The 57,671-nt window shown below is 72.0% G+C and carries 40 protein-coding genes (2 of these 40 running past the window's edge); 21 read left to right on the plus strand and 19 right to left on the minus strand.

Going from position 1 to position 57,671, the window contains the following annotated elements:
• The 3 genes in view from ACIRSS_RS46180 to ACIRSS_RS46190 are tightly spaced (at most 13 nt apart) and all read left to right on the plus strand, a layout consistent with a single transcriptional unit that may run on beyond the window.
• Positions 1 to 1,214 carry the 3' portion of an MFS transporter gene (locus ACIRSS_RS46180; protein ID WP_400907592.1) on the plus strand. It extends 478 nt beyond the left edge of the window, so 1,214 of the gene's 1,692 nt are visible here — the last part of the coding sequence; its start codon lies beyond the left edge, outside the window; it ends in the stop codon at positions 1,212 to 1,214.
• A complete protein-coding gene (locus ACIRSS_RS46185; RefSeq protein WP_400907594.1) occupies positions 1,211 to 1,951 on the plus strand; it encodes a dienelactone hydrolase family protein in 741 nt (246 codons plus the stop codon). Before ACIRSS_RS46180 ends, ACIRSS_RS46185 begins: the two co-directional genes overlap by 4 nt.
• A 13-nt stretch (positions 1,952 to 1,964) precedes the next feature.
• Positions 1,965 to 2,237: a DUF6295 family protein gene (locus ACIRSS_RS46190; protein WP_400873157.1), complete on the plus strand. Its 273-nt coding sequence runs from the start codon at positions 1,965 to 1,967 to the stop codon at positions 2,235 to 2,237.
• 39 nt (positions 2,238 to 2,276) lie between these two features.
• On the opposite strand, the gene ACIRSS_RS46195 is transcribed toward ACIRSS_RS46190, so the two are convergent.
• From ACIRSS_RS46195 to ACIRSS_RS46215, 5 genes are all read right to left on the minus strand, one after another.
• A complete protein-coding gene (locus ACIRSS_RS46195) occupies positions 2,277 to 2,744 on the minus strand; it encodes a hypothetical protein (RefSeq protein WP_400907597.1) in 468 nt (155 codons plus the stop codon).
• Positions 2,741 to 4,156 (minus strand): pyridoxal phosphate-dependent decarboxylase family protein, encoded by a 1,416-nt coding sequence (locus ACIRSS_RS46200; RefSeq protein ID WP_400907599.1) that lies wholly within the window; start codon positions 4,154 to 4,156, stop codon positions 2,741 to 2,743. The genes ACIRSS_RS46195 and ACIRSS_RS46200 overlap by 4 nt, the downstream gene beginning before the upstream one ends.
• Positions 4,143 to 5,456, minus strand: a complete 1,314-nt coding sequence (locus ACIRSS_RS46205; RefSeq protein WP_400907601.1) for an MFS transporter — start codon at positions 5,454 to 5,456, stop codon at positions 4,143 to 4,145. Before ACIRSS_RS46205 ends, ACIRSS_RS46200 begins: the two co-directional genes overlap by 14 nt.
• A gap of 121 nt (positions 5,457 to 5,577) precedes the next feature.
• The gene (locus ACIRSS_RS46210; RefSeq protein ID WP_400907604.1) at positions 5,578 to 6,603 is read right to left on the minus strand and encodes an LLM class F420-dependent oxidoreductase; all 1,026 of its coding nucleotides are present in this window, start codon (positions 6,601 to 6,603) and stop codon (positions 5,578 to 5,580) included.
• A gap of 9 nt (positions 6,604 to 6,612) precedes the next feature.
• Positions 6,613 to 7,539, minus strand: a complete 927-nt coding sequence (locus tag ACIRSS_RS46215) for an oxygenase MpaB family protein (RefSeq protein ID WP_400907607.1) — start codon at positions 7,537 to 7,539, stop codon at positions 6,613 to 6,615.
• A gap of 86 nt (positions 7,540 to 7,625) precedes the next feature.
• Between ACIRSS_RS46215 and ACIRSS_RS46220 the strand changes: the two genes are divergently transcribed.
• The 5 genes from ACIRSS_RS46220 to ACIRSS_RS46240 all read left to right on the plus strand — a co-directional run bounded on the left by ACIRSS_RS46220 (position 7,626) and on the right by ACIRSS_RS46240 (position 12,415).
• Positions 7,626 to 8,216, plus strand: a complete 591-nt coding sequence (locus ACIRSS_RS46220) for a TetR/AcrR family transcriptional regulator (RefSeq protein WP_400907609.1) — start codon at positions 7,626 to 7,628, stop codon at positions 8,214 to 8,216.
• Between the two features lie 58 nt (positions 8,217 to 8,274).
• The gene (locus tag ACIRSS_RS46225) at positions 8,275 to 9,060 is read left to right on the plus strand and encodes an IclR family transcriptional regulator (protein ID WP_400907610.1); all 786 of its coding nucleotides are present in this window, start codon (positions 8,275 to 8,277) and stop codon (positions 9,058 to 9,060) included.
• A gap of 95 nt (positions 9,061 to 9,155) precedes the next feature.
• Complete coding sequence (locus ACIRSS_RS46230; RefSeq protein WP_400907612.1) at positions 9,156 to 10,964, plus strand: glycosyl transferase; 1,809 nt, start codon at positions 9,156 to 9,158, stop codon at positions 10,962 to 10,964.
• A 22-nt stretch (positions 10,965 to 10,986) separates the two neighbouring features.
• Positions 10,987 to 11,832 carry a DUF4397 domain-containing protein gene (locus ACIRSS_RS46235; protein WP_400907614.1) on the plus strand — a complete coding sequence of 282 codons (846 nt, stop codon included), beginning with the start codon at positions 10,987 to 10,989 and terminating at the stop codon, positions 11,830 to 11,832.
• Complete coding sequence (locus ACIRSS_RS46240; RefSeq protein WP_400907615.1) at positions 11,822 to 12,415, plus strand: class F sortase; 594 nt, start codon at positions 11,822 to 11,824, stop codon at positions 12,413 to 12,415. The genes ACIRSS_RS46235 and ACIRSS_RS46240 overlap by 11 nt, the downstream gene beginning before the upstream one ends.
• Here ACIRSS_RS46240 and ACIRSS_RS46245 read toward each other — a convergent pair.
• The 7 genes from ACIRSS_RS46245 to ACIRSS_RS46275 form a co-directional block, all read right to left on the minus strand.
• Positions 12,412 to 13,515 (minus strand): LLM class flavin-dependent oxidoreductase, encoded by a 1,104-nt coding sequence (locus ACIRSS_RS46245; protein ID WP_400907618.1) that lies wholly within the window; start codon positions 13,513 to 13,515, stop codon positions 12,412 to 12,414. The two genes, ACIRSS_RS46240 and ACIRSS_RS46245, sit on opposite strands and share 4 nt — an antisense overlap.
• Positions 13,512 to 14,522, minus strand: a complete 1,011-nt coding sequence (locus tag ACIRSS_RS46250) for an ABC transporter substrate-binding protein (protein WP_400907621.1) — start codon at positions 14,520 to 14,522, stop codon at positions 13,512 to 13,514. The genes ACIRSS_RS46245 and ACIRSS_RS46250 overlap by 4 nt, the downstream gene beginning before the upstream one ends.
• A complete protein-coding gene (locus ACIRSS_RS46255; RefSeq protein ID WP_400907624.1) occupies positions 14,509 to 15,210 on the minus strand; it encodes an ABC transporter ATP-binding protein in 702 nt (233 codons plus the stop codon). The genes ACIRSS_RS46250 and ACIRSS_RS46255 overlap by 14 nt, the downstream gene beginning before the upstream one ends.
• Positions 15,195 to 16,013 (minus strand): ABC transporter permease, encoded by an 819-nt coding sequence (locus ACIRSS_RS46260; protein ID WP_400907627.1) that lies wholly within the window; start codon positions 16,011 to 16,013, stop codon positions 15,195 to 15,197. Before ACIRSS_RS46260 ends, ACIRSS_RS46255 begins: the two co-directional genes overlap by 16 nt.
• 124 nt (positions 16,014 to 16,137) lie before the next feature.
• Positions 16,138 to 16,848 carry an MBL fold metallo-hydrolase gene (locus ACIRSS_RS46265; RefSeq protein ID WP_400907629.1) on the minus strand — a complete coding sequence of 237 codons (711 nt, stop codon included), beginning with the start codon at positions 16,846 to 16,848 and terminating at the stop codon, positions 16,138 to 16,140.
• 135 nt (positions 16,849 to 16,983) lie between these two features.
• Positions 16,984 to 18,120 carry a hypothetical protein gene (locus ACIRSS_RS46270; RefSeq protein ID WP_400907631.1) on the minus strand — a complete coding sequence of 379 codons (1,137 nt, stop codon included), beginning with the start codon at positions 18,118 to 18,120 and terminating at the stop codon, positions 16,984 to 16,986.
• Positions 18,121 to 18,347: 227 nt separating this feature from the next.
• Positions 18,348 to 18,860 (minus strand): DinB family protein, encoded by a 513-nt coding sequence (locus ACIRSS_RS46275; RefSeq protein WP_400907633.1) that lies wholly within the window; start codon positions 18,858 to 18,860, stop codon positions 18,348 to 18,350.
• A 44-nt stretch (positions 18,861 to 18,904) separates the two neighbouring features.
• Here ACIRSS_RS46275 and ACIRSS_RS46280 point away from each other — a divergent pair, with 44 nt between their 5' ends.
• The 4 genes from ACIRSS_RS46280 to ACIRSS_RS46295 all read left to right on the plus strand — a co-directional run bounded on the left by ACIRSS_RS46280 (position 18,905) and on the right by ACIRSS_RS46295 (position 24,116).
• A complete protein-coding gene (locus tag ACIRSS_RS46280) occupies positions 18,905 to 19,762 on the plus strand; it encodes a hypothetical protein (RefSeq protein ID WP_400907635.1) in 858 nt (285 codons plus the stop codon).
• Positions 19,763 to 19,815: 53 nt separating this feature from the next.
• A complete protein-coding gene (locus tag ACIRSS_RS46285) occupies positions 19,816 to 21,480 on the plus strand; it encodes an ABC transporter ATP-binding protein (protein ID WP_400907637.1) in 1,665 nt (554 codons plus the stop codon).
• Entirely contained in the window at positions 21,477 to 23,228 is a 1,752-nt protein-coding gene (locus ACIRSS_RS46290) for an ABC transporter ATP-binding protein (protein WP_400907638.1), read from the plus strand. The genes ACIRSS_RS46285 and ACIRSS_RS46290 overlap by 4 nt, the downstream gene beginning before the upstream one ends.
• A gap of 279 nt (positions 23,229 to 23,507) precedes the next feature.
• Complete coding sequence (locus ACIRSS_RS46295; RefSeq protein ID WP_400907640.1) at positions 23,508 to 24,116, plus strand: dihydrofolate reductase family protein; 609 nt, start codon at positions 23,508 to 23,510, stop codon at positions 24,114 to 24,116.
• A gap of 49 nt (positions 24,117 to 24,165) precedes the next feature.
• Here ACIRSS_RS46295 and ACIRSS_RS46300 read toward each other — a convergent pair whose 3' ends face one another.
• The 4 genes from ACIRSS_RS46300 to ACIRSS_RS46315 all read right to left on the minus strand — a co-directional run bounded on the left by ACIRSS_RS46300 (position 24,166) and on the right by ACIRSS_RS46315 (position 44,009).
• Positions 24,166 to 24,375, minus strand: coding sequence for an MbtH family protein (locus ACIRSS_RS46300; protein WP_400907643.1), 210 nt, complete (start codon positions 24,373 to 24,375; stop codon positions 24,166 to 24,168).
• 10 nt (positions 24,376 to 24,385) lie between these two features.
• The gene (locus tag ACIRSS_RS46305; RefSeq protein ID WP_400907645.1) at positions 24,386 to 25,408 is read right to left on the minus strand and encodes an ABC transporter substrate-binding protein; all 1,023 of its coding nucleotides are present in this window, start codon (positions 25,406 to 25,408) and stop codon (positions 24,386 to 24,388) included.
• A 68-nt stretch (positions 25,409 to 25,476) separates the two neighbouring features.
• Positions 25,477 to 25,893: an aspartate 1-decarboxylase gene (gene panD / locus ACIRSS_RS46310; protein WP_400907648.1), complete on the minus strand. Its 417-nt coding sequence runs from the start codon at positions 25,891 to 25,893 to the stop codon at positions 25,477 to 25,479.
• Positions 25,894 to 25,895: 2 nt separating this feature from the next.
• Positions 25,896 to 44,009: an amino acid adenylation domain-containing protein gene (locus ACIRSS_RS46315; RefSeq protein WP_400907651.1), complete on the minus strand. Its 18,114-nt coding sequence runs from the start codon at positions 44,007 to 44,009 to the stop codon at positions 25,896 to 25,898.
• 134 nt (positions 44,010 to 44,143) lie between these two features.
• Between ACIRSS_RS46315 and ACIRSS_RS46320 the strand changes: the two genes are divergently transcribed.
• The 4 genes from ACIRSS_RS46320 (at position 44,144) to ACIRSS_RS46335 (ending at position 47,604) form a co-directional block, all read left to right on the plus strand.
• Positions 44,144 to 45,181 carry a FecCD family ABC transporter permease gene (locus ACIRSS_RS46320; RefSeq protein ID WP_400907653.1) on the plus strand — a complete coding sequence of 346 codons (1,038 nt, stop codon included), beginning with the start codon at positions 44,144 to 44,146 and terminating at the stop codon, positions 45,179 to 45,181.
• Position 45,182: 1 nt separating this feature from the next.
• The gene (locus ACIRSS_RS46325; protein ID WP_400907655.1) at positions 45,183 to 46,235 is read left to right on the plus strand and encodes a FecCD family ABC transporter permease; all 1,053 of its coding nucleotides are present in this window, start codon (positions 45,183 to 45,185) and stop codon (positions 46,233 to 46,235) included.
• 4 nt (positions 46,236 to 46,239) lie between these two features.
• Complete coding sequence (locus ACIRSS_RS46330) at positions 46,240 to 47,043, plus strand: ABC transporter ATP-binding protein (protein ID WP_400907656.1); 804 nt, start codon at positions 46,240 to 46,242, stop codon at positions 47,041 to 47,043.
• A gap of 75 nt (positions 47,044 to 47,118) precedes the next feature.
• Positions 47,119 to 47,604, plus strand: a complete 486-nt coding sequence (locus ACIRSS_RS46335) for a DinB family protein (RefSeq protein WP_400907658.1) — start codon at positions 47,119 to 47,121, stop codon at positions 47,602 to 47,604.
• Here the strand turns inward: ACIRSS_RS46335 and ACIRSS_RS46340 are convergent.
• Positions 47,591 to 48,889: a lysine N(6)-hydroxylase/L-ornithine N(5)-oxygenase family protein gene (locus ACIRSS_RS46340; RefSeq protein ID WP_400907661.1), complete on the minus strand. Its 1,299-nt coding sequence runs from the start codon at positions 48,887 to 48,889 to the stop codon at positions 47,591 to 47,593. The two genes, ACIRSS_RS46335 and ACIRSS_RS46340, sit on opposite strands and share 14 nt — an antisense overlap.
• A 115-nt stretch (positions 48,890 to 49,004) precedes the next feature.
• Here ACIRSS_RS46340 and ACIRSS_RS46345 point away from each other — a divergent pair, with 115 nt between their 5' ends.
• On the plus strand, positions 49,005 to 49,949 hold the full coding sequence (locus ACIRSS_RS46345) for a methionyl-tRNA formyltransferase (protein ID WP_400907663.1): 945 nt from the start codon (positions 49,005 to 49,007) through the stop codon (positions 49,947 to 49,949).
• Position 49,950: 1 nt separating this feature from the next.
• On the opposite strand, the gene ACIRSS_RS46350 is transcribed toward ACIRSS_RS46345, so the two are convergent.
• Complete coding sequence (locus ACIRSS_RS46350) at positions 49,951 to 50,952, minus strand: hypothetical protein (RefSeq protein ID WP_400907665.1); 1,002 nt, start codon at positions 50,950 to 50,952, stop codon at positions 49,951 to 49,953.
• A 169-nt stretch (positions 50,953 to 51,121) separates the two neighbouring features.
• On the opposite strand from ACIRSS_RS46350, the gene ACIRSS_RS46355 reads away from it, so the two are divergent.
• The 4 genes from ACIRSS_RS46355 to ACIRSS_RS46370 all read left to right on the plus strand — a co-directional run bounded on the left by ACIRSS_RS46355 (position 51,122) and on the right by ACIRSS_RS46370 (position 56,364).
• Positions 51,122 to 53,212: an alpha-galactosidase gene (locus ACIRSS_RS46355; protein WP_400907668.1), complete on the plus strand. Its 2,091-nt coding sequence runs from the start codon at positions 51,122 to 51,124 to the stop codon at positions 53,210 to 53,212.
• 109 nt (positions 53,213 to 53,321) lie between these two features.
• A complete protein-coding gene (locus ACIRSS_RS46360) occupies positions 53,322 to 54,593 on the plus strand; it encodes an extracellular solute-binding protein (protein ID WP_400907669.1) in 1,272 nt (423 codons plus the stop codon).
• Positions 54,575 to 55,546, plus strand: coding sequence for a carbohydrate ABC transporter permease (locus tag ACIRSS_RS46365; protein ID WP_400907673.1), 972 nt, complete (start codon positions 54,575 to 54,577; stop codon positions 55,544 to 55,546). The genes ACIRSS_RS46360 and ACIRSS_RS46365 overlap by 19 nt, the downstream gene beginning before the upstream one ends.
• Positions 55,543 to 56,364 (plus strand): carbohydrate ABC transporter permease, encoded by an 822-nt coding sequence (locus ACIRSS_RS46370; protein ID WP_400907674.1) that lies wholly within the window; start codon positions 55,543 to 55,545, stop codon positions 56,362 to 56,364. Before ACIRSS_RS46365 ends, ACIRSS_RS46370 begins: the two co-directional genes overlap by 4 nt.
• A gap of 991 nt (positions 56,365 to 57,355) precedes the next feature.
• On the opposite strand, the gene ACIRSS_RS46375 is transcribed toward ACIRSS_RS46370, so the two are convergent.
• Positions 57,356 to 57,671: the 3' end of an ABC-F family ATP-binding cassette domain-containing protein gene (locus tag ACIRSS_RS46375; RefSeq protein ID WP_400907677.1), read on the minus strand. It continues 1,322 nt past the right edge of the window; only the last 316 of its 1,638 coding nucleotides appear in the window; the start codon falls outside the window, past its right edge — the gene reads right to left on this strand; its stop codon occupies positions 57,356 to 57,358.

The raw sequence follows: 57,671 nt of genomic DNA on the forward strand, positions 1-57,671 counted from the left end.
GGCAGTTCCTCGGCCTGGTCGTCGGCGGGCTGCTCGCCGAGATCGACTGGCGCGCGGTGTTCTGGGTGAGCGTGCCGTTCGGGCTGCTCGGCACGATCTGGTCGATCCGCAGCCTGCGCGAAGTCGGGACGCCGAAGCGCGCGAAGGTCGACTGGGGCGGCAACATCACCTTCGCCGCCGGGACCGCGTTGCTGCTGGCCGCGATCACCTACGGCATCCAGCCCTACGGAGACGCCGCGACCGGCTGGGGCAGCCCCTGGGTGCTCGGCGGGATCGGCGCCGGCGTGCTGCTGCTCCTGCTGTTCGGCGTCATCGAGACCCGGGTCGCCGCGCCGATGTTCCAGCTGAGCCTGTTCAAGATCCGCGCGTTCGCCGCCGGCAACATCGCCGCGTTGCTGACTTCGGTCGCCCGTGGTGGCATGCAGTTCATGCTCATCATCTGGCTGCAGGGGATCTGGCTGCCCCTGCACGGCTACGACTACGAGCGCACCCCGCTGTGGGCCGGCATCTACATGCTGCCGCTGACCGTCGGCTTCCTCATCGCCGGGCCGGTTTCGGGCTACCTGTCCGACCGGTTCGGGGCCCGGCTGTTCTCGACCGGCGGGCTGCTGCTGGTCGCGGCGGCGTTCCTCGGCCTGCTGGCCCTGCCGGTGGACTTCCCCTACCCCGCGTTCGCCGCGCTGCTCGTGCTGAGCGGGATCGGCCAGGGCATGTTCTCCGCGCCGAACACCTCGGCGATCATGAGCAGCGTGCCGACCGAGCAGCGCGGGGTCGCGTCCGGCATGCGGGCGACGTTCCAGAACTCCGGGACGTCGCTGTCGATCGGCGTGTTCTTCTCGCTGATGATCGCCGGGCTGGCGTCGTCGCTCCCCCAGACGCTGACCGGCGGGCTGCAGGCCCACGGCGTCCCGGCCGCCGTCGCCGACGGCGTCGCGCAGCTGCCCCCGGTCAGCACGTTGTTCGCGGCGTTCCTCGGCAGCAACCCGGTCGGGCACCTGCTGGGTCCGGACGTCCTGGCCGGGCTGTCCCCGGCGGACCGCTCGGCTCTGACCGGCGGGGAGTTCTTCCCCCAGCTCGTTTCCGGCCCGTTCCACCACGGCCTGGTGGTCGTGTTCACCGCGGCCGCGGTGATGGCCGTCGTCGCCGCGGCGGCGTCCGCCTCGCGCGGCAAGCGCTACTTCCACACCCCCGAGGGATCGAAGGAGAACCGATGACCGACGAGATCGTCGCCGGGACCGTCACCATCACCGGCCACGGCGGGGACGAGCTCGAGGCGTACCTGGCCAAACCGACCGACACGACCCCGCGCGGCGGGGTCGTGGTCATCCACCACCTGCCCGGCTACGACGCGGCGACCAAGGAGATGGTGCGCCGCTTCGCCGTCGAGGGCTACAACGCGCTCTGCCCGAACCTCTACACGCGCGAAGCGCCGGGCGCGGACCCGGACGACGCAGCGGCGACGGTCCGCGCGGCCGGCGGCATCCCCGACGACCGCCTGGTCGGCGACGTCTCGGGCGCGGCGGACTACCTGCGCGCCCTGGAAAACGCCAACGGCCGGGTCGGCGTCATCGGGCACTGCTCGGGCGGGCGGCACGCGTTCCTGTCCGCGTGTTCCCTGGACCTCGACGCGGCGGTCGACTGCTACGGCGCCTTCGTCGTCAACGACCCGCCCGAGGCCATGAAGATGATGAAGCCGCTGCTGGGCCTGGCTTCGCAGCTGTCGTGCCCGCTGCTGGGGGTCTTCGGGGCGGACGACCAGTTCCCGAGCCCGGACGAGGTCGCCGTGCTGGCGGCCGAGCTGGAGAAGCTGGGCAAGGAGCACGAGTTCCACACGTACGCGGGCGCGGGCCACGCGTTCTTCGCGGTCGACCGCCCGAGCTACCGGCCGGAAGCCGCGAAGGACGGCTGGGAACGCATCCTCGACTTCTACTCCCGCACGCTGACCGCCTGAGAGGACCTCACCCATGTGCACTTACCTGACGGAGAAGTTCGAGCTCGAGGGCAGCGGCAAGGGCGCCCGCGGCTGGTTCCGGTTGAACGAAGGGACCGTGTACGTAGACCACCCGGTCCACGCGCCGTACGCGCACACGGTGAACATCGACTTCCGCAACCCCGGCTTGGGCGCTTCGGCCCGCGTCGCCCTCGAGTTGACCGAAGAGGACGCGCTCGCGCTGGCCGACGCCATCCACGCCGCGGTCAAGTCGGCGCCCGCGGGCCTGGCTTCGCGAAACCAGTAGCGGGCGGGCCGGCTGGGGATCCGGTCCCGGCCGGCCGCCTCACCGGAGGTGCCGGCCCGCGGCCTCGATGAACGCGGTCAGGATCTCCTGGCTGCGGTCTTCGTGCTCCCGGAGCTCGGCCCGATCCGCGGCCTTGCGGATGGCGCCGACCGGGTCGAACGCGGCGTCGGCGAGCCGGAGGATCTCGGGGTTCCCGGTGAGCAGCCGGACCGCGAACCGCGCCCGGTCGGCCGCCGCCCCGCTCTGGTCCGCCTCCGTGAACGCGGCGCGCGCCGCTGCCCCGTCCGGGTCCAGTTGCCGCACGAACCATAGGGAAACCACCCTCTGCCGGAGTTCGGTCATCGAGCCCGCGAACTCCGCACACGCGGCGATCAGTTCCTGCCGGTGGCGTTCCTCGCGGGCGGCTTTCTCCGTCCGCCGCGCGGTGAGACGGGCGAAGAGGTAGGTCAGAGCGGACCCGGCCAAGGTTCCGCAGACCGCGATGACGCTGGTCAGCACGCCGTTCATGGGGTGTAAAGCGCGCCCAGGAACTCCAGCAACAGCCGCTCCCGCAACGGCGCCGGTGCCGTTGCGAGGAGCGCGTTGATCTCCGCCATCCGGTCCGGCAGGCCCGCGCCGGAGCCGAGGCCGGCCGCGGCGAGGAGGCCCGCGAACTGTTCCGACGTCAAGGTCGCCGGGTCCAGCGCCGCGACGAACTCCGCGACCGCCGGGTCGATCACGACCGGGCCCGCCTCGCGAGCCGCGTCGACCGAAGCCGCGAGGTCGGTCAGGAACTCCTTCTCGCTGCCGTGGTTCGCCGCCGTCACCGTCAGGTGCAGGTTCACCGGTGACGCTTCGAAAGCGAACTGCGGCTGGACGTACCAGCCGCGGACCTTCATCTCGTCGGCCACCGTGAACAGGTCGAAGCCGTCGTCGCCGGTGAACGCGATCAGCGTGGACACCGGGTCGCCCAGCACGCGCAGGCCGTGGATCTCGGAGATGCCGGAGCGGATCCGGGAAACCGCTTCCCGCGTGGACGCCGCCAACGAAAGGTACCCGTCCTCGCCGAGGTGGCGGACCACCGCCCACGCCGCCGCGAGCGGGCCGCCCGAGCGGGTGCTCTGGATCGTCGTGTTCAGCATCGTGTAGCCGGGCCAGGCCGCGCTCGCGAAGTAGTGCGAGCGCCGCAGCTCCGCCGACGCGTGCAGCAGCACCGACGTCCCTTTCGGACAGTACGCGTACTTGTGCAGGTCCACCGAAATGCTCGTGACACCGGGGACGCGGAAGTCGAACGGCGGCACGTCGGCGCCGAGGCGGGCGAAGTACGGCAACACCCAGCCGCCGATGCACGCGTCGACGTGCATCCGGACCCCGCGCTCGAGAGCGGCCGCCGCAATCGACGCGATCGGGTCCAGCACGCCGTGGGCGTACGACGGCGCGCTCGCCACCACCAGCACCGTCGAGTCGTCGATCGCCGCGGCCATCGCCGCCGGGTCGGCGCGGAACGTCACCGGGTCGACCGGGACGTCGATCCGGCGCAGCCCGAACAGGTGCGCCGCCTTGTGGAACGCCGCGTGCGCGGTGGTCGGCAGCACGATCGACGGCGACGAAACGTCGGGCCGCGCGTCGCGGGCCGCGAGCACCGCCAGCAGACACGACTCCGTACCGCCGGACGTCACCGAGCCGACGACGCCGGGAACGTCACCGAGCAACGAAGAAGCCGCCGCGACGAGGTCGTTCTCCATGCGCAGCAGGCTCGGGAACGCCGTCGGGTCGAGGCCGTTGGCCGACGACGCCAGCGCGTGCGCCGCCGCGCCGAGGGAGTCCACTTCGGACAGCCCGCTGTCGTAGACGTAGGCCAGGGTGCGCCCGCCGTGCGTCGGCAGGTCACCCGCGCGCAGCTCCCGCAGCCGCGCGAGGACGTCCTCAGGCGGGTTCATGCCGCGGTTCCAGGACCTTGCGCCGCAGCATCGGCAGCGCCAGCGCGATGAGCACGCCGGGGATGATCGACGACCCGATCAGGATCGCCACGATCGCGCTGTGCGGCTGGAAGGCCGTCGCGTCCGTGCTGGACACGTACCCGCCGAACGCCAGGATGAGCGCCCAGAGGCCGCCGCCGAAGGCCAGCCCGAGCGTCTCCCCCGCCGTCCACACGCCGGCCGCGATCCCCGCGCGGGTCTCGCCGGTGCGCTCCTCCTCGGCGGTGATCAGGTCCGGCAGGATCGCCAGCGGGAACACCGAGATCCCCGCGTAGCCGACGCCGCAGAGCGCCACGAAGACGAACGACACGACCAGCGGGATCGACTGGGCGAACACCAGGCCCAGCAGGCCGATCGCGAACGCCGCGGTCGCGAGCCGGAAGCCGTTGAGCTTGCCGACGCGGTCGCCGAGGCGCGGCCACAGCGGCATGGTGACCAGCGCCGGGCCGACGAAGATGACGAACAGGATCGTGCCGTAGGCGTCGTCGCCGAGGATGCGCTGGGCGAAGAACGGGATCGCGGCGAGCACCGTGCCGATGCCCAGCGCCTGGATGAAGTACGTGCCGAGCAGCCAGCGGAACGGCCGCCAGCCGGCGAGCGTGCTGACGAGCTCCTTGAGGTTCACGGTGTTCGGCCGCAGCGACCCGACCGGCGCGTCCTTGAGGCCGAAGTACACCAGCAGCGTCGCGGCCAGCACGATCAGCCCGATCACCACGGCCATGATCCGGTAGCCGGCGACGCCTTCGATCGCGGCGGTGATCGCCGGGGCGCCGCCGCCGCAGATCAGGATCGTCACGGCCAGCACGCCGATCCGGACGCTGGTCAGCTTCGTCCGCTCGGTCGCCGACTCGGTCAGCTCGGCGGGCAGCGCGTTGAACGGCACCTGGAACAGCGCGTACGCGGTGGCGCAGGCGGCGAACATGACCGCCACGTACAGCGCGTCCGGCAGCGGGCTCCCGAAGCCGGGGTGGGCGAACATCGCCGCGAACAGGATCGCGACCCCGATGCCGCCGATCAGCAGGAAGCGCCGCCGGCTGCCGGTCTTGATCAGGTCGGCGTCGGACAGCCGGCCCGCGACCGGGTTGAAGAAGAAGTCCCAGGCCTTGGGCACGAAGACGATCGCGGCGGCCCAGCCGGCGGGCACGGCCATGGTGTCGGTCAGGTACTTGACCAGGACCAGGCCGGGGACCGTGCCGAAGGAGCCGGTGACGAACGAGCCGAGCGAATAGCGGAACCTCGTCCGGCCGGACAGCGTCGTCATGGTCCTCCTCGAAACGGCGTACCGGGTGCAGGCCATGAGTATTCGATCTCGGCGCGCACCCGGTAGTGGTCGAGGGGAATCGTGCCATCGTCGTGACCAAGGCCACGACCGGGGCCCCGCGCTAGCCGAGCGCGCGGGCGATCTTCTCCAGCGTCGCCGCGTCACCGCGCAGGAGCAGCTGCGTGACCACCGTTTCCTCCCAGGCCTGCAGCTCGTCGCGGATCTTGGCGGCCGGCCCGATCAGCGACGTGTCCTCCACCAGTGACGTCGGGATCGCGGCGGTCGCCTCGTCCTTGCGGCCGGCCAGGTACAGCTCCTGGACCTTGTCGGCGACGTCCTCGTAGCCGAGGCGGGCGAAGACGTCGTGGTGGAAGTTCACGCTCTTCGCGCCCATGCCGCCGATGTACAACGCGAGGGACGGCTTGATCCACGAAGCCGCCTCTTCGACGTCGTCGTGCACGATCACCGGGATCGAGCACGGCACCTCGAACGTCTCCAGCGTGTGCCGGGCACCCTCGCGGGCGAACCCTTCCTCGAGGGCGGCCTTGTAGAAGGCGTTGCTCTTCGGGGAGAAGAACAGCGGCAGCCAGCCGTCGCCGATCTCGGCCGAGAGGGCGACGTTCTTCGGGCCTTCCGCGGCCAGGTGGATCGGGATCTCCCTGCGCAGCGGGTGCACGGTCGGCTTCAGCGCCTTCCCGAGCCCGGTGCCGCCGTGGAGCGGCAGCTGGTAGTGCTGGCCGTCCAGGGTCACCGGGGCCTCGCGGGCGATCACCTGCCGGACGATGTCCACGTACTCCCGCGTCCGCGCCAGGGGCTTCGGGTACGGCTGCCCGTACCAGCCCTCGACGACCTGCGGGCCGGACGCGCCCAGCCCGAGCACCATCCGGCCGCCGGAGAGGTGGTCCAGTGTCATCGCGCTCATCGCCGTCGCGGTCGGGGTGCGCGCGGACATCTGCACGATGTTCGTGCCGAGCCGGATCCGGCTGGTGGACGCGCCGTACCAGGCCAGCGGCGTGAACGCGTCCGAGCCGTACGCCTCCGCCGTCCACACCGAGTCGAAACCGAGCTCCTCGGCCTTCAGCACGGCTTCCAGCGCGCCCGGCGTCGGCCCGCTGCCCCAGTACCCGACGTGGAATCCCAGCTTCACGAATGCCTCCTAGACGTTCGGCGCGTAGTGCTCCGGCTTGCCCCGCTCGGACAGCGGCGGCAGGTTCCTGCGTGGAGTCTCGACCAAGGCGGCGTCCGGAGCCACCTCGCCGCGCGCGCGGCGCCAGCCGGCGCGTGCCCGCGGGTGGTAGCGGCGGTCGTGCGGGACGAGCTTGAAGACGGCGTTGATCAGCTTCCCCACCCGGCGGTGCCGGCGGGCGTCGCGCTCCGACCAGCGGAAGCCGAGCAGGTCGCGGACCTCGCGGTCGTAGAGCCCGATGGTCAGCCAGCGGAAGTTCTTCGCGACCAGCGCGCTCACCGGCCGCCACAGCACGTCCGGCAGCCACGGCAGGAACGGCGGTTTCGCGATCCCCCGCAGGTCGAGGACGTCCCGGGTGGCCTTGTTGTCCTCCAGGACCTCGGCGCACATGTGCTTCCAGTAGCGCTGGAAGTCCTCCCAGCTCCCGGGCACCGGCCGCATGGTCATGTCGTACATCCGCCACCACGTGACGTGCTCGTCGAACAGCCGCCGCTTCTCCGCCTCGCCGATACCGCCCATGAAGTGGTCGGCGATGAGGATCGTGCTGACGAAGAACGTCGAGTGCGCCCAGTAGTACGTGTCCGGGTCGAGCGCGTGGTAGCGCCGGCCTCGCGCGTCGACGCCCTTGATGCGGTCGTGGTAGCCGCGGACCTCCAGGGCCGTCGCGTGCGCGCGCGGGCCGTCGTAGACGACCCCGCCGATCGGGTACAGCGAGCGGAACAGCCGCTGCCAGCGTTCCTCGAAGAACCGCGAGTGCTGCTCGACGCCGGCGCCGAGGCCCGGGTGCATGTTCTGCATCGACCCGGCCCACAGCGCGATCAGCAGGCCGCGCCAGTCGCCGAAGTACTTCCACGTCAGCGAGTCGGGGCCCAGCGGCTGGGGTCCTTCGCGGGTCATCGGCGGCTCTCCTCGTCGAGTCCGACTGACTACGGCTGTTGTCAGGCTAGGATCTGACAACACACGTAGTCAACCGAGGAGTGATCATGCCGGGCCGCACGTGGGCGGGCACGACCCTGGACGACCGCAAGGCGCAGCGGCGCGCGCAGCTCGTCTCCGCGGGTCTCGAGCTGCTGGGCACCGAAGGCTCGGCCGGGACGAGCGTGCGCGCGGTGTGCCGGCGGGCGAAGCTCACCGAGCGCTACTTCTACGAGAGCTTCACCGACCGCGAAGAGCTGGTCGCCGCCGTCTACGAGCACGTCGGCGAGCAGGCCCGGCAAGCCCTCGTGGACGCGGTCCGGGACGCGCCGACGCCCGTGCTGCGGGCCGAGAACGCCGTCCGCGCGTTCGTCGAGCTGATCGTGGACGACCCCCGCAAGGGCCGGATCCTGCTGCTCGCGCCGCTGACCGACCCCGCGCTGACCCGCCGCGGGCTGCACCTGCTGCCGGTGTTCGCCGCGCTCGTCGGCGAACAGCTGTCCCACGGCGACGAGACCGAGCGCCGGATGGTCGCCGTCGGGCTGGTGGGTGCGCTGAGCAACGTCTTCATCGCCTACCTCGACGGCTCGCTGAAGGTCTCGCGCGAGCGGCTCGTCGCCCACTGCGTCAAACTCGTGCTCGGCGCCGACGACCACTGACGTCCACCTCCTTGCCGACCCGGTGACAGTCGCGCGGCGGATCGGGCACACTCAACCCATGCGTACCGCTGGGCGGAACGACGGCGCGAGCGGCGACGGACTCGTCGCGGCCCGGCTCGCCGCGCTGCTGGAAGCCTTCCGGCCGGGCGACGACGCCCTCGGCGTGTCCGAACTGGCCCGCCGGACCGGGCTGGCGAAGACGACGGTGCACCGGTTGGCCGGTCACCTGGCCGACACCGGCCTCCTCACCCGCGAGGGGGGTGCGGTGCGGCTGGGGCTGCGGCTGTTCGAAATCGGCCAACTGGCCTCGCCCCGCCGTGGACTGGTCGAAGCGGCCCGGCCCTACCTCGCCGACCTGCGCGAGGCGACCCGCAACACCGTCCACCTCGCGATCCTCGAAGGCACCGAAGTCGTCTACCTCGACGTGCTGCGCGGCCCGGACGCGCCGACACTGCCGTCGCGGATCGGCGGGCGGTTCCCCGCGCACGCCACCGGCGTCGGCAAGGCGATCCTCGCGTTCTCTCCGGAATCCGTGGTGAACCAGGTCATCGACGCCGGATTACCCAGGATGAGCCCGAAGACGATCACCGCGCCCGGTCTGTTGCGGCGACAGCTGACACGGGTCCGCGAAGACGGGATCGCGTTGGAGCGCGAAGAGTCCGGCGTCGGCGTCGTGTGCGCGGCGAGCCCGCTGCTCGACGCCCGCGGCGAGGCGGTGGCCGCGGTCTCGATTTCCGGCTGGGCCAACCGGATGCGGACCGAACGGGTTGCGCCCGCCGTCCGGACGGTCGCGCTCGCGTTGACCCGGACACTCTCCGGATCCACTCCGGACAGTCGGAAATAATCTTGCGGGACAAGGCTTTTCCGGCCACTGGGCCGACCGGCTGACGTAACCCTCCCGAGCTGGACGGGTGATCGGGAGCGGCTACGATCCGTCCAATGGCCCAGCACAGCCGGGGGACGACGGTCTCGGGCCGCTCCCCCGCGACGCTCTCCGAACCGGTGGCCGCGCACCGGTTGCTGTCGCTCGACGTCGTGCTGGCGTTGCTGGCGCTGGCCGGCGGCCTGCGGGTGCTCTACCTCGCCGCGCCGGCCCCGGCCCTGCCCGCCGAAGCCGTGAACGTCGCGCACGCCTACGCGCTCGGGCACTTCACGGCGTTCACCGACGCGGGCGGCGGCGGGGTCAGCCCGTTCGGCTGGTGGCAGCTTTCGGCCTACACCATGGTTTCGGACGCCTTCGGGCGCTCGGCCACGGCGCTCGTGGCGGTCCGCGAAACGATGCTCGTCGTCGCCGTGCTCGGCGCGCTGCTGCTGTGGGTGCTGGCCCGGCGGCTCGGCCTGACGCGCTGGGCGGCGGCGGCCGCGGTGCTGCTGCTCGCGGCGTCCCCGCTGGCGCTCGGCCTGCAGCGGCTGGTCGTCGTCGAACACCTGGCGGCGGTGTGGGCGCTGGGCGCGCTGGTGCTGCTCACCCGGCCCGACGCCCGGATCCGGCACGACGTCCTGGCCGCGGTCTGCCTGCTGGCGGCCGTGCTCACGTCGCCACTGGCGCTGGTCTTCCTGCCCGCGGCCGGCTGGCTGCTGGTGCGGCGCGCGCCCGTGCGGGCCGCGCTCGTGGCGGTGCTGCTCAACCTCGGGCTCGGCATCGCGTTCGGCCCGGCGGCGGGGCTCCTGCGGCCGCACCTGGCGGCTTCGGGCCGCCCCTCGGTCGCCGACTGGGTCGCGCTCGACCCGGCCTGGGCGGTGCTGTCGACCGTCGCCCTCGTGGCCGCCCTGGCCGTGACGGCGCTGCGGCCGTTCGCGGTCTCCGGATTGCTTCTCGTCGCGGCCCTGCTCGTCCCCGGCGTGCCGGACACCGCCGTCCTCGCGCTGCTGCTGCCGGTGACGCCGCTGCTGCTGGCCGGCGTCGTCCAGGCCGTGACCCGGCAGCGCGGCGCGGCCCACCGCTGGGAAGCTCGGCGGCAGACCGGCACCGCGCTCGCCGCGGTCGTGCTCGTCGCGATGGTCGCCGTCGGCTGGGCGTACGGCTACCCCGCGCTGCGGCCGGCGGCGGACCGGGGCGGATCCCTGGCCGACGCGGGGAACTGGTTGCGGGTCAACGCTTCCGGCGCCCGCGTGCTGGTCGACGACGGCGCCTGGGCCGAGCTGGCGAAGGCGGGCTGGCCGACCGGCATGCTCGTCGCGCCCGCCGCGTGCGCGGCGACCTGCCCGCCCGCCGAATGGGCCGTCTTCGCCGCCGACGAGACCGATCTCCGGAACCGCTACCCGGCCCTCGACGCGGCTTTCGACGGCTCCGGCGCGACCGCGGTGTTCGGCACCGGCGACGGCCGCGTCACCGTCTCGCGCCTCGGGCTGCCGCCCGCCGACCCGGCCGCGCCGTCGGAAGCGTCGGCCCGCGCCCACGCGGGCGAGGCCCTCCAGGCGTCGGCCCGGATCACCTTCACCCCGGACGCCGCCGTCCCGCTGCGCGCGGGCCGCGTCGACCCCCGGCTGATCGCGACGATCGCCGCGCTCGCGGCGCTGCAGCCGGTCCGGGTCACGGCGTTCCCCGAAGTCCCCGGCGAAGACCCCGCCGGGCAACCCCGCCGACGGGTGCTGCTCACCGGCGGTGAAGACGGCGCGGCCGCGTTCTACACCGGCCAGCGCGACCTGTTCCGCCCCTCGTCGGTCGTCCGGACCGGCGGCGGCGTGCTCGTCACCTACCCGCTGTTCGCACCCCCGGGACTGCTCGTCCCGTTCTCCTCTCCCTGATCCGGTGAAAAGAGGCCCTCCGATGCGCACTCTTCCCCAGCTCCTGCTCAGACCCGGCGGGCTGGCCGCCGCAGCCCTCCTGCTCGTCGCGCTGACGCCGGTCACGGCCGAGGCGGCGACCGCCCCCGGCCCGGGCGTCGGCTGGATCCGGGTCGGTCACCTCTCCCCCAAGGTCCCGCCGGTGGACATCTACTTCGCGCCGTTCGGGCAGGCCGAGAAGGTCGTCATCCGCAAGGCCGGCTACGGCGCCGTCACGCCGTACTCCTCGCTCGACCCCGGGAAGTACACGCTGTCGATGCGGCCCGCCGACGCCGCGTCCAGCACGCCGCCCGCGCTGTCGGCGACCATCGAGATCGCCGAGCGGTCCGCGTATTCGCTGCTGGTGTTCACGAACGGCCCGGGCAGAACGCTCAAGGGCACCCTGGTCACCGACGACCTCACCGCGCCCGCGGCGGGCAAGGGGCGCCTGCGGATCGTCGAAGGGTCGGCGGCTATAGCGCCGGTCTCGGTCGACGGCCCGGGTGTCCTGCTCGCCCAGGACGCGCCCTACGGCTTCACCTCGCCCTACGTCGACGTGCCGCAAGGACGCTGGCCGTTGCAGTTGCGCAGCGGTACCGCGAAGACCAGCCCTGAGGTCGACGTCAAGGCCGGGAGTTCGACGACCGTGTTCGTCCTCGAGAACAACGGCGTGCTGAAGGCGAACCCGATCTCCGACGGCGCTTCGCTGCCCCAGCCGCCGAAGCTGGGCGTCGAAACCGGCGGTGGTGGCACGGCGTCGCCGTCCGGGACGCCGCTGTGGCCGGCCTTCGCGGTGGCCGGGCTGCTGGCCGCGTTCGTCGTGGGACGCCGGGCGGCTCGTGCGCGGTGACGTCGGCGCGCTGCTCGTCGCCGCCCTGGTGGTGGCGGGCTGCGCCCCGGCTCCGCCGCCCGCGGCGCCACCGACGGCGGCGACCACCCCGGCGGAGACGGCGACCGGGCCGAAGCCGCTGCCCACCGCGGCCGAAGTCCGTCCGGTGCGGCTGCGGATTCCCGCGATCGGCGTCGACGCACCCGCGCTCGTACCGCTCGGGCTGGGCGCGGACCACCAGCTCGAAGCCCCGGCGCGCTTCGAAGACGTCGGGTGGTACGCCGCCGGCCCGGTCCCGGGAGACCCCGGGCCGGCGGTGATCGCCGCGCACGTCGACTCCCGGTCCGGCCCGGCGCCGTTCTTCCGGCTGCGCGACCTGCGCGACGGCGACCCGGTGTTCGTCACGCGCTCCGACGGCCAGGAGACCCGGTTCGTCGTGGACACCGTCCAGCGCTACCCGAAGAACGCGTTCCCGACCGACGCGGTGTACGGACCCGCGCCGGGCAGCGCGCTGCGGCTCATCACCTGCGGCGGCAGCTTCGACGCGGCGAAGCGGTCCTACCGCGACAACATCGTCGTCTACGCCTCGACCCGCTGGGGTTAGTACTCCTTCAGCAGGCCACGCCGGGCCAGCTCGGGCCGGACGCCGTCGCCGAACCAGTACGCCTCCTCCAGGTGCGGGTAGCCCGACAGCACGAACTCGCTGACGCCGACGCTGTGGTACTCCTCGATCAAGTCGGCGACTTCGCTGTGACTGCCCACCAGCGCGGTCCCCGCACCGCCGCGGACCAAGCCGACCCCGGCCCACAGGTTCGGGTGGATCTCCAGCCCGCGGACCCCTCCGTCCGTCCGGCCGCCGTGCAGCGCGACCATCCGCTGCTGCCCGACCGACTCGCTCGCGGCCAGCTGCGCCTGCGCCTTCGCGACCTGCTCCGGGCTCAGCGCGTCCAGCAGCTTCTGCGCCTCCGCCCACGCCTCGGCCGACGTGTCGCGCGAGATCGTGTGCAGCCGGACGCCGAACCGGATCGGCCGGTCGCCGGCCAGCGCGCGGACCTTGCCGATCTTCTCCGCCACCTGCGCGGGCGGCTCGCCCCAGGTCAGGTAGACGTCGGCGTGCCGCGCGGCGACGGGCAGCGCGGCCGGCGACGACCCGCCGAAGTAGATCGGCGGCACCGGGTCCGGCGCGGCCAGCGTCGTCGCGCCTTCGACGCGCAGGTGCTCGCCTTCGAAGGTGAAGGGCTGCCCGGACCAGACGCCGCGGACGATCGTCAGGAACTCGTCGGTGCGCGCGTACCGGGCGTCGTGGTCGTGCCAGTCACCGAACCGCCGCTGCTCGACCGCGTCGCCACCGGTGACGATGTTGAGCAGTACCCGCCCCTCCGACAGCCGCTGGAAGGTGCCGGCCATCTGCGCGGCGAGCGTCGGCGAGATGACCCCGGGGCGGAACGCGACCAGGAACTTCAGCCGGGTCGTCTCGCGGATCAGCGCGGCCGTCGTAAGCCAGGCGTCCTCGCACCACGTGCCCGTCGGCGTCAGGACGCCTTCGAAGCCCTGTCGCTCGGCCGCGCGGGCGACCTGGGCCAGGTAGTCCAGGTCGGGTTGGCGTTGCGCCGACGGGCCCAGGGACCGGTTGGCGTGGAAGCGTTCCACGATCGTGCGGCCGTCGCCGCTGGTGGGCAGGAACCAGTGCAGCGTGATGGTCATCCGTTGCTCCTAGCCTGGTCCAGGTCGGGGGCGAACCGCCGGTCGGCGAACGCGGCGAAGTCCACCTTCCCCGGCAGAGTCTTCTCTTCGGTGAAGGCGTCCGCGAGCTGTTGTTCGGACGCGATCACCGAGTCGTCCAGCGCGACCGGCTGGTCGCGGCCCGCGTCGACGGTCTTCTGCGCGACTTCGAGCTTCAGCCCGGTCTCCTTCGCCCACGCCTGCGCCCACTCCGGGCGGTGCGTGTCGGCCCACTTCTGCGCCTTGACGACCCGGACGGCGAAGTCCCGCAGCGCCGAGTTCTTGCCGGGATCGGCGAGCGCGGCGGTGCTCGCGGTCAGGAAGCCGAGCCCGTTCGACGCGCCCCGGCCGTCGGCCAGCACCCGGGCGTGCGCTTCGATCTGGGCTTGCGCGGTGTAGGGGTCCCAGATCGCCCAGGCGTCGATCGTGTGCTGGGTGAACGCGGCGTAGGCCTCCGCCGGCTGCAGGAAGCTCAGCTTGACGTCCTTTGTGGACAAGCCGTTGTTGTGCAGCGTGTTCAGCAGCTGCCCGTGCGCCGAGCTGCCCTTGGCGACGCCGATCGTCTTGCCCTTCAACGCGGCGACGTCCGGCAGCGTCGAATCGGGCGGAACGAGGATGGCCTCCCGCTCGACGTTGCTGCGTGCCACGCTGATCACCTTGATCTTGGCCTTCGCCGCGGCCGCGAAGATCGGCGGGGTGTTGCCGACCCGGCCGACGTCGATCGCGCCGGCCGACGCGGCTTCGAGCAGCGGCGGCCCGGAGGTGAACGTCGACCATTCGATCTTGTACGGCGTGCCGTCGAGCAGGCCGGCCGCGGTGAGCAGCGACTTGACGCCGCCCTTCTGGTCGCCGACCTTGAGCGTCACCTTGGCCAGGTCCGCCGCGCTCACCGGGCCCGGTACCGCCGCCGGATCGGTGCCGGTCGCCGAGCCGCAGCCGGCCAGCGCCAGCGCCGCCGCGAACACCGCGATTCCGTTACGCCACCGCATCTTCGGTCACCCCCAGGTCCGCCAGCACGCGCCGGCGGAGGTCGTCGTGGCCGGCTTCGCGCGGCCGGTGTTCGGCCACGATCCGGCCGCCGTCGAGCACCAGGACCCGGCCGGCGAGCCGCAGGGCCTCGTCCACGTCGTGGGTCACCAGCAGCACGCCCGGCTGGTGCCGCCGCCACAGGTCCACGACCAGCCCGTGCATCGCGATCCGCGTCAACGCGTCGAGGGCGCCGAACGGCTCGTCGAGCAGGAGCAGGCCGGGTTCGCGCACCAGAGCACGGGCCAGCGAGACGCGTTGGGCCTCGCCGCCGGACAGCGTCAGCGGCCAGTCGTCGGCGTGCTCGGTCAGGTGCACCTCGGCGAGCGCCTTCTCGGCCAGCGCGCGGTTGCGGGCCTTCGACACGCCGTCCTGGCGCAGGCCGAGCACGACGTTGCGCCACACCTTCCGCCACGGCAGCAGCCGCGGCTGCTGGAAGGCGACCGAGACCGTCCCGGCCACCACCACCTGGCCCTCGACGTCCTCGTCCAGACCGGCGAGCACCCGCAGCAGTGTCGACTTGCCCGACCCGCTGCGGCCCAGCAACGCCACGAACTCGCCGCGCTCGACCGTCAGATCCAGTCCACTGAGGATCGTCCGGTCCCCGAACTTCTTCGTGAGGTCGCGGACCTCCGCTACCGGGTTCGCCACCGCAGCACCTTCCGTTCGAGCAGCCGGACCAGCGCGTCGGTGACCAGGCCGAGCAGGGCGTACAGGACGAGGCCGACGACCACGACGTCGGTGCGCAGGAACTCCCGCGCGTTGTTGATGAGGTAGCCGACCCCGGCGTCGGCGTTGACCGTCTCCCCGACGATCAGCGCGAGCCAGGCGATGCCCAGCGACTGCCGGAGCCCGACGAGGGCCTGCGGGAGCGCGCCGGGGATCACCACGTGCCAGAGCCGTTCCGCGCGGCTGAACCCCAGCGCCCGCGAGGCTTCGACGAGGTTCGGGTCGGCGCTGCGGATTCCGGAATGGACGTTGAGGTAGAGCGGGAACGCCACCCCGAGAGCGACGAGCACGATCTTGGTTTCCTCGCCGATGCCGAACCACAGGATGAACAGCGGGATCAGTCCGAGGAACGGCAGCGTGCGCAGCATCTGCACGGGCGGGTCGACCAGCACCTCGCCCCAGCGCGACAGCCCGGACACGATCCCCAGCACCACGCCGACGACGGCACCGATCGCGAACCCGGCGCCGACGCGCCCGAGCGACACGGCGAACGCGTTGCCGAGTTCGCCGGTGCGCGCGACTTCGACGCCGGCCTGCACGACCGTCCACGGTGAACTGAGCTTGTCGGGCGGCAGGACGCCGGTGGCGCTGGCGATCTGCCAGGCGGCGATGAGCACCACCGGGCTGATCCAGCGCCGCAGGTCGGGCCGGCGCGCGCTTCGGCGCGGCGGCCGGTCGGCGCGTTTCCGGGCGCGCGGGAGCACGCCCGTGGTGGAAATCGACACGGATTTCTCCCGGGGACGGGGACTTTCGGGCTTGCGTGGTCCCGACAGTCGGGCCCCGGGCAGGCGAAGTCAATCGGTGCCCAGTCCGTGAAACAACGGGGTTTCACCCCGTGGAACGGCTTGCTCAGCCGCCGAACATGACCTTCCACTCGTCGAGCGACCGCGGCCGGTAGACGAAGTTGGTGCGCTTGACGTCCGACAGCGTCGCCGACGGCTCGGCCGAGTACTGGTGGCCCGGGTAGACGACGGGATCGCCGGGCAGCCCGGCGAGGGCTTGCAGGCTGCGGTAGATCTCCTCGGCGTCGCCGCCGGGGAAGTCGGTGCGGCCGCAGCCCTCGAGGAAGAGCGTGTCGCCGGAGACGAGCTTGTCCTCGACGAGGAAGCACTGGCTGCCGGGCGTGTGGCCGGGGGTGTGCAGCATCCGGATGGGAACGGACCCGACCTCGAGGACGTCGTCGTGGTCGTGGGCGCGCAGATCGCTGTCCTCGACCCCGGTCACGCGGCGGACCCACTCGGACTCGGCGCCGTTGACGTGGATCGGCACCGGCTGGATGGCCAGCAGTTCGGCGACGCCGGGCAGGTCGAAGCCGAGCATCTCGCCGCCGACGTGGTCGGGGTGGTGGTGGGTGGCGAGCACCCCGGTGAGCCGCATGCCATCGGCTTCGAGCACCGAGAGCAGATCCTGCACGGCGTAGGCGGGGTCGACGATGACCGCTTCCCGCGTGTCCCGGTCGCCGATGAGGTAGGCGAAGTTCACCATCTGCGTCGCCACGGGATCGCCGACGGCGAAGTCCCGCCCGGCGAGCAGCTGCCGGAAGTAGAGCCGATCTGCCATGGCCCCACCCTACGGGTCGGCTTTGCGCCGGGGTGAGCACGATCCTCCGGTGCGCGGACACCGCCGCGGGTCGTTCGGCCTGGGGCCGTTCGCCTGGTCCTGGTCGTGATGGCCAACGGCGGGATCCGGGCCGCTTCACCGGCCGCCCGCGCGCTCCGGGGGTTGCGAGCCGGACCATTGGTGCGCGGTGCCCTGGTGCAGGGCCGCGTACGCACGATCTCTCAGCGCGTTCGCCTCCGCGTCCGACAGCGTGCGGTCCAGCGGCCTGAGCACCAGCCGGACCAGGAGGTTCTTCTGGTTCCTTTCCGCGCCCAGCCGGGCCAGGGCCTGCGGCGGGAGCCGCGCGCACGGCGTCTCCTGCCGGATCTCGACCGACTCGACGAGGTCCGAGTCGTCGCCGAGGGCGGTGCGGACGCGGTCGCCGAGGTCCTCGGCCCGGTCGTCGGCGGCGACGGCGATCGAGAGGTCGCGACGCACGGGCGGCAGCGCGGACACCGGACGGTAGGGCGCGAGATCGGTGAGCTGAGCCGCGACGGCCGGGTCCGCCGAGCGCAGCAGGCGGATGTCGGGGATGCCCTTGAGCAGCATGAGCATCCGGTCGAGGCCCATGCCGAGGGCGAGGCCGGACCGGCCGTCCCCGAGCCCGGCCCGCGCGAGGACGGCCGGGTGGGCCAGCCCGCACTCGGCGACCTCGACCCACTCGCCTTGGTGCTCGACGTCGAGCTGGGCACCGTCCACTGTGTACGGATGCCGGCGGGGTTCGAGCCGCCACGGGCGTCCCGGCAGGAGGGTCTCGACGAGGGACGTCACGAGGTGCTCGAGGTCGGCTTTGGTGGTCGTCCCGCGGGTGATCCGCCAGAGGTCGAGCTGGTGCGGCGTGCCGCTGTGCAGCCGGTCGATGGAGTCGCGCCGGTAGACGACGCCGGGGCAGACGAGCAGGACGTCATCGGCCGGGCAGGCTTTGAGTGCCCGCAGCGCGGCGGGGATCATCGCGCTGGAGTGGCTGCGCAGCACGTGACTTCCGTCGACATAGCGGGTGTAGCGAGCGTCGCGGGTGACGTCGGCGGGGTCGTAGCCGAGGCGGTCGTAGTTGTCGGCGACGGTGACGATCCGATCGCCGGGCCACCGCCGGATCTCGGTGCCGGGGCGGGCGGCTGCGGAGACGGCCCGCTCGACGACGAGCTGAACGGCATGCGGCCCGGCGGCGGGATCGGTCAGATCCCGGACGGCGAGGTCGCGAGTGAGCTGGGTGGGAGTGAGCAGTGCGGGCACGACGGAACCTCCTGGGTGAGCGGGACGGGTGAGCGAAAGCGCTCCCCCTGGCCCGGACACCCGGCGAGGTTCACCGCGGCGCGTCACACAGCGCAGACGGCGGGCATGGCCCCGGAACCCCGCTGGCGCCCGCGAAGGGCCAGGGGGCCGGTAAATCGGCGGTATCCCGCAACGACGGCCACGAACCCAGGTTAGCCGGTCGAGTCCACCGGCAACACGGATATTCCCTACTCCCCCACTTCCCCATCGGCCAGCTCCCTCAGCAAGTCCAAATGCCCCACATGCCGCGCGGTCTCCTGGACCACGTGCGCCACGACCCACCGAACCGTGAACTCCCCGCGCCGCCGGGTCCGGTCGTCCGGACCCAGCCTCCGCAGCGACTTCTCCGCCCGCGCCCACTCGGCCTTGTACGCCGCCACCACGGAAACCGGCGTGTCCTCCGGCGCCGGATCCCAGCTGGGGTCCGGCGAACCCGCCCACAACGACGGCAGATCCGCTCCCCCGGCCTCGATCGACAACCACCACCGCTCCACCGCCGTCAGGTGCTTCACCACCCCCAGCGCACTCAACCGCGGCGACGTCGGCAACGGCGTCGCCACCGCCAAGGCAAGCGGCAACCCCGCCAGCTTGTTCACCGCCGTCGCGCGGAGGAACTGCAGGAAGTCCAGCTGAAGGCGCAGCTCGTCGGTAGCCAGGCGGGCCGGCCACGATCGCTGCGTCTTCGAACTCGTGTTCGACATGACCGCAACGTACCCCACCGGACCGACAAAATAGAGTGATCGCCATGTGGTGGGGACTGCTCTGCGCGCTCGGCGCGGCGATCGCGTACGGCGTGGCTTCGGTGATGCAGTCGGTCGCCGCCAAAGCCGCGGACACCGGCACCGACAACTCCGGCGTCGACCCGAAGCTCCTGGTCCGCGTCCTGAAGCAGTGGAAATTCGTGCTCGGCCTGTCGCTCGACGTCCTCGGGTTCGTCGCGCAGATCGCCGCCCTGCACGTCCTTCCGCTGTTCGTCGTACAGGCGGCCCTAGCCGCCAGTCTCGCCGTCACCGCCGTCGCCGCGCGGTTCCTCGGCGTCCGGCTCGGGACGAAGGAGTGGGCGGCCGTCGCCGTCGTGTGCGCCGGGCTCGGACTGCTCGGCGCCGCCGCCGAGAGCGAAGGCTCCGATCCCGTCGGGCTCGGCTTCCGGCTCGGGCTGATCGGCGCCGTCGCCGTGCTGGCCGTGGCCGGGATCGCCGCCGGGAAGGCGGGCCGCCGCCTCCGGACGCCCGCGCTCGGGCTCGTCGCCGGGCTCAGCTTCGGCGTCGTCGCCATCGCCGGCCGGATCATCCCCAGCCTCGCCCCGCTGGACCTGCTCACCGACCCGGCCACCTACACCGTCGCGGTCGCGGGCGGCATGGCGATGCTCTTCTACGCGACGGCGTTGCAACGCGGCAGTGTCACCACGAGCACCGCGATGATGGTGCTCGGCGAGACGGTCTTCCCGTCGCTGGTCGGCGTGCTCGTGCTCGGCGACCGCACCCGGCCGGGGTTCGTGGTCGTCGCTCTCGCCGGGTTCGTCCTCGCCGTCGCCGCCGCGCTCGCCCTGGCCCGCTTCGGCGAGCCGGACACAAGTGAGACGAAGCCGACGGTCTCCCCGTAACTCCTTTACTTAGACTAGCCTTACCTATCCCACGACAGGACAGGGAGGCGCGGGTGCGCACGACCGGACGGGAAGTCCTCCGCCGTTCGATCGCCGGGCAACGACGATCGGTGGGCCTCGCGGCGCTGCTGACCGCGTGCCACCAAGGCGGTGAGGCGCTGGTGCCGGTGGTGATCGGCGTGGTGATCGACCAGGCCGTCGCCGGCGGCTCGGTCGGCACGCTGCTCCTCTGGCTCGCGGTGCTCGGCGCGCTCTTCGCGGTGCTGTCGACCAGCTACCGCCTCGGCGCCCGCTTCGGCGAGCGCGCCGCCGAACGCGCCGCCCACGACCTGCGGCTCGACGTCGGACGCCGGGTGCTGCACCCCGGCGGCGGCGCGGAGTCCCTCGCGGGCGAGCTCGTCAGCGTCGGGACGTCGGACGCGAAGCGCGTCGGCCAGGTCAACGGCGTCCTGCCGTTCGGCGTCGCCGGGCTGGCCGGGCTGCTGGTCAGCGCCGTCGTGCTGCTCACCATGAGCGTCCCGCTCGGCCTGCTGGTGCTGCTCGGCACGCCGCCGATGCTGTACCTCGCGCACCTGATCGGGAAGCCCCTGGAACGCCGAAGCGAGGCCGAGCAGGAACGCTCCGCGTTCGCCTCCGGCATCGCCACCGACCTCGTCGCCGGGTTGCGCGTGCTCAAGGGCGTCGGCGCCGAACGCGCCGCCGTCGACCGCTACCGCCGCACCAGCCAGGACTCGCTGAAGGCGACGCTGCGGGCGGCGCGCGCGCAGGCCTGGCACAACGGCGCGCTGCTCGCGCTGACCGGGATCTTCATCGCCCTCGTCGCGCTCGTCGGCGGGAACCTCGCGGCCGCGGGCGACATCAGCGTCGGCGACCTCGTCGCCGCGGTCGGGCTCGCGCAGTACCTGATCACGCCGTTCTCGATCTTCTCGTGGGTCAACGGCGAACTCGCCCAGGGCCGCGCGTCGGCCGCGCGGATCGCCGACGTCCTCAACGCACCACCCGCCGTCGACACCGGCGAAGCCACGCTGCCGACGCCCGCCGCGGGTCACGTCCGGCTGTCCGCGCTCGGCCGCGGCGCGCTGCGGGACGTCGGCTTCGAAGCGCGCCCGGGCGAATTGCTCGGCGTGGTCGCCACCGATCCGGCCGCCGCGACCGACCTCCTCGACTGCCTCGGCCGCGCCGCCGACCCGGCGACCGGCACCGTGACGGTCGACGCCGTCGATCTGTCCACTGTGGACCCCAACCGGGTCCGCGAGGTGGTGCTGGTGGCCGCGCACGACGCGGACCTCTTCGCCGGCACGGTCGCCGAGAACTGCGGGACCGGGCCGCTCGCCGAACCCGCGATGACCGCGGCCGCCGTCGACGAGGTGGCCGAGGCACTGCCGGACGGCGTCGCGACCGCCGTCAGCGAACGCGGGCGGTCGCTCTCGGGCGGGCAGCGGCAGCGGGTCGCCCTGGCCCGCGCCTTGGCGGTGGACGCGCCGGTGCTCGTGCTGCACGACCCGACGACCGCCGTCGACACCGTCACCGAGGCCCGGATCGCCGCGGGCCTGGCCGAGCTGCGGCGCGGCCGCACGACCATCCTCGTGACCACCAGCCCGGCGCTGCTCGCCGCGACCGACCGCGTCGTCCTCCTCGACGACGGGCGGATCGCCGGCGTCGGCAGCCACGCCGAGCTGGCCGGTCGCGCCGACTACCGGGCGGCGGTGCTGTCATGACCCGCGAACTCCTCCCCGTGGCCGACGGCCGCCGGATCCGCGCCGTCGTCGGCGAGCTCGCCGGCCGGTCGAAGGGCCGGGCCGCGGCCGCGTTCACGACTCTCGTCGCCGCGACGGCGATCGGGCTGCTCACCGCGCCCCTGCTCGGCCGGGTCGTCGACTTGGTCGCGACGCGCCACCCGGCGGCCGACCTCGTCACGCCCGTGGTGGGCCTGGTGCTGGTCGCGCTCGCCCAAGCGGTCGCGACGGCGATCGGCGTGTCGCTGGTGGCGCGGCTGGGCGAAGAGATCCTCGCCGAGCTGCGCGAACGCTTCGTCGAGCGAGCCCTCGGCCTGCCGCTCGACCAGCTGGAGCGCGCCGGGTCCGGCGACCTCACGACACGCGTGACGAACGACGTCTCGGTCGTCGCGGAAGCCGTCCGGCAGGCGCTGCCCGAGCTGGGCCGCTCGGTGCTGACGGTGGTGCTCACCCTGGGCGCGCTCGCGGTGCTGGACTGGCGGTTCCTGCTGGCCGCGCTGGTCGCCGTGCCGATCCAGCTGTGGACCGTCCGCTGGTACGTGCCGCGCGCGAAGCCGTTGTACGCGAGCCAGCGCGAGGCCGTCGGGGCGCAACAGCAGCAGCTGCTGGACACCATCGGCGGCGCGAAGACCGTCCGCGCGTTCCGGCTGGCGGACACCCACCTCGACCGGGTGCGTGCGCGGTCGGACGTCGCCGTCGACCTGGCCCTGCGCGGGATCCGGCTGGTGACGCGGTTCTACGCGCGGCTCAACCTGGCGGAGTTCGTCGGGCTGTCGGCCGTGCTCGCCATGGGGTTCCTGCTGGTCGGCGCGGACGCGGTGACGGTCGGCGTCGCGACGGCCGCGGCACTGTACTTCCACAGCCTCTTCGGCCCGATCACGACGGCGCTGGCCCTGGTCGACGACGCGCAGGCGGCCGCGGCCAGCCTCGCGCGGCTGATCGGCGTCGCGGACCTGCCCGCCGAAGCCGCGCCCGCCCAGCCGGCCCGGCCGGTGGACGCGTCGGTGAAGACGGCGGCGGCCGGGTATTCCTATGTGGACGGTCACCCGGTGCTGCGGGACATCGACCTCGGCGTCGCCCCCGGTGAACGGGTGGCGCTGGTCGGGGCGAGCGGCGCGGGCAAGACGACGCTGGCCAAGCTGATCGCGGGGATCCACGCGCCCACCACGGGCTCGGTCACCCTCGGCGGCGTCCCCTTGGAGGAGCTGGGACCGGAGGCGACCCGCCGGACGGTCGCGCTGATCAGCCAGGAGGTCCACGTCTTCGCGGGGCCCCTGTCCGATGACCTCCGCCTGGCGCGCCCGTCGGCGACCGACGCGGAACTCCGGGCGGCGCTGGCGAAGGTGGGCGCATTGTCCTGGGTGGACAGTCTGCCGGATGGCCTCGCCACGGTCGTCGGTGAAGGCGGCCACCAGCTGACGGTGACGCAGGCCCAGCAGCTCGCCCTGGTCCGGCTGGTGCTGGCCGACCCGCCGATCGCGATCCTCGACGAAGCCACGGCGGAGGCGGGCAGCGCGGGCTCCCGGGTCTTGGAGTCGGCGGCCGCCGCGGCGCTGGAAGGACGCACGGCGCTGGTGGTGGCCCACCGGTTGACCCAGGCGGCGGCGTCGGACCGGATCGTGGTCCTCGACGCGGGCGCGGTGGTGGAGTCCGGAACGCACGACGAACTGGTCGAGGCGGGCGGCCAGTACGCGAAGCTGTGGGCGGCCTGGTCAGGCCAGCGCGCCTGACGCGACATCCGTGAGCGCGCAGCCGCCGATCCCGGGTGCGCCTCGGCCGGCACGGCGGCGGCTTTCGGGACGATCGTGGCCGGCGTGGACGCGTTGGCGGCCAGCCGGACCAAGCCCGCCTGCAGGCCGACCTGCGCCGCCGGCTCGGTGGCCGCCGCGTCGACCCGGCCCTCGATCTCCGCCGCGCGGTGGGCCGGCAGCCGGCCTTCCGGGGTCAACCGGATACCGCGGCCGAGTCGGCATTGGACGTCCTGCGTCGAACGCAGCAAGCTGGTGCCCATGACGAAGGTGACCTGCGACCTCACGATCTCGCTCGACGGCTACGCCGCCGGGATCAACCAGACCGAGCAGCGCCCGTTCGGCGACGACGGCGGTGACGGCTGGGGCGACAAGCTGCACGCCTGGTTCGGCGAAGGCGCCGAGGAGCACCCCGACGAGTTCGCCCGCATGATGACGGCGAAGGCGTTCATCATGGGCCGCAACATGTTCGGCCCGGTGCGCGGCGAATGGGACCGGCAGTGGAAGGGCTGGTGGGGCGACAACCCGCCGTACCACGGCCCGGTCTTCGTGCTCACGCACCACTCGCGCGAGCCGCAGCCGATGGACGGCGGCACCACCTTCCACTTCGTCACCGAGGGGATCGAAGCGGCGTTCGAACGCGCCCGCGAAGCGGCCGGCGACGGGGACATCTCCATCCACGGCGGCGCGCGGACCGTCAACCAGTACCTCGCCGCCGGGCTGATCGACGAGATCCGGCTGCACGTCGTCCCGCTCATGCTCGGCGCCGGCTCACGGCTGTTCGACGGCGTCCCGCCCCTGGATCTCGAGCAGTTCGAGGTGCGGGCGGCGAAGTCGGTCACGCACCTGATCTACCGCGTCCGGCACTGAAAACGCCGGGAACCCGCGGGCTCCCGGCGTCGGCAGAACAGAAAGGAACTCAGTCGTCCATGGCGTCGGCCAGGGACTTGGGCCGCATGTCCGTCCAGTTCGCTTCCACGTGGTCCAAGCACTCCTGGCGCGCCGCCGGGCCGAACGCGACCGTCCAGCCCGCCGGCACGTCGACGAACTCCGGCCACAGGCTGTGCTGGTTCTCCGCGTTCACCAGCACCAGGTACGTGCCGGACGGGTCTTCGAACGGGTTGGTCATGCGGGCCTCCTCAGGCGGTGATGTCCGTGCGGGCGCCGGTGACGACCTCGGTCAGCTTCCGGATGACCGGGGCCGCGAGCACCGGGTTGAACCGGGGTTCGGTCGACCAGTCGGCGAGCTGGCCCGCCTTGACCGCGGGCAGCTGCGCCCACGTCGGGATCGCCGCCAGCTGCTGGCGCGACAGCGCGTACGTGCGGCTGTCGGTCAGGATCAGGTCGGCCGGGTACTTGCCCGCCTGCTCCCAGCTGAGCGTCTCGAAGTAGTCGTCCGAGCCGGCGCCGTTGATGATGTCCAGGCCCAGGTCGCGGTAGTACGCCAGGTCCGCGAAGAACTCCGGCTTGCAGACGTAGAGGTTGTCCTTGTCGCTGGACACCACGAGCACCTTGAGGCCCGGCTTGGCCTTGATCGCCGCCTTCAGGTCGTCGGACGCCTTCCGGAAGTCGTCTTTGCCCTTCTTGATGACGTCGGAGTTCGGGTCACCGCCGAGGGCCACCGCGAGCTGCTCGTAGCGCTCGATCACCTTCGGCAGCGTGACCTTGTACTCCGACAGCGCGACGATCGGCGCGACCTGCTGGACCTTGGTGCCCACGTCGTCCTTGAGCACCCACAGGTCGGTCGGCTTGGCGCCGGTGAGGCCGGTGATCACCAGGTCCGGCTTGGTGGCCGCGAACTTCTCCATGCTGAAGTCGTCCCAGGCGTTGCCGATCGAGGTGACGGAGCCCAGGTCGATGTTGCCCGCCTGGATCTCCTTGCCGCCGTCGGCCGTCTTCTGCGGGCCGAACACGCCGACCGGGCGGACGCCGTAGTCCCACAGCGCGGCGGCGGAGCTGACGTAGGCCACGACACGCGTCGGACGCTGGTCCCGCGACACCTTCCGGCCGCGGTCGTCGGTGAACTCCCAGGGGCCGGAAGAAGCGGCGGGCTTGTCGTCGCCACTGCCGCACGCGGTGAGGGCGACGGTCGCCGCGAGGCCACCGGCCCCGATCAGGAATCCACGCCGGCTGAGCCCGGCAGCGCCTTGGAACACGGACATGAGAACCTCTCGACGACCTTTTAGGATAGGCACACCTTATTTAGGGCAGCCTGGCAAAAGCAACTGTGTCAGCGCCCACCCCGACCGGAGAGCTGGGCTTCCGCGCCGGGCACCGGCTCGGCCGGGTCGTGTCCCAGGTGGATCTGGCGGTTGTCCGCGTCCACGTGCACCACGCGCGGCCGGTGACCCGCGCGCTCGGCCTCGTCGACCTGCGCGTAGGTGATGATGATGACGAGGTCGCCGGGGTGCACCAGGTGCGCGGCCGCGCCGTTGACGCCGATCACGCCGGTGCCCGGCTCACCGGTGATGGCGTAGGTCTCCAGGCGGGCGCCGTTGGTGATGTCGACGACCTGGACCCGCTCGCCCTCGACGATGTCCGCGGCGGCCATCAGGTCGGCGTCGATGGTCAGCGAGCCGACGTAGTGCAGGTCGGCCTGCGTGACGGTGGCGCGGTGGATCTTGGCGTTCATCAGGGTGCGGTGCACGTCTACCTCACGTCTCGGGTCACGGTGTCTTTCGGGGGTCCCGGGTGGCGGAGCCCCCGGCCCGGGGCGGAGCCCCGGATTTCACACAGCGCGGCGAGGCCGGCCGCCGTGGGGGTGCGGAAGAACTCGGCGATCGGGAGATCGGTCCCGAGCCGCTCGGTGATCCGGTCGCGCAGGACCACGAGCAGCATCGAATGCCCGCCGAGGGCGAACAGGTCGTCGTCGGCACCGACCGCGCCGACGTCCAGGACCTCGGCGAAGATCTCGCAGAGGGTCTTCTCCAGGGGTGTTTCCGGCGCCCGGCCCCGGGTTTCGAACTCCGGCACCGGCAACGCGGCCTTGTCGAGCTTCCCGTTGGGCGTCACGGGGAACGCGTCGAGCGGGACGATCGCCGCGGGCACCATGTACTCGGGCAGCGAGCGGGCCACGAACTCCCGCAGCCGCACCGGGTCCGCCGTCGCCGGGGTCGTGTAGGCGACCAGGCGCTTGTCCCGGTCCTCGCGGACGACGACGAGCGCCTGCTCGACGTCGTCGTGGCGGGTCAGGGCCGTCTCGATCTCCCCCGGCTCGATCCGGAAGCCGCGGACCTTGACCTGGTCGTCGGTGCGGCCGAGGTACTCGAGCTGCCCGTCCGGCCGCCACCGCACGAGGTCGCCGGTGCGGTACATCCGCTCCCCCGGCGGCCCGAACGGGTCGGCCACGAACCGCTCGGCGGTCAGCGCGGACCGGCCGTGGTAGCCGCGGGCCAGCCCGGCGCCGGCCAGGTACAGCTCGCCCGGCACGCCGGCCGGGACCGGGGTCAGGCCGCCGTCGAGGACGTACGCGCGGGCGTTGTGCACCGGGCGCCCGACCACCGGCCGGTCGGCATCGGCGAAGCGGCCGACCAGAGCGTCCACAGTGGCCTCGGTCGGGCCGTAGAGGTTGTACGCCGCGGTGCCCGGCATCGACCGCAGCTGCTCCCACAACGTCTGGGAAACGGCTTCGCCGCCGACGCCGACGACCCCGAGGGCGCACTTCCCGTCTTCGACGACGCCGGCCGCGGCCAGCTGCGCGAAGTGCGACGGCGTCAGCTCGAGGAAGTCGAGCCCGCGCTCGCGCACCACCGCCGCCAGCCGGTCGGGGTCGCGGCGGGTGTCGTCGTCGACGACGTGCACCTCGTGCCCGTCGAGCAGCCACAGCTGCGGCTGCCAGGACGCGTCGAAGAAGAACGCCCACGCGTGCCCGACCCGCAGCCGGCGCCCGCCCGCCGCGGCGACCGCCGGGCGGTAGAGCGTCTCGCGGTGGCTGTGGAACAGGTTCACCAGCCCGGAATGCGGGATGACGACCCCCTTGGGCTTGCCCGTCGAGCCGGACGTGTAGAGCACGTACGCCGGGTTCGCGGGCGACGGCGGCGTCAAAGCCGCGTCACTGTCCACAATGTCCTCGACGAACAGCGCTCCGGGAACCCGCGAAGCCAGCGAACGGCTGGTGAGCACCAGCGTCGCCCCGGCGTCGGCGAGGATCGCCGAGATCCGGTCGGCCGGCTGGTCCGGGTCCACCGGCAGGTACGCCGCACCCGTCTTGAACACGCCGAAGATCGCCTCGACGACCTGAGCCGAGCGCGGCAGCACCAGCGCCACGACCCGCTCCGGACCCGCTCCCCGCGAGGCCAGCCACCGGGCCAGGCGGTCGGTCCGCGCCGCGAATTCGGCGAACGTCACGCTGCCGGAAGCGTCGCTCAGCGCCGTCGCGCCGGGTGTCGCGGCCACCTGCGCCGCCAGCCGGTCGACGACCGTGGGCGCCGAGGTCGTCAGCGGCTCGCCCGCACCCCAGTCGCGCTGGATCCGGTGCCGCTCGGCGGGTTCGAGGACGTCGATCCGGCTCAGCGGCCGGTCCGGGTCCGCGACGACGGCCGTCATCAGCCGGACCAGGCGCTCGGTGAGCGTCCGGGCGGTCGGCTCGTCGAACAGGTCGAGGCTGAACTCGAGGTCGCCTTCGATGCCGCCGGGCGTCTCCACGAGGTCGAACGACAGGTCGAACTTCGCCTGCCGCAGCCCGGTGTCGCGGTAGGCCGCGTTGACGCCGAGCAGCCGTTCCGGCTCCGAACCCGAGTGGTAGACGGCCAGCATGACCTGGAACAGCGGGTGCCGCGCGAGAGACCGGGCCGGGTTGAGCAGCTCGACGAGGTGCTCGAACGGCAGGTCCTGGTGGGCGTACGCGGCCAGGTCGGCCTCCCGGACGCGGTCCAGGAGGCCGCGGAACGTCGGGTCGCCGCCGGTGTCGGTGCGCAGGACGAGCGTGTTGACGAAGAACCCGGCCAGGTCCTCCAGCGCGTGGTCCGTCCGGCCCGCGACGGGCGTGCCGAGCGGGATGTCGGTGCCCGCGCCGAGCCGGGTCAGCAGCGCCGCGAGGGCGGCCTGCAGCACCATGAACGTGCTGGTGTCGCTGCCGTGGGCCAGCTCGCGAAGTCCGTTGTGGACGTCCGCGGGCACGGTGAACGGCACGGCGGCGCCGCGGTTCGTGGAGCGTGCCGGGCGGGGCCGGTCCGCGGGGAGCGCCAGCTCGTCCGGGATCCCGGCGAGGGTGTCCCGCCAGAACGCGGCTTGCCGGCCGAGGATGCTGTCCGGGTCGTCGGCCCGGCCGAACATCTCGCGCTGCCAGAGCGTGTAGTCCGCGTACTGCACGGGCAGCGGTGTCCACTGTGGACGCTCGCTGCGCAGCCGGGCGGCGTACGCGGTGTCGAGGTCCCGCTTCAGGGGTGGCAACGACCACCCGTCGCCCGCGATGTGGTGCACCAGCAGCACGAACACGTGTCGCTCCGGCCCGGCCGACACGAGCGTCGCGCGGACCGGGATTTCGGCGTCCAGGGTGAAGCAGTACGACGCCGCCGCCGTGACGCTCTCGTCGAGGTCGGCCGACGTCTCCGTGACCAGCACCGGCCGCGCGCGGGCGTCACCCGCGTCCAGGACGACCTGCCGGGGTGTGCCGTGATCCTCGGCGAGAATCGTGCGCAGGACCTCGTGCCGGGCGACGACGTCCCCCAAAGCCGCCTGCAGCGCCTCGGCGTCGACCGGTCCGGTCAGCTCCCACGCCCACGGGATGTTGTAGGTCGCGCTCGGCCCGTCGAGGCGGTCGAGGAACCACAGGCGCTGCTGGGCGAACGACAGCGGCAGCACCTCGGGCCGCTGGACCGGCACGAGCGCCGGACGGCTTTCCCGGCCCGGGTCGAGGAGCTCGGCGAGCCGGGCCGGTGTCGGCGCGTCGAACACCGCCCGGATCGGGACCTCGACGCCGAGCAGCGCGCGGATCCGGCTGACCAGCCGCGTCGCGAGCAGCGAATGGCCGCCGAGGGTGAAGAAGCCGTCGTCCGGGCCGACCTGCGCCACGCCGAGGACGTCGGCGAAGAGGTCGCACAGCGCCTGCTCGGCCGGCGTCCGCGCGACGCGGCCCGAGGTCCGGATCTCCGGGTCGGGCAGGGCGGCGCGGTCGAGTTTGCCGTTGGCGTTCACCGGCAGTTCCGGCAGGACGACGATCGCCGAGGGAACCAGGTGGTCCGGCAGTCGTTCGGCGAGCCGCGCCCGCAGCGCGGCCGGGTCCCCGGACGGCGCGACGTAGGCGATCAAGGCGCCGGAGCGGGCGATGACGACCGCGCGGGAGACGGAGGCGTCGGCCGTCAACGCGGCTTCGACTTCGCCCGGCTCGACGCGGAAGCCGCGGATCTTGATCTGCTGGTCGGCGCGGCCGAGGAACTGGAGGGCGCCGTCGGAGCGGCGGCGGACGAGGTCGCCGGTGCGGTACATCCGCTCCCCCGCGTCGAACGGCGACGCGACGAACCGTTCGGCGGTGAGCGCCGGACGGCCGAGGTAGCCCCGGGCGAGCCCGGCACCGGCCAGGTACAGCTCGCCGCGGACGCCCGGCGGCACCGGCCGCAACGCGGCGTCGAGGACGTATGCGCGGGTGTTCGCGACGGGGCGGCCGATGGCAACCGGCCCGCACTCCTGCGCGAGGCTGTCACCGGCGACCTCCGAGCAGCCGTACAGGTTGACGAGTTTCGCCGATGGCCACCGCCGCCGCACCTTCTCCGCGAGGGCGGGGGAAAGCGGCTCACCACTGGTGATCCACGTCGTGACGGCCTCGAACGCGTCGGCCGGACCGTCCTCGGCGAAGCTCTCCAAGAGGCTCGGCACCACGGTCAGCACCTGGGCGCCGGACGTGCGGACGAGTTCGGCGAGCGCGTGCGGGTCGGTCGCCGTGGCGTCGTCGGCGAGGACGACCGGGTCGCCCGCGACGAGCCCGCCGAGCAGCTCGGTCGAGCCGTCGATGAAGGTCAGCGCGCTCTTCGCGACGCGCACGCCTTCGGCGAGGCCGCGCCCCCAGTGCAGCCGGTTGGCCAGTGCCCGCTGGGTACCGGCGACCGCCTTCGGGCGTCCGGTCGAGCCGGACGTGAAGATCACGTACGCCGGGTGGTCCGGGGGAATCGACGGCCACACCGGTTCAGGCCCGGTGTCGCCGGGCCGGACCAGCCGGTCTCCGAAGCCACCGTCCGCGATGACCAAGTGCGGGTCGGCGTCGGTGAGCATCAGGTTGACGCGTTCGGCCGGGTGGTTCAGGTCGAGGGGCAGGTAGGCGGCGCCGGTCTTGAGCACCGCCAGCAGCGCGACGACGAGGTCGGCCGAGCGCGGCAGCGCGACCGCCACCACCCGTTCCGGTCCGGCACCGCGCGCGAGCAGGGCGCGGGCCAGTGTTGTCGCGCGGGCGTCCAGTTCGGCGTAGGTCAAGCGCTCGTCGCCGAACACCAGCGCGGTGGCGTCCGGGGTCCGGGCCACCTGGGCGGCGAACAGCTCCGCCGCCGTCTCCGCGGGCAACGGCGTCGCGGGGTCGGCGGCGAGCCGTTCGCGCTCGGCGGCGGTGAGCAGGTCGACCGCGCCGATCCGGGTGTCCGGGTCGGCCACGACGGCCCGCAGCAGCATCCGGAGCCGGTCGAGGATGGCTTCGACGCTCGCGCGGTCGAAGACGTCGCTGTTGTACTCCGCGGTGCCGCGGATGCCGGTCTGGTTGCCCGGGCGCTCCCCGACGAAGAACGTCAGGTCGGCGCGGGCGGTGCCGGTGCGGACCGGTTTCTCCGCGACGGTCAGGCCGGGCAGCGCGAGGTCGGCGACGGCGTTGTTCTGCCAGGCCAGCATCGTCTGGAACAGCGGGTGGTAGGACAGCGACCGCGCCGGGTTGAGCGCTTCGACCAGGCGCTCGAACGGGACGTCCTGGTGGGCGTAGGCGTCGAGGCTGCGGTCGCGCACGCGGGCGACGAGGTCGCGGAACGTCGGGTCGCCGCCGGTGTCCACGCGCAGCACCAGGGTGTTGACGAAGAAGCCGACGAGGTCGTCGAGCGCCTGGTCGGTGCGGCCGGCGATGGACGTGCCGAGCGGGATGTCGGTCCCCGCGCCGAGCCGGGTGAGCACGGCGGTGAGGCCGGCGTGCACGACCATGAACACGCTGGCGCCGCAGGCGCGGGCCAGCTCGACGAGTCCACTGTGGAGGTCGGCGTCCCAGCCGAACGCGAACTGCTCGCCCCGGTAGGACGCTTCGGCCGGGTGCGGCCGGTCGGTGGGCAGCTCGATCCGTTCCGGCAGGCCGGCGAGGGTGTCCCGCCAGTAGGCCAGCTGCGGCTCGATCACCGGCTCGCCGAGGACGTCCCGTTGCCACAGCGTGTAGTCCGCGTACTGCACCGGCAACGGCGTCCACTGTGGAGCTTCTCCGGCCTGCCGTGCGGTGTAGGCGGTCGCGAGGTCGCGCCACAAGGGCGCGGTCGACCAGCCGTCCGAGGCGATGTGGTGGAACACCAGCACGAGGACGTGCTCCTGCGCACCGAGCCGCAGCAGCTCGGCCCGCAACGGGATCTCGGATTCCAGCCGGAACACCGTGTGGGCCACTTCGGACACGGCATCGGCGAGCGTCGCCTCGGTGACCGTGCGGGTCGGCAAGGGGATCGCGACGCCGTCGAGGATCCGCTGCCGGGCTTCGCCGTCGATTTCCGGGAAGACCGTGCGCAGGGCTTCGTGGCGTTCGACCACATCGGACAGAGCGAGCGTCAGCGCGGAGACGTCGAGTTCGCCGCTCAGCCGGACCGCCGTCGGCATGTTGTACGTCGCCGACGGGCCTTCCAGGCGGTGCAGGAACCACAGCCGCTGCTGGGCGAACGACAACGGCAGCACGGCCGGTCGCGGCTCGACGCGGGCCAGCGCGGGCCGCGCGGCCGAGGAGTCCGAAGTGGACAGCAGCGCAGCGAGCCCCGCGACCGTCGGTGTCTCGAAGACCGAGCGCACCTGCAGCTCGACGCCGAACACCGCGCGCACCCGCGCGACCAGGCGCGTCGCCATGAGCGAATGCCCGCCCAGCGCGAAGAAGTCGTCGTCGACGCCGATCGACGCGGTGTCGAGGACTTCGGCGAACAGTCCGCAGAGGACTTCTTCGACCGGGGTGCGCGGTGCGCGACCGGCGGTGACGGCCTGCTGGTCCGGGCTCGGCAGCGCTCGGCGGTCGAGCTTGCCCGAGGCGAGCAGCGGCAGCCGGTCCAGCACGACGAACGCCGACGGCACCATGTACTGCGGGAGCCGGTCGCGGACGTGGGCGCGCAGGGCCGAAACCAGGGCGCTGGTGTCGCGTTGCCCGGCCGGGTGGTTGCCCAGCGTCTCCAGCGCGGCCCGGACCGGCTTGCCCCGGTAGATCCGCGTCGGCTCGCCGGTGGTGAACACGACTTCGAGGAAGCCTTGCTGCGCCGGGGCCGCGTAACAGCCGAGCTCTTGCAGCTTCTCGATGTCCACACCGGACGGCTCGGCCGCCAAAGCGGACAGCGCGGCGTCGGCGTCGCCCTCGGCGAGCGCGGCGACGGCGGCCAGCTCACCGGACAGCCGCGCGTCCGGCACCCCCGTGACCCGGAGGCGGGCCGGGCGCTCGGCCAGCAGCAGCTCCAGCTCGTCGAGCGACGTGAACGGGACGACGGTTTCCTCGACCGCGGCCGGCTTCGGCGCCTTCCGCAGGACGACGTCGTACCGGTGCCGGGTCAGCTCGTTGTGCGCATGACCGCGCTTCATCCGGAGATCCACGTCGTCGAAGCCGTCCAGTTCACGGGCCAGCGCCGCGAAGAAGTCCGGGTCCAGCAGCAGCTCGCCCTCGCGGGCGATCGCCTGGTCGACGGCGGCCGTGGTCCGGCGGCCGTGGCGCAGCTCGGTCGCCGTCCGGAACGCGCGCAGCGAGCGCAGGTTCCGGATGTCACCCAGGAAGATCACCCCGCCCGGGGCGACCCGCGCGGCGGCCGTGCGGATGACCTCGGCGAGGTAGCCGACGCTCGGGAAGTACTGCGCGACCGAGTTGATGATCACCGTGTCGAACGGCTCGTCCGGCAGTTCGCCGAGGTCGTGCGCCGGGCGGGCCGCGAGGTGGACCTGGCCCGCGAACGACGTCGAAGCGAGTTCACGCCGCAGGTTGGCGATCGCCTGCTCCGACAGGTCGACGCCCCAGTACTCCTCTGCATCCGGCGCGATCCGGGACAGGATGAGCCCCGAGCCGACGCCGATTTCGAGAACGCGCTTCGGCCGCAGCGACCGGATCCGCTCGATCGTCGCCGCGTGCCACTCGCGCATCTCGTCGAGGGGGATCTCGGAGCCGTCGTAGCTGGAGTTCCAGCCGGTGAAGTTCTCCTCCAGCCCGCCGGACGCCGCTTCGGTGAACACGTTCTCGTGCAGCTCACGCCACTCGCCGACGTGGTCCAGCTCCGCCTCCTCGTCGCGGCCGGCGGCCGGGACGGCGTAGGCGATGAGCCGCCCGTCCCGCGCGATCACCACGGACTGGCCGACGGCCGGGTGCTCGGCGATGACGGTCTCGATCTCGCCGGGCTCGATGCGGTAGCCGCGGATCTTGACCTGGTCGTCCGCGCGGCCCAGGAACACCAGCCGCCCGTCCGGCAGCCACTTCACCAGATCACCCGTGCGGTAAAGCCGGCCACCGTCACCGAACGGGTCCGCGACGAACCGCTCCGACGTCAGCGCGGGCCGGCCGAGGTAGCCGCGCGCCAGGCCGGAGCCGGCCAGGTACAGCTCCCCCACCACGCCGGGCGGGACCGGCCGCAGCCCGGCGTCGAGCACGTACGCCCGGGTGCCGGGGTCGGGGACGCCGATCGGCACGACGGTCGCGTCCGCCAGTTCGACGGGGTCGCTCTCGCCGAGCGTCGAGTTGGTGGTCGCCTCGGTCGGGCCGTAGGCGTTGAACATCCGCCGTCCCGGCGCCCACCTTTTGACCAGTTCCGGCGACACGCGCTCGGTGCCGGCCAGCAGCACGCTGTCGCGCGGGAGGTCGCACTCCGCGGGCATGGCGTCGAGCAGCGCGGGCGGCAGGATCATGAAGTCCACGGCGTGCCGGTGCGCGTACTCGGTCAGCACGGGCCCGGCGACGCGCCGCTCGGCCGGGACGACGACCAGGCGGCCGCCGGACAGCAGGCCGAGGCAGAGATCCCAGAACGCGACGTCGAAGCTCGGCGACGCGAACTGCAGCACCCGGCTGTGCGGGCCGATCCCGAACCGCTGGACCTGGGTGGCCACGAGCTTGGCGACGCCCGAGTGCTGGAGGACGACACCCTTCGGCCGCCCGGACGAGCCGGACGTGTAGATCACGTAGGCGGCGTTCTCCGGCTTCACCACGACGTCGGGGTCCACTGTGGACATCGTGGCGAGCGTCGGGTCGTCCAGGAGCACGCGCGGGACGTCCGCGGGCAGCTTGGCGTCGATCTCCCGCGTCGTCACGACGCAGACCGGGCGCGCGTCCTCGACCATGTAGGCGATCCGGTCGCCGGGGTAGTCGACGTCGACCGGCAGGTAGGCGGCGCCGGCCTTGAGCACGGCCAGTTCGGCGATGATCATTTCGAGCGACCGTGGGACGGCCAGCGCGACCACCCGCTCGGGCCCGGCGCCGCGGTCGAGCAGCAGGTGCGCGAGCCGGTTCGCGCGGGCGTTCACCTCGGCGTAGGTCAGCTCGACGGCCTCGAAGACGAGCGCCACGGCGTCCGGCGCCTCGGCCACGCGGCGCGCGAACAGGGCCGGGAACGTCTCGGTGCCGGCGGGTTCCAGCGACCCCGCCCACTCGGTCAGGATCCGGTCGCGCTCGTCCCCGGCCAGAAGATCCAGGGCGCCGACCGGGCGGTCCGGCTCGGCCAGCGCCGCGCGCAGCAGCACTTCGAGGCGGCGCAGGATCGCGTTCGCGCCCGCGTGGTCGAAGACGTCGGCGTTGAACTCCAGCACGCCGGCGATCCCGGCCTCGCGTTCGGTGAGCGAGATCGACAGGTCGAACTTCGATGTCCCGGTCGTCACCGGGATCTCGGTGACGGTCAGGCCGGGCAGGGTGACCTCGGCCCGCGCGTTGTTCTGGCCGGCGATCATCACCTGGAACAGCGGGTGGTAGGACAGCGAGCGCGCCGGGTTGAGCACCTCGACCAGGCGCTCGAACGGGACGTCCTGGTGGGCGTAGGCGTCGAGGTTCCGCTCGCGGACGCGAGCCACCAGGTCGCGGAAGGTCGGCTCGCCGCCGGTGTCGACGCGCAGGACGAGGGTGTTGACGAAGAACCCGACGAGGTCGTCGAGCGCGGGGTCGGTGCGGCCGGCGATGGGTGAGCCGATCGGGACGTCGGTGCCCGCCCCCAGCCGGGTGAGCAGGGCGGCCAGCGCCGCGTGCACGACCATGAACACGCTCGCACCGGACTCGCGGGCCAGCTCGGTCAGGCGGGTGTGGAGGTCCGCGTCCCAGGTGAAGGTGTGCAGCTCGCCGCGGAAGGTCGCGGTCGCCGGGTGCGGCCGGTCCAGCGGCAGCTCGATGCGGTCGGGCAGGCCGTCGAGGGTGTCGCGCCAGTAGTCCAGCTGAGTACTGAGGACGCTGTCCGGGTCGTCCTCGCTGCCGAGCAGGTCCCGTTGCCACAGCGTGTAATCCGCGTACTGCACCGGCAATAGCGTCCACTGTGGAGTCTCGCCGGCGCGGCGGGCGGCGTAGGCCGTGGCGATGTCGCGCCACAGCGGGGCCATCGACCAGCCGTCGGAGGCGATGTGGTGGAACACCAAGGCCAGGACGTGCTCGCGGTCGTCCAACCGCAGCAGCTCCACGCGCATCGGCGCTTCACGCTCGAGGTCGAACGAACCGCGCACGAGCCGGGTCAGTTCGGCGTCGAGGTCGGTGACGTCCCGCACCGGCAGTTCGACCTCGCCGGGCGCGAGGATGTCCTGATGGGGAACGCCGTCGTGCTGCGGGAAACGCGTCCGCAGGGCCTCGTGGCGGGCGACCACATCGGACAGTGCCTTGCGCAGCGCCTCGACGTCGACCTCGCCGTCCAGGCGCATGATCAGCGGGACGTTGTAGGTGGCCGACGGGCCTTCGAGGTGGTGCAGGAACCACAGCCGCTGCTGCGCGCCCGAGAGCGGCACCAGCGCCGGCCGCTCCACCGGGACGAGCGGCGGGCGCGCGGTTCCGGTGCCCGCGCCGACCAGCGCGGCCAGGCCGGCGGGGGTCGGCGTCTCGAAGACCGAGCGGACTTCCAGCTCGGCGTTCAGCGTCGTGCGGACGCGGGCGATCAGCCGGGTGGCCAGCAGCGAGTGGCCGCCGAGGGCGAAGAAGCTGTCGTCCGGGCCGACCCGCGGCAGGCCGAGGACGTCGGCGAACAGCTCGCACAGCTGCCGTTCGGCCGGGGTGCGCGGCTCACGGTCCGAGGTCGGTGCGACCGGATCGGGTGAGGGCAGGGCGCGGCGGTCGAGCTTGCCGTTGGCCGTCACCGGAAGCGCGTCGAGGACGACGATCGCCGAGGGCACCATGTGCTCGGGCAGCCGGTCGGCCGCGAGGGTCCGCAGGTCCGCGGTGAGCGTGCTGATCCGGCGGAAGCGGCCGGGGTTGCCGGTGTAGGACAGCAGCGGTCCGGTGCCCGGCCGGAAGGCGCCGGCGGGATCCCCGGTCGTGAAGAGGACGTCGACCGAGCCGTCGTCGGTCGCGGACCAGGTGACGACCGTGCGGTAGCCGTGCGCGTCACCGAATTCGTACCAGTCTTCGGGGTCCACCCCGCCCGGCGCGGTACGGCCGTTCGGAACGCGTTCGATCCGGCTCGGGCCGGCGACCTCGTCCACGGTGGACAGATCCGTGCCCCACACCAGTACGGGGACCTCGGCCGCCGCGGCCGAGCCGGGGCGCAGGACCACGTCGTAGCGGTACTGGGTCAACTCGTTGACCGCCCGGCCGCGCTTGACCCGGACGTCCGCGGTGACCTCGTCGAGCCCGGCGAAGAACTCGGGCGCGACGAGGAGCTCCTTCTCGCGCAGGAGCCGCTGCTCGACGTCACCCCCGCGCGCCTCGGCCACCGCGGTGTGGAAGGCCCGGACCTGGCGGAGGTCGCGGACGTCGCCGACGAACAGCGACCCACCCGGGGCGAGCAGCTCGAGGGCCCCGCGCAGCACCTCCAGCAAGTACGTCCCGCTCGGGAAGTACTGGACGACGGAGTTGAGCAGGATGGTGTCGAAGAATCCCGACGGCAGGCCGGACAGGTCCGCGGCGTCGCAGGTGCGCAGTTCGACGCGATCGGCGAGCGCGGGGTCGGCCTCGACCCGGCGGCCCAGCGACGCGATGACCTCGGCGGACAAGTCCGTGCCCCAGTACGTCTCGCACTGCGGGGCCAGCTCGGTCAGCAGCAGACCGGTGCCGACGCCGATCTCCAGCACGCGGCGCGGGTTCAGGTCGCGGATGCGCGTGACGATCGCGTCCCGCCACTCCCGCATCTCGGCCCGCGGGATCGGTTCGCCGGTGTAGCTGGAGTTCCAGCCCTCGAACTCGTCGTCGGTGGCCGCGTACATCGAGTCGTACAGCTCGCGCCACTCGCCGACCTGCTCGGTCTCTTCGTCGGACGAGCTTGCCGTATCGGCGGGCACGACGTACCCGACCAGGCGGACGTCGCCCGGCCGGTCCTCGCGGGCGACGACCACCGCGTGCGCGACGTCGTCGTGCGTGGCGAGGGTGGCCGCGATCTCGCCGGGCTCGACGCGGAAGCCGCGGATCTTGATCTGCTCGTCGCCGCGGCCCAGGAACTCGAGGACGCCGTCGGGGCGGAAGCGGGCCAGGTCGCCGGTCCGGTACATCCGGGAGCCCGGCGCGCCGAACGGGTCGGCGACGAACCGCTCGGCGCTGAGCCCGGGGCGCCCGAGGTAGCCGCGGGCGAGCTGGACACCGGCGAGGTACAGCTCCCCGGCGGTGCCCGGCGGCACCGGCCGCAACGCGGCGTCGAGGACGTAGGTCCGGGTGTTCCACACCGGACGTCCGATCGGGACGGTCGTGTCCTCGGTGGACGTTCGCCACGACGTGACGTCGACCGAGGCTTCCGTCGGGCCGTAGAGGTTGTGCAGCTCGGCGCCGAGGACCTCGCCGAACTGAGTGACGGCGTCGAGCGGCAGGGCTTCGCCGCTGCACAGGACCCGGCGCAGGCTGGTGCACTCCCCCGCCGCGGGTTCCTGCAGGAACACCTGGAGCATCGACGGGACGAAGTGGACGGTCGTGATCCCGCGTTCGCGGATCAGCCGGGCGAGGTAGCCGGGATCCTTGTGGCCGTCGGGGCGGGCCAGGACCTCGGTCGCACCGGTGACGAGCGGCCAGAGGAACTCCCACACGGAGACGTCGAAGCTCGACGGCGTCTTCTGCAGGACCCGGTCCTCGCCGGTCAGGCCGTATTCGGACTGCATCCACAGCAGCCGGTTGACGATGCCCTCGTTTGGCACGACGACACCCTTGGGGCGCCCCGTCGACCCGGACGTATAGATGACGTACGCCGGGTTCTCCGGGCGAAGGGCGACCTCGAGTGGCGCGTCCGAAACGCCTGCGACGGTCTCCGGGTCGTCCAGGAGCAGCGCCCCCGCGACGGCCGTCTCCGCCGTCGCGAGGACCAGGGCGGGCTGGGCGTCTTCGAGCATGAACGCGATGCGGTCGGCCGGGTAGCCCGGGTCGAGCGGCAGGTAGGCCGCGCCCGTCTTGAGCACCGCGAGGATGGCCGTGACCAGGTGCGTCGACCGCGGCAGCGCCAGTGCGACGACGCGCTCGGGCCCGGCGCCCCGCGCGGCGAGCACACGGGCGAGGCGGTTCGAGACGGCGTCCAGCTCGGCGTAGGTCAGCTCTTCGTCCTCGAAGACGAGAGCGGTAGCGTCCGGCGTCCGCGCGACCTGGGCGGCGAACAGCTCCGGCACAGTCACCGCGGGGACGTCTTCGACCGGGCCCGACCAGGTCGTTTCGAGGCCGTCACGCTCGGCCGGGGTGAGCACGTCGAGGCTTCCCAGGCGGCGGTCCGGGGCGGAGACGACCTGGCGCAGCAGGACTTCGAGGCGGCCGAGCAGGCCGGTCACGGTGGCGTGGTCGAACACCTCGGCGTTGAACTCGGCCTGCCCGTGGATGCCGTCGGCCCGCTCGGTGAAGGAGAACCAGAGGTCGAACTTGGCCGTGCCGGTGCCGACGGGCCGCTCGGTGACGGTCAGCCCGGGCAGCTCGACGCCGGCGCCGGGCGTGTTCTGCCAGGCCAGCATGGTCTGGAACAGCGGGTGGTGCGCGAGCGACCGCACCGGGTTCAGCGCCTCGACCAGCCGCTCGAAGGGGACGTCCTGGTGGGCGTAGGCGTCGAGGCTGCGTTCGCGCACGCGCGCCACGAGGTCGCGGAACGACGGGTCACCGCCGGTGTCGACGCGCAGGACGAGGGTGTTGACGAAGAACCCGACGAGGTCGTCCAGCGCGGGGTCGGTCCGGCCGGCGATCGGGGTGCCGATCGGGATGTCGGTGCCGCCGCCGAGCCGCGACAGCAGCGCCGTCAGGCCGGCGTGCACGACCATGAACGGGCTCGCGCCGCACGCGCGGGCGAGCGCGGTCAGCCCGGCCTGCAGGCCGGCGTCCCAGGTGAAGGTGAAGAACTCGCCGCGGTAGGCGGACACCGCCGGGTGCGGCCGGTCGAGCGGGAGCGGGATGCGTTCGGGCAGGCCGTCGAGGGCCCCGCGCCAGTAGTCGAGCTGCGCGGTCTCTTCCGCTTCGAGGAGTTTCCGTTGCCAGAGCGTGTAGTCCGCGTACTGCACCGGCAACGGCGTCCACTGTGGAGCGTCACCACGGAGCCGGGCGCGGTAGGCCGTGGCGATGTCCCGCCAGAGCGGGGTGAGCGACCAGCCGTCGGCGGCGATGTGGTGCAGGACGAGGACCAGCACGTGCCGCCGCTCGCCGACGGTCAGCAGCGCGGCCCGCACGGGGACTCCGGCGCCGAGGTCGAACACGCCGCGGACGAGTTCGTCCACTTCGGGCTCGGCACCCTCGCGGACGGTCAGCTCGACCGTGGGCTCGGCCAGGATCTCCTGGTACGGCACGCCATCGGCGGTCGGGAACACCGTCCGCAAGGCCTCGTGCCGGCCGACCACGTCGCGCAGTGCCGCCCGCAGCGCCTCGACGTCCAGCTCGCCGGCCAGCCGCATGACGAGCGGGACGTTGTAGGTCGCCGAGCCGCCTTCGAGACCGTGCAGGAACCAGAGCCGCTGCTGCGCGAAGGACAACGGCAGCCGCTCGGGCCGGTCGGCGACGCGGGTGAGCGGGCGCCGCTCGGTGCCGGTCACCGCGCCGGCGAGGAGGTCGGCGAGCGCGGCCGGGGTCGGCGCGTCGAACACCGCCCGAACCGGCACCTCGGCGCCGACGGCCGCGCGGATGCGCTGGATCAGCCGAGTGGCGAGCAGCGAATGTCCGCCGAGGGCGAAGAAGTCGTCGTCCGGGCCCGCCTGCGGCACGCCGAGGACGTCGGCGAACAGCTCGCACAGCAGCTGTTCGACGGGGTTGCGCGGCGCGCGTCCCGGCCCGGCCTCGAACCGCTCGGGGCTGGGCAGGGCCTTGCGGTCGAGCTTGCCGGAAGCCAGGACGGGCAGCTTGTCCAGCACGACGAACGCCGACGGCACCATGTACAGCGGCAGCCGGTCCCGCACGTGCGCGCGCAGCGACGCCACCAGCGCGCCGGTGTCCCGCCGCGCCGCCGGGTTGTTGGCGTACGACGCCGGGGTCCCGGATGACCGTCCGGAGCGGTAAGCCGGGCCGTCCTCCCCCCTCGAGAAGACGGCCTCCAGCACACCACCTTCGGCCGCCCAGGTCACCGCCACCCGGTAGCCGGCGCGCTCGCCGAGCCGGTGCAGGTCCTCCGGGTCGACGCCGTCGCGGCGCTCGAGCGCCGCGCGAGCAGCGTCCGGATCGCCGATGTCGAGGGCGCGCGCCGCCGCCAGCTCACCGGACACGCGCGCGTCCGGGATGCCGGTCACCCGCAGCCGGCTCGGCGTCTCGGTGGCCAGGAAGCGTTCCACCGCACCGAGATCGCCGAACGCGACGACCTGCTCGCCGGCCGGCTCGGGCTTCGGCGCCTTCCGCAGGACGACGTCGTAGCGGTGCCGCGTCAGCTCGTTGTGCGCCTGGCCGCGCTTCACCCACAGATCGACGTCGTCGAAGCCGTCGAGGTCCCGGGCGAGCGACGGGAAGAAGTCCGGGTCGAGGACCAGCTCGCCCTCGCGCGCGATCGCCTGGTCGACCGCCGCCACATCGGCGCGGCCGTGGCGCAGCTCGACGGCGGTGCGGAACGCGCGCAGCGACCGGAGGTTGCGTATGTCGCCGAGGAAGATGGTCCCGCCCGGCGCCAGCAGGCCGGCCGCGGTCCGGACGACCTCGGTGAGGTAGTCGACGCTCGGGAAGTACTGCGCGACCGAGTTGATGATGACCGTGTCGAACGGCTCGTCCGGCAGCTCGCCCAGGTCGTGCGCCGGGCGGGCGGCCAGGTGCACCCGGTCGGCGAACGGCGTCGCGGCGACCTCGCGCCGGACGTTCTCGATCGCGCTCTCGGAAAGGTCGACGCCCCAGTACGTTTCGGCGTCCGGCGCGATCCGCGAGAGGATGAGCCCGCTGCCGACGCCGATCTCCAGGACCCGCTTCGGCCGCAGCGACCGGATGCGGTCGATCGTCGCCGCGTGCCACTCCCGCATCTCGTCGAGCGGGATGTCGGAGCCGTCGTAGCTGGAGTTCCAGCCCGCGAAGTTCTCCTCGATGCCGGTGGACCCGGCGAGCATCTCCTCGTGGACGGCGTGCCACTCCTCGACGTGGCCCTGCTCGGCCTCTTGGTCGCGGTCGGGCAGCGGCACGGCGTAGGCGACGAGCCGGCCGTCCTGGGCGACGACGACCGACTGGCCGACGCGCGGGTGCTCGGCGAGCACCGACTCGATCTCGCCCAGCTCGATGCGGTAGCCGCGGATCTTGACCTGGTCGTCCGCGCGGCCCAGGAACACCAGCCGCCCGTCCGGCAGCCACTTCACCAGGTCACCGGTGCGATAGAGCCGGCCACCGTCGCCGAACGGGTCCGCGACGAACCGTTCCGACGTCAGCGCGGGTCGTCCGAGGTAGCCGCGGGCCAGACCGGAGCCGGCCAGGTACAGCTCGCCGACGACGCCGACCGGGGCCGGCGCGAGCGACGCGTCGAGGACGTACGCGCGGGTGCCCGGGTCCGGGACGCCGATCGGCACGGCCGAGCCGGGCGCGATCTCCGGGTCGCACAACCCTAGCGTCGAGTTGGTCGTGGCCTCGGTCGGGCCGTAGGCGTTGAACATCCGGCGGCCCGGCGCCCACCTTTTGACCAGTTCCGGCGACACGCGTTCGGTGCCGGCCAGCAGGACGCTGTCGCGCGGGAGGTCGCAGTCGTCGGGGAACTCGGCGAGCAGCGCGGGCGGCAGGATCATGAAGTCGACGCCGTGCGCGTGGGCGTAGCCGGCGAGTTCGGGGCCGGGCACGCGCCGGTCGGCGGGCACGACCACCAGGCGTCCGCCGGAAAGCAGGCCGAGGCAAAGATCCCAGAACGCGACGTCGAAGCTCGGCGACGCGAACTGCAGCACCCGGCTGTGCGGACCGACTCCGAACCGCCGGGACTGCGTCGCGACGAGCTTCGCGACACCCGCGTGGGACACCACGACACCCTTGGGCCGCCCGGTCGAGCCCGACGTGTAGATGACGTAGGCCGCGTTCGCCGGGACGATCGCCGCTGGTGGCTCGGTGTCCGGCGCCGACGCGAGGTCGAGGGCGTCGAGGAGGACCGGACTCTCGAAGTGCTCCGCCAGGTCACCGGTGGTCAGCACGCACACCGGGCGGGCGTCGCCGACCATGAACGCGATGCGCTCGGCCGGGTAGTCCGGGTCGAGCGGGAGGTAGGCGGCACCGGCCTTGAGCACGGCCAGCTCGGCCACGATCATCTCGACCGAGCGCGGCACGGCCAGTGCGACGACCCGTTCCGGCCCGGCGCCGCGGCCGATGAGAACGTGGGCGAGCCGGTTCGTGCGCGCGTCCAGCTCGGCGTAGGTCAGTTCCTCGTCCTCGAAGACGAGCGCCACAACGTCGGGTGCTTCCCGGACGCGGGCGGCGAACAGCTCCGGCAATGTCGCCAACGGCGTGTCGAGGTCGGTGTCGTTCCACTCTTCGAGGAGCTGCCGGAGTTCCGCCGCGCTCATCAGGTCCAGCCGGTCGACCGGCCACTGTGGACGCTGCCGCGCGTCGGCCAGGAGGTTCGCCAGGTGGCCTAGCATGCGGTCCACAGTGGACTCGTCGAGGACGTCGGCGCGGTAGTCGGCGACGAGTTCGCCGTCGCCGACCACCAGGTTCAGGTCGAGCGGGAGGTCCGTCTCGGCGCCGAAGCCGACGCTCACGAGCACCGATCCTCCACGACCGGGCTCCGGCTTCAGCTCGGCGACCAGCTCGTCGAAGGGGACTTCGTGCGCCAGTACCTCTTCGCGCGCGTCACGCACTCGCGTGACGACGTCGGCGAATCCGGGCGAGCCGCCGAGGTCGACCCGCAACGGCGTCAGCGAGCCAATGCCGAGGACGACGTCGGCGGTGCCCGCGTACCGGGACAGCAGCACGGCGAACCCGGCCAGGAGGGTCAGCTCGTCGGCGTCCGGCCGGGGCCGGGCCAGCCGGGCGCGGACGGGCTCCGCGGCGTACGGGCGGTCGACCGGCAGCGCGAGCTCCTTCGGCGCCGAGGCGAGGCGGTCACGCCAGAAATCCAGCTCCGCCACCTGCTGCACAGCGTCACCGTTGCTCACCGGTAGACCAGCCTCCCGCTGCTCAAGACGCCCGAACCGGGCATCGACTTAGGGCAACCTAACAAACCGAGGGTGAGAATGCACTGCTGTACCATCGGTTAGCCTTACCTAAATGAGTATCAGTCGGAGGTGCGGTGCGAACAGACCCCGGAGGGATCGCTCTCACGCGACGCCCGCCACACACGGGCCGCGCGCTGGGTCTGCTGGCCGCCCTCGCCGTGCTGGTCTTCCTGTGCCTGCTGAGCATCTGGCTGGGGTCGAAGGAGATCTCGTTCGGCGCGGTGTGGCAGGTGCTGTGGCACGACGACGGCTCCGCGGACGCCGTGATCATCCACAGTGTCCGGATGCCGCGGACCTTCCTGGCGTTGCTGGTGGGTGCCGGGCTCGGGCTGGCCGGCACGGTGATGCAGGCGCTGACCCGCAACCCGCTCGCCGACCCGGGTCTGCTGGGCGTCAGTGCCGGGGCCGCGTTCGCGATCGTGTTCTCGATCACCGTGCTGGGGGTCAGCTCGCTCTACGGCTACATCTGGTTCGCCTTCGCCGGCGCGCTCGCCGCGACATCCGTCGTCTACTACCTGGGCACGCGCGGCCGGGCCGGGTCGAGCCCGGTCAAGCTGGCGCTCGCCGGCGCCGCCGTCACGGCGTTGCTCTCGTCCTTCACCAGCGCGATGGTGCTCTCGGACCCGGTGGCGCTCAACCGCTACCGCTTCTGGTCCGCCGGCTCGCTTTCCGGCGTCGACGCGACCGCGTTGGTGCAGGTCCTGCCGTTCCTGGTGGTCGGGGTGGTGCTGGCGATCGCGAGCGGCCCGGCGCTCAACAGCCTCGCCCTCGGCGACGACGTCGCCATCGCGCTCGGCCGCAAGCTCGGTCCGCTGCGGCTGCGCGGCGCGCTGGCGATCACCCTGCTGACCGGCGCCGCCGTCGCCGTCGCCGGGCCGATCGTGTTCCTCGGCCTGATCGTCCCGCACGCGGTGCGGTTCGTGATCGGCCCGGACCACCGCTGGCTGCTGCCCTACACCGCGGTGCTCGCACCGTGTCTGCTGCTGGCCGCCGACATCCTTGGCCGGGTCATGGCGCGGCCGAGCGAGATCCGCGCGGGCGTGATCGTCGCGTTCCTCGGCGCACCTTTCTTCATCTACCTGGTCCGGCGCCGCAAGCTCGTGGAGTCCTGAGATGAGCCTGCTGCAGATCCGGCGCGACCGGGTCACCTTCCGCGCCGGCGCGGTGTCCGGCCGCGTCCGGCCCCGGCTGCTGCTCGTGTCGGTGATCCTCGCGGTGCTCGCGTTCGTCTTGTTCTGCGTGGGCATGACGATCGGCGACGTCCCGATGACCGTCTCGGACGTGCTGTCCGGCCTTTTCGGCGGCGGCGACAGCGGAAACGGTTACATCGTCCAGGAACTGCGGCTGCCGCGGGCGCTCACCGGCCTGCTGGCCGGGTGCGCGTTCGGCGCGTCCGGCGCGGTGTTCCAGACGATCACCCGCAACCCGCTGGCCAGCCCGGACATGATCGGCATCAACGCGGGCGCGGCCACTTTCGTCGTCGCGGGCATCGCGTTCGGCTTCGGCGGCGGCCTCGGCACCACCACGCTCGGCCTCCTCGGCGGGCTGCTCACGGCGCTTCTGGTGTACGCGCTGGCGTGGCGGCGCGGCACGACCGGCTACCGGATCCTGCTGGTGGGCATCGGGATCTTCGCGATGTGCACCAGCCTCACCGACTACCTGCTGAGCAAGGCGCAGATCACCGAGGCGCAGGCGTCGATCGGCTGGCTGGTGGGCAACCTCGCCAACCGCGGCTGGGAGCACGTCGTGCCGCTGTCCCTCGCGCTCGTCGTGCTGTTCCCGCTGGTGCTGGCGCTGTCCCGGTGGATGCAGACGCTGCTGCTCGGCGACGACGTGGCCGCCGGGCTCGGCACGCCGGTGCAGCCGGTCCGGCTCGGTCTGCTGCTGGCCGGCGCCGGCCTGGTGGCGTTCGCGACGGCGTCGGCGGGCCCCATCTCGTTCGTCGCGCTGACCGCGCCGCAGATCGCGCAACGGCTCGCCCGGCTGTCGTCGCCGCCGATCACGGCGTCCGCGCTCACCGGCGCGGTCGTGGTGCTGGGCAGCGACATCATCGCGCGGTCGCTGACCGCGTCGGCACTGCCGGTCGGCATCGTGACCGGCGTGCTCGGCGCTCCCCTGCTGCTCTGGCTGCTGGCCAGGGCCAACCGATCCGGTTCCGGAGGCTGACCCCATGACACCGTCCCTGCGCGTGCAGGACCTGCGCGTCGCCTACGACGACCGGGTCGTCATCGACGGCCTCGACCTCGACATCCCGCCGGAGCAGATCACCGCGATCGTCGGCCCGAACGCGTGCGGGAAGTCGACGCTGCTGCGCACCCTCGCCCGGCTGCTCACGCCGAAGGCGGGCGGGGTATACCTGGACGGCCGGTCGATCCACGACCTGCCGACGCGCCAGGTCGCCCAGCGGCTCGGCATCCTCCCGCAGTCCCCGGTGGCGCCCGAGGGCATGACGGTGGCCGACCTCGTCGGCCGCGGCCGCGCCCCGCACCAGAGCTGGTGGCGTCAATGGTCCACATCGGACGAAGGCGCGGTGGCTTCGGCGTTGGCGGCGACCTCCATGACCGAACTCGCGGACCGCCCGGTCGACGAGCTGTCCGGCGGCCAGCGGCAACGCGCGTGGATCGCGATGGCGGTCGCCCAGGGCACACCGGTGCTGCTGCTCGACGAGCCGACGACGTACCTCGACCTGGCCCACCAGATCGACGTGCTGGACCTGGTGGTCGACCTCAACCGCGGCGAAGGCCGGACGGTGGTCATGGTCCTGCACGACCTGCCGCAGGCGTGCCGCTACGCCGACCACGTGATCGCGATGAAGGCCGGGCGGGTCGTGGCATCGGGGAAGCCGGTGGAGGTGATCACCGAGGAACTGGTGGACGAGGTGTTCGACGTCCGCTGCCAGGTGACCCCGGACCCGGTCAGCGGCACCCCGATGGTGATCCCGATCAGCCGCCACCACCCGGCACCGGTCGACTAGCGCTATCCTGGGCGTGGCCCGCCTCGTGTCGTCCCGAGGTCCGTCCGGCCACCACCCCACTTCTGGAGCTGACCTGTGTTCGTGCTGCCCGAAACCACCACCGGACCCGAGCGCCGCCTGCTGGAGGCGACGATGGACCGCAACCGGCGCGCCGTGATCGACACCGCGCGCGGCCTTTCCGAAGCCGACGCGCGGGAGCGGCTGGTCACGTCGCTGACCACGCCGATCGGCCTCGTCAAGCACGCCGCGATGGCCGAGCGCCGCTGGTTCCAGCTCTTCCTGCTCGGCTCGGCCGAGTCCGAATGCGACGGACCCACCACTCCGGGCGACGCCAGTTTCGTCGTCGCCGAAAGCGAAACCCTCTCCGACGTGATCGCCGAGTTCGAGCGGGCGAGCGCGCGCTCCCGCGAGATCGCCGCCGGCTTCGCCCTCGACGACACGTGGACCCACGACGTCCTCGGCGAGGTCAACCTCCGGTTCGTCTACTTGCTGCTGATCGAGGACTTCGCCCGCCACGCGGGTCACGGCGACATCCTCCGGGAACAGCTCAGCGCGCGCTGACCGCGTACTCCCCCGCGGGCTCGGCGACCACGCGCCGGTCCACAATGGACCGCAGGATCTCCCCCACCCGCACGGCGGTGTTCGACAGCAGCGACGACGTGATGCCGTGCGTGTGCTCGGTGCCGCCCTGCAGGTAAATCCCGCCGCGCAGGGGCATGTCCGTCGACAACCGGTAGTCGCGCTCGACCCGCAGCCGCCCGGTCTCGTCGCGCAGGAAACGTGTTCCCAGCTCGCCCAGCAACGGCGTCGGGTCCGCGGGCCGGTAACCCGTCGCGTACACGACCGCGTCGGCCTCCAGCACCGTCCGCGAGCCCGTCGTCAACGACTCGACCGTCACCGTTCCCGACGGCGTCACCTCGACCGGCCGCGAGACGTTGAACAGCCGCAACCGTTCCACGCCCAGCACCTTCTCGCGGTAGACGCGGCGGTAGAGCTCGTCGATCAGCTCGACGTCGACGGCCGAGTAGTTCGTCGCGCCGTGGTAGCGCATCAGGCGGTCCTTGACCGGCTCGCCCGCGCGGTAGAACTGGTCGACGGCTTCGGGGTCGAAGATCCGGTTCGCGAACGAGCTGTCGTCGGCCGGGCTGTAGCCGTAGCGCGCGAACACCGCGCACACCTCGGCGCGCGGGAACTCGTCGTGCAGCAGCGCGGCGACCTCCGCGGCGCTCTGCCCGGCGCCGACGACGACGAACCGGCGTGGCGACGTGCCACGCAAGGCGTCCACGCGGAAGAGCAGCTCGCTGTTGTGCCAGATCCGGTCGCCGGCGGTGACGCCGTCGGGCAGCTGGGGCCGCAGACCGGTGCCGAGCACGAGGTTCCGGGCGCGCAGGGACGAGCCGTCCGAGGCCTCGACGTCGAAGTAGGCCACTTCGGAGCCGTCGTACACCGGCTTCACCGCGACGACCTCGGTGCCGTACGAGACGACGTCGTCGACCTTCGCGGCCGCCCACTCGAAGTAGTCGTGGAACTCGACGCGCAGCGGGAAGAGGTTCTTGTGGTTGATGAAGTCGACCAGCCGGCCCGCCGCGTGCAGGTAGTTGAGGAAGCTGAACTCGCTGGTCGGGTTCCGCATGGTGACCAGGTCCTTCAGGAACGACACCTGCATCGTCGCGGTGTCGATCAGCATCCCGCGGTGCCAGCCGAAGCGCGGCTGCCGCTCGAGGAAGTGCGCGGTCACCGGCTCCCCGGCCCCGGCGTTGTGCTCGGCGAGGGCGATCGCGAGGGCCAGGTTCGACGGTCCGAAGCCCACGCCGACGATGTCGTAGATCGGGACCTCTGCAGTCATGTTGCTCCCTCGCGCGCTCCGGTACGGTTCAGGGAACCCTAACCTAACTTAGGACAGCCTCGCCTAGTACGTTCGTGGTGATGTTCGTCCCCCGATCTTGAAAGGGCACTCTCGAATGCGCGTGGCGATGTTCGGCTACCAGACCTGGGGGCACCGGACCCTCCAGGCGCTCATCGACGCCGGCCACGAGGTCGCCCTCGTGGTCACGCACCCGAAGAGCGACCACGCCTACGAGCGGATCTGGGCGGACTCCGTCGCCGACCTCGCCGAGGCGAACGGCATCCGGGTGCTGCTGCGCAACCGCCCGGACGACGCCGAGCTGCTGGCCGAGCTGAAGGCGGCGGAGCTCGACCTGATCGTGGCGAACAACTGGCGCACGTGGCTGCCGCCGGAGATCTTCGACCTGCCGCGCCACGGCACGCTGAACATCCACGACTCGCTGCTGCCGTCCTACGCGGGCTTCTCGCCGCTGATCTGGGCGATGATCAACGGCGAGCCGGAGGTCGGCGTGACCGCCCACATGATGGACGGCGAGCTGGACGCCGGCGACATCGTCCTGCAGCGCGCGATCCCGGTCGGACCGTCGGACACGACGACGGACCTCTTCCACCGCACGGTGGACCTGATCGCCCCGATCACGGCGGAAGCGCTCTCGAAGATCGAGACGGGCTACACGCCGGTGCCGCAGGACCGGTCGAAGGCGAGCTTCTTCCACAAGCGCGCGGCGCGCGACAGCCTCATCGACTGGACGTCCTCGCCGTCCGACATCGAACGCTTCGTGCGCGCGTTGCCGGACCCGTACCCGAACGCGTTCACCTACCATCGCGGCGAGCGGCTGCGGATCCTCGAGGCGTCGGTGTCCCGCGGCAACTACGGGGGAACGCCGGGCCGCATCTTCATCCGCGAAGGTGACGGCGTGGTGATCGTGGCCGGCCCGGACGCCCGGCGCGGCCAGTCGCCGGGGCTCGTGGTGGAGCGCGTCCGCACGGCCGACGGGACGGACCTGCCGGCGGCCGAGTACTTCAAGACCATGGGCGGGTACCTGACCGACCGCCCCTGACTCAGGTGTCGCCCTTGCCCCGCGCCGGTTCGGTCACGTTCTGTTCCACCGCGCCGGGCAAGGTGCGCACGATCGTGTCCTGCGCACGGCGTTCGCTGAACCCGGCGAGGAAAGCGAGCCCGGCGAAGAACAACGTGACCTGGTCGCCGGGGACCGGAACGGCGAGCGGGAGCAGCCCGGCCCGCACGAGAACGAACATCGCCGCGCCGAAAACGGCGCCGATGATCAGCCGGAAACACCCGGAAAGAATGACGACCAGCCAGCCTTGGTCGAGGCTCACCCGCACCCGTTGCCGGTTCGCCGTGCGCGTCATGACGCTGACGATCGCGCCGATGGCGCCGGCGACCACGCAGATCACCAAGTGCGAGCCGATTTCGACCTTCAGCAGGAAATGCACGGCAATGGCGACGGCGGCGGCCACGACGACACCCACGGCGAGGCCACCGAGGTAGCGGACGAGCGCCCGGTCGAGCGCGGCGTCCCGCGCGTTCTGCTCGATCTGGCGAATCTCCTTCCGGCTCGACGCGACGGCGGCGGCCAGCCGCTCGCGCTTCCCGTCGGCGCCCACCATCGCGTCCAGCACGCTCAGGAGGGCGACGGCCTCGGTGTAGATGCCCTGCACCAGGATCTCCTGCGACTGACCGCCGAGCAGCACCGAATACTTCCGCTCCACCCGCCGGGCGGACCGGAACACGTCGTCGAAGTCGGCGGTGCTCTGCGACGCGTCGTAGTACTGCCGCAGTTTGTAGACGACCCGTTTCACCCCGCCGTCCGGCCCGTGCTGTTGGTGGGCGACCACCAGGAGCGCCGCCTGGAAATGCCGGGCGTAATACTCGTCGACGATCTTTCCCTGGTTGGCCTCGTACGCCGCCCGCAGCTTCGCGAATCGCGGCCGCCCCTTCTCCTGGTAGGCCTCGATCAAATCGTGGACGCACGGGCAGGCGATCCGATCACCTGGTTCCGCGTCCGGTACCGCAGTTATTTTCCGCGCGTTGATCACCATGGCGCTTTCTCCCCTCGCTGACGACCGCAGGCCGCCACCCCTCACCCATTGTGATGACCGATACCCGGAAGAACCACTGTCACGCGTCGCATGCCACCCGAACGGCCGCAGGTGCCGATGGCCGGGATGCCCCTTGGCGGCACCGCATCCCGGCGCCAGGATGTCCCGCATGGGCGAGATCAGCCACCTCGAGCGCCACCGCGCCTGGGTGCTCACCGGTGAGTCGAGCACCTACGCCCTGCGCCTGAACGAGGACGACGTCCCGACCCACCTCTACTGGGGCCCGCCCCTCCCGGCCGACGCCGTCGAAGAGCTCATCACCGAAACGATCCCCTGGTGGGACGGCTTCAACGACCCCAACGAAGGCCTCGACGAACTGGCCGCCGACGGCGGCACCCGCTACTGGACCCCCGCCCTGCAAGTCCGCTTCGCCGACAGCACCCGCGCTCTCGAATGGCGCTACGAAACGCACGAGATCTCGCGGGACCACCTCGCGATCCACTTCACCGACCGCCACTACCCCCTGCGGATCACCCTCCACTACCGCCTGAAGGCCGACGTCCTCGAACGCTGGACCGAACTCACCGCCGACGCGGGAGTCGACGTCGTCCGCGCCGACTCCGCGACCTGGGCGCTCCCCCTGCGGGACGGCTACCGGCTCAGCCACGTCACCGGCCGTTGGGCCGCGGAAACCGGGCTGCAGCGGACACCCGCACCCCACGGCGAGACGGTCTTCGCGAGCCGGCGCGGGATCACCGGGCACCACGCCAACCCGTGGGTCATGGTCGACGACGGCACCGCCACCGAGCGCCACGGCGAAATCTACGGCGTCGCCCTCGCGTGGAGCGGGTCGTGGCGGCTCACCACCACGCGCTCGTCGACCGGACGCCTGACGGTCAGCGGCGGCTTCGGCCAGGACGGCGTCGTCCACCACGTCGGCCCCGGCAAGCCCCTGGTCACACCCGTGATCGCCGGCCTCTACAGCACCGGAGGTTTCGGCGCCGCCAGCCGCGCGTGGCACGCCTACGTCCTGAGCGACGTCCTGCCGCACGCGCACGAACTACGTCCGGTGCTCTACAACTCGTGGGAGGCAACGGGGTTCGACGTCTCCGAGCAAGGACAGCGCGCCCTCGCCGAACGGGCCGCGGCACTGGGCGTCGAACTGTTCGTCATGGACGACGGCTGGTTCGGCGCCCGGACCGGCGACCACGCCGGGCTCGGTGACTGGCACGTCAATCCCGAACGCTTCCCCGACGGGCTCAAGCCCCTGGTCGACGCCGTGCACGGGCTCGGCATGCGGTTCGGCATCTGGGTCGAGCCCGAAATGGTCAACCCCGACAGCGACCTCTACCGCGCCCACCCGGACTGGGTCCTGCACCACCCGCACCGGCGCCGGTCGCAGCTGCGCAACCAGCTCGTCCTCAACTTCGCCCGCCCGGACGTCCAGGCGTGGGCCCACGACTGGCTCGACCGGCTCGTCGGCGACCACGGCGTCGACTTCCTCAAGTGGGACATGAACCGCCCGTTCAGCGAAGCCGGCTGGCCGGGCGACGCCGACCCGGACCGCCTGTGGGTCGAGCACACGAACGCCGTCTACGCGCTCATGGACCGGTTGCGCGCCGACCACCCGGGCCTGCGGATCGAAGCGTGCAGCGGCGGGGGCGGGCGGATCGACCTCGGCGTGCTCGCGCGCGCCGACCAGGTCTGGACGTCGGACAACACCGACGCGCTCGACCGGCTCCGGATCCAGCACGGCTACAGCCAGCTCTACCCGGCGCGCGCGATGTCGGACTGGGTCACCGACAACCCCAACTTCGTCACGGGGCGGTCGGTGCCGCTGCGGTTCCGGTTCCACGTCGCCATGGCGGGCGTGCTCGGCATCGGCGGCGACATCGTGCGCTGGCCCGACGACGACCTCGCGCTCGCCGGCGAGCTGATCGCGCTCTACAAGGACATCCGGCCGGTGGTCCAGCACGGCGCCTTGTACCGGCTGCGGCCACCGGTCGACGACGGCGTCACCGCGCTGCAGTACGTCCACGAAGACCGGACCGTCGTCTTCGCCTACCGGCAGGCCGCGCACTTCGCCGCACCGGAGCGTCCGCTGCGCCTGGAAGGCCTCGATCCCGCTGACCGGTACCTGGATTCGGATTCCGGAACGACGCACAGCGGAGCCGTGCTGCTCGCCCACGGGCTGCCGCTGACGCTGCCGACCGGCGACTTCGCGAGCACGGTGACCCGGCTGAGCCGAATCTCGCGCTAGAGATCGGATCTTTTGGCCGCCCGTCGCGGGTTTCGTGGCCATATCGCGCTTGACAGCCCGCTAGACGTCAGATCAAATGCGTCATACATCACATATGGTGGGAGGCTCGATGAGAAGGTTCCTGGCGTTGGGGGCAGCGGCGCTCCTGGCGGTGAGCGCGTGTTCGGTCGGCTCGAACAGCGGCGGCGGCGGCGACGCGGAGATCACCTTCCTGACCTTCGAGACCCCGAACCTGACCCCCGCCTACTGGGACGCCGCCATCAAGCGCGTCACGGACAAGAACCCGGGGATCAAGGTCAAGAAGCTCGTCGCCCCGACCGCCGACGGCCGGACGTCGTACGCGAAGCAGCTCCTGCAGTCCGGCCAGTTCCCGGACGTGATGATCGCCGTCGACTCGGCGGGCTTCGCCGAGGCGGGCAACCTCTACGCCTGGACGCCGGACGAGCTCAAGGACTTCCAGTTCCCCGAGGCCAACCCGGTCCGCGGGAAGTACTACCAGCTGCCGGCGAACACCCAGACCATCCCGCCGATCTACTACAACAAGAAGATGTTCGCCGACGCGGGCATCAGCGCGCCACCCAAGACGTGGGACGAGCTCGTCGCCGACGCCGGCAAGCTGAAGGACAAGGGCTTCTCGCCGTTCACCATCGGCGGCGGCAAGGACGGCTTCCCGTCGTCGATGATCCTCTCCGGACTGGTCAGCACCGAGGTCTACGGCACGATGCCGGACTGGTTGACGCAGCGCCGTCAGGACAAGGTCAAGTTCGCCGATCCCGCGTTCCAGAGAGCGTTCTCCAAGCTGGCCGACCTCGCGTCGAAGGGGTACGTGGACAAGACGAGCGTGTCCCGCGACTACGCGGCGACCGAGCAGGCTTTCCTGGACGGCAAGAGCGCGATGTACCCGATGGGCAACTGGTTCGCCGCCAACGCCGACAGCAAGAAGCACGACTTCGAGATCGGCGTCTTCAACTTCCCCACCGAGGACGGCAAGCTCGTCGTCCCCGCCTACACCGGCGGCGGCATGATCGTGAACGCCAAGGCCGCGAACCTCGACGCCGCAAGGAAGTTCGCGCTCGGCTTCCAGCTCGACAAGGACCAGCTCGACGCGTCGGTCAAGGCCGACGGCCTGTTCCCGGCGATCAAGGGCTACACCCCGCCCGCCGACGTCGGCCCGACCTTCAAGGCCGGCTACGACCTCTACACGCAGGCCGTGGAGAAGAACGCCGTGGTGCACGCGTTCCGCTGGGAAACTGCCGACGATGGGCTGCTGCCCGGCATGAAGGACAAGGTCGACCAGGCCGCCCAGGACGTCATCACCGGCCGCAAGTCCGTGGCCGACGCGTGCGCGTTCCTGGACACCGAGTGGGCCAAGGCGGGCTGACGAACTTGGCCGCCGTCGTCTCCCCGCCCGCCCCGCCGCGGGCGCGTCGCTCCCCCGCCCATCGCCGCCGGCGCAAGCCGATCCTGCCGAGGGTGTGGCACTTCGCGTCGTTCGGCGCTCCGGGAGTGCTCGTCTACCTGTGTTTCGTGCTGGCGCCGATCGTGATCAGCTTCGGGTACAGCCTCACGAACTACAACCCGTTCAACCCGCCGGTGAAGTTCGTCGGCTTCGACAACTACCGGCTGCTTTTCTCCGACGAACAATTCCTCACCGCGTTGAAGGTCACGACGATCCTGACGCTGATCGTGGTGATCGTGCCGAACGTCCTGGGTCTCGGCGTCGCACTGCTGCTCGACCGGAAAGGCTGGCTGTACAACGCTTTGCGCAGCGTGTTCTTCACGCCGGTGATCCTCAGTTCGGTCGTCGTCTCGATCGTGTGGTCGCGGCTGCTCGACGACCAGGGCCCGTTGAACAACTTGCTGCGGACCCTGGGCGTCGAGCACCCGCCGGGCTGGCTGTCCGATCCGGACGTCGCGCTGTATTCAGTGGCGTCGATCGTGTGCTGGCAGATGCTCGGGTTCTGCGTCGTCGTCTACCTAGCCGGACTACAGGGAGTGCCTACGGAATTGTTGGAAGCGGCCGAAATCGACGGCGCCGGCCCGCTACGGCGGTTCCGCGCGGTCACCTGGCCGCTGCTCGCGCCGTCGCTGACGATCAACACGGTCGTGCTGCTGATTTCGGCGTTCAAGACGTACGACTACGTCAAGGTGATCACCAACGGCGGCCCGGGTTCCGGAGCCACCGCGACGATCGCGTTCGACGTCCTGCAAACCGGCTTCGACTCGAACCACGTCGGCTACGCGTCGGCGATGGCCGTGCTGATGCTGGTGATCGTCGCGGTCGTGACGACGATCGTGCTCAACTTCCTGCGTCGCCGGGAGGTGGACCTGTGACCCGGTCCTGGCTGCGGCCGTCGGTCGCTTTGCTGGTCAGCGCGGTGTTCTTCGTGCCGCTCTATTTGGTGCTGACGAACGTGGTCAAGCAGGGCGATTTGATCGCGAAGGAGCCGGCGTCGCTCCCGCTGCCGCCGACGCTGGCGAACATCCACGCGGTCCTGACCCGGCCGGACGGGCTGTTCTGGGTCAGCTTGACCAACAGCGTGGTCGTGACGGTGTTGTCGATCCTGGTCCTGACGGTGCTGTCGGCCATGCTCGGCCACTACCTGGCGCGGTCGGGCAAGCGGTGGACGAAGGTGTTGACGCTGGTGCTGCTGGCGGGGTTGATGATCCCGCCGCAGGTGATCCTGATCCCGATCACGGACGTCCTGCGGGTGACCCACCTGATGGCGACGCTGCAGGGGCTGGTGTTGTTCAACGTCGGGTACTACGTGCCGTTCGGGGTGTTCGTGTTCACGGGGTTCATCCGCGGGGTGCCGGTGGAACTGGAGGAGGCGGCGTTGCTCGATGGAGCGAGCCGCATGCAGGTGTTCTGGCGCGTGGTGTTCCCGCTCCTGCGCCCGGCAACGGCATCGGTGTTGATCTTCTTGGGCGTGTGGATCTGGAACGACTTCATCGACCCGCTGATCATCCTCGGACCGAGCCAGGGCACCACGATCACGACGGGGATCTACCGGTCGATCGGCCAGTACCAGGCGGACTTGGGCAGCGTGTTCGCGCTGATGTTCTTGGCCACGTTGCCGGTGCTGATCTTTTACTTGGCGCTGCAGAAGCAGTTCGTGAAGGGCTTGACGGGCGGCGCAACAAAGGGCTGAGCGGCGCTCCCAGACGAGAGCACCGCTCACTCGCCCCGCGGAGGGGATGCTCACACCCAAGAGCGCCGCTCACATCCGGCGGAGAGCACCACCCACAGTCGAGAGCACCGCTCTCGCAAGCGGGTGACCAGCGTGCAGCTTTGAGAGCACCGCTCGCGCACGCCAAGCCGCAACGCCCCCGAACGAGAGCACTGCTCACACGCAGCAGAGGGCACCCCAGAGTCGAGATCGGCCCCCAAGGTCAAGGACACCTCGCAGGATGGAGGCCGGCGCGCAAGTCTGAGAGCACCGCTCCCGCAGCTCGACGATCAGCCCACAAAACAGAGCACCGCTCCCGCGCAGGCCGGGCATCGGCACCCAGTCCGAGAGCACCGCTCTCGCAGTGCGGCGATCGGCCACAAGTCCGGAAGTACCGCCCCCGCAGGTCAGCAATCGCTCCACAAGCCCGGAAGCACCGCTCTCACAGGTCAGCGATCGGTGCGCAAGACCGGGAGCACCGCTCTCACAGGCCGTCGATCAGTCCGCAAGACCGGGAGCACCGCTCACTCGCGCCAGCAGGCAGCGAGCGCCCCGGGAGCACCGCTCGCGGACACCGGCCACCGCCCTCCGTTCGAGAGCAGTGCTCTCGCGCCGCAGCGAGCAGTGCTTGCTTGCGAGAGCACTGTTCCGTCATGGGTTCGCCTCAGGCTCACGCCGAGATCACCGCTCCGCGGGGGCGACCGGCACCGCTCACGGTCGAGAGCACTGCTCGCAAGCCGTCCGACATGGTGCTCTCAAACGAGAGCGTCGCTCACACGCATCGGCACGCGCCGCTCAATTTCGAGAGCAGTGCTCTCACGCGACCGCGACCAGTACTGACTTCGAGAGCGCCGCTCTCCCACAGTGCTGGGCGATGCTCACGATCGAGAGCACCGCTCTCGCCTCGCAGCGGCCAGCGCTCCCAAACGAGAGCACTGCTCACAAACGCCCCCGACCGCAGCCACCAGCCGAATCACAACTCGCGAACCTTCCCACCATCCACCTCAAGACGCCGCCCCACATGCACAGCGTCCAACATCCGCCGGTCATGAGTCACCAGCAGCAGCGTCCCCGGGTACTTGTCCAACGCCGCCTCCAACTGCTCGATCGCCGCCAGATCAAGATGGTTGGTCGGCTCGTCCAACACGAGCAGATTCACCCCACGAGCCTGCAACAGAGCCAACGCGGCCCGCGTCCGTTCCCCCGGCGAGAGCGTCGCAGCGGAGCGAAGCACATGCGCGGCCTTCAACCCGAACTTCGCAAGCAAAGTCCGGACATCAGCATCAGCC

This window comes from Amycolatopsis sp. NPDC101161, assembly GCF_044768185.1.
Classification (GTDB): Bacteria; Actinomycetota; Actinomycetes; order Mycobacteriales; family Pseudonocardiaceae; genus Amycolatopsis.

Bases quoted from the DNA above. Each gene is read 5' to 3' on its own strand.
- ACIRSS_RS46185 (WP_400907594.1), top strand. From the start codon at position 1,211: ATGACCGACGAGATCGTCGCCGGGACCGTCACCATCACCGGCCACGGC.
- ACIRSS_RS46190 (WP_400873157.1), top strand. From the start codon at position 1,965: ATGTGCACTTACCTGACGGAGAAGTTCGAGCTCGAGGGCAGCGGCAAG.
- ACIRSS_RS46195 (WP_400907597.1), bottom strand. From the start codon at position 2,744: ATGAACGGCGTGCTGACCAGCGTCATCGCGGTCTGCGGAACCTTGGCC.
- ACIRSS_RS46200 (WP_400907599.1), bottom strand. From the start codon at position 4,156: ATGAACCCGCCTGAGGACGTCCTCGCGCGGCTGCGGGAGCTGCGCGCG.
- ACIRSS_RS46205 (WP_400907601.1), bottom strand. From the start codon at position 5,456: ATGACGACGCTGTCCGGCCGGACGAGGTTCCGCTATTCGCTCGGCTCG.
- ACIRSS_RS46215 (WP_400907607.1), bottom strand. From the start codon at position 7,539: ATGACCCGCGAAGGACCCCAGCCGCTGGGCCCCGACTCGCTGACGTGG.
- ACIRSS_RS46220 (WP_400907609.1), top strand. From the start codon at position 7,626: ATGCCGGGCCGCACGTGGGCGGGCACGACCCTGGACGACCGCAAGGCG.
- ACIRSS_RS46225 (WP_400907610.1), top strand. From the start codon at position 8,275: ATGCGTACCGCTGGGCGGAACGACGGCGCGAGCGGCGACGGACTCGTC.
- ACIRSS_RS46230 (WP_400907612.1), top strand. From the start codon at position 9,156: ATGGCCCAGCACAGCCGGGGGACGACGGTCTCGGGCCGCTCCCCCGCG.
- ACIRSS_RS46235 (WP_400907614.1), top strand. From the start codon at position 10,987: ATGCGCACTCTTCCCCAGCTCCTGCTCAGACCCGGCGGGCTGGCCGCC.
- ACIRSS_RS46245 (WP_400907618.1), bottom strand. From the start codon at position 13,515: ATGACCATCACGCTGCACTGGTTCCTGCCCACCAGCGGCGACGGCCGC.
- ACIRSS_RS46250 (WP_400907621.1), bottom strand. From the start codon at position 14,522: ATGCGGTGGCGTAACGGAATCGCGGTGTTCGCGGCGGCGCTGGCGCTG.
- ACIRSS_RS46265 (WP_400907629.1), bottom strand. From the start codon at position 16,848: ATGGCAGATCGGCTCTACTTCCGGCAGCTGCTCGCCGGGCGGGACTTC.
- ACIRSS_RS46275 (WP_400907633.1), bottom strand. From the start codon at position 18,860: ATGTCGAACACGAGTTCGAAGACGCAGCGATCGTGGCCGGCCCGCCTG.
- ACIRSS_RS46280 (WP_400907635.1), top strand. From the start codon at position 18,905: ATGTGGTGGGGACTGCTCTGCGCGCTCGGCGCGGCGATCGCGTACGGC.
- ACIRSS_RS46290 (WP_400907638.1), top strand. From the start codon at position 21,477: ATGACCCGCGAACTCCTCCCCGTGGCCGACGGCCGCCGGATCCGCGCC.
- ACIRSS_RS46295 (WP_400907640.1), top strand. From the start codon at position 23,508: ATGACGAAGGTGACCTGCGACCTCACGATCTCGCTCGACGGCTACGCC.
- ACIRSS_RS46300 (WP_400907643.1), bottom strand. From the start codon at position 24,375: ATGACCAACCCGTTCGAAGACCCGTCCGGCACGTACCTGGTGCTGGTG.
- ACIRSS_RS46305 (WP_400907645.1), bottom strand. From the start codon at position 25,408: ATGTCCGTGTTCCAAGGCGCTGCCGGGCTCAGCCGGCGTGGATTCCTG.
- ACIRSS_RS46325 (WP_400907655.1), top strand. From the start codon at position 45,183: ATGAGCCTGCTGCAGATCCGGCGCGACCGGGTCACCTTCCGCGCCGGC.
- ACIRSS_RS46330 (WP_400907656.1), top strand. From the start codon at position 46,240: ATGACACCGTCCCTGCGCGTGCAGGACCTGCGCGTCGCCTACGACGAC.
- ACIRSS_RS46340 (WP_400907661.1), bottom strand. From the start codon at position 48,889: ATGACTGCAGAGGTCCCGATCTACGACATCGTCGGCGTGGGCTTCGGA.
- ACIRSS_RS46345 (WP_400907663.1), top strand. From the start codon at position 49,005: ATGCGCGTGGCGATGTTCGGCTACCAGACCTGGGGGCACCGGACCCTC.
- ACIRSS_RS46350 (WP_400907665.1), bottom strand. From the start codon at position 50,952: ATGGTGATCAACGCGCGGAAAATAACTGCGGTACCGGACGCGGAACCA.
- ACIRSS_RS46355 (WP_400907668.1), top strand. From the start codon at position 51,122: ATGGGCGAGATCAGCCACCTCGAGCGCCACCGCGCCTGGGTGCTCACC.
- ACIRSS_RS46360 (WP_400907669.1), top strand. From the start codon at position 53,322: ATGAGAAGGTTCCTGGCGTTGGGGGCAGCGGCGCTCCTGGCGGTGAGC.